We start from the raw sequence: 55,843 nt of genomic DNA, 5'->3' as shown, positions 1-55,843 counted from the left end.
TTCACCCGCGATGGATTCAGCACCGTGAGACCACTCTAGTAGCCAAGTCGTCGCGCTGGCGTACCACTACGGCTGTCGGCGGTCTTTTCCGCACCCGGACGTGGGGTCTGCCGGGTGCTCCCATCATCAGGTTGCCCTGCACCTTTACGTCAAGCCCAACGTGCGGACGGCCATCCGGATTCCGCCATCCGCGCGGTGTCCGCTCACCGCGAACAGTCCGCAACCTGGGAGTGCCGCCCTGGACCGCCACCCGATCGGCGGAATCGCTAAGGTAAGCCAAACCTAAGGAGGAACGGTGAGGCAGAGCACGCGAGAGCTTGACGACGGCCTGGCGTCGTCACTCGGGCGGCGTGCGCTGCGACGGGACGTCCCGGCGGGCTGGATCCGCTGCTCGGAGCTGCTGGCGAAGCCCGGGTACTTCACGGAGTGGCACGGCCTGCTCGGCGAGTGGCTGCGGCGCGAGCACCAGGAAGCACCCGGCCGGACGACGGCGAGCTACGTCCTGAGCTGGTATTTGCACGTCCCGGCGTACGTCGGAGCGTTGCTGCTCCACCACGAGCGGCGGGTGCCGTCGTTGAGGCCGGAGGAGCTGGCGTTCGGCCTGGCCGACGACCAGCCCCACCCGGACGGGATGGCGGTGCTCGGCGAGGCGTTCCACTGCCTCCCGACGGACCCGGGGTCGGCCCGCCCGGAGGCGACGGTGGTGCGCGACGAGCGGGCCTTGGCGGCGGTGCTGCGGGCCAGGTACCTCGCCCACGTGACCCGGTTCGTCCAGGCGTACGCGCAGGTCAGCAGGCTGGGCCGCCGAACGCTCTGGGCCGCGGCGACCGACGCGCTGGAGAACTCGCTGTGGTGGGCGGGCCGCCAGGGCGGAACCCCGGAGGCCGAGGGGGCGGGCGTCGCCGACGCGGCCCTGGTGCTCGACGCCCGGTACCCGCCGCTGACGTCGGCATCGACGTTGCGCCTGGCCGAGGGGCGGGAGTGGACGCGGCGGCGGCAGAGCTGCTGCTTCTCGTACCTGCTCCCGAGCGAGTCCGAGTGCGACGGCTGCCCGCGCACCTGTACCCCGCGGTCCGGCCCCTGACCAGCGGCAAAGTCGCGTGGCCCGGGCGTGCTGAAGGGGACGTTCGTCTCATCTGATGCGGTGAAGGGTCCTTTCCTCGCATCTGATGCGAGGAAAGGACCCTTCAGCTCGGCCGACCGGCCCCCCTCGCCAGGGCTCAGCCGCCCAAGCTGTCCACATCTCGGCCGACCTGTGGACAACCGCTCAAGGCATCCAGGCCGGGTCGCGCCCCGAAGCCCCCAACGCCCGCTCCAGCGGCGACGCGTCCACAGCCACCTCGACAGCGGGCCCGTAGACCCCCATCGCCCGCGCCTGCTCACCCATCACCACAGCGGGCTCGAACACCGCCACCGCGGCCTCCGGAGCGCACCGCAGCGACTGGCCGCTCGCCCGCGCCAGGTCCCACCCGTGCAGGACGAACTCGCCCAGCACCATGTCCCCGACCACCGACACGGGCAGCTCCGCCGTGCCCAGGAACGTCGTCCCCGACCCTGGCGCCGAAAAGACCTCCACGAGCGTCTCCGTCTGCTTCTCCAGCGCCCCACGCCAGTCGTCCGCGACCAGCGAACCCGAAGCCGGAGCGGGCGGCTCCTCCCGGCGTCCCGCGGCGATCAGCCACGGCCCCCAGTACAGGAGGTGGTGCAGCAGCCCACGGACGTCGAACCCGGCGCACGGCGTGGCGGCGGACAGGTCGCGCACCCCGTGGGTGACCCGGAGGAATTCGGCCGCGGCGGGCCGCAGGAGCGAGGCAGTCATGCCCGGATCCAACCCGCCCGCCCGCCGGGCCGTCTTGGACGAACGCGACAGCTACCGTTGGCTCGTGCACCGGATCCCGCGCGGCATCGTGGCCGAAGCCACCGCACGCGAGATGTTCACCCTGACCAGGCACCCGCCCGCGCCCGAGCTGGCGGAGCTCGTCGAATACCACTGGATCCTGCGCTGGGACCGGCGCGGCCTGCCGCCCCACGAACAACGCGTGCTGCCGAACCTCTCGGTGCACGCCGCGTTCTTCGACGGCGCCTCCGGGGTCCACGGCCCCGGCCGCGACGTCTTTTCCCACCGGCTCGAAGGCCGCGTGCAGGGCCTCGGCGTGCGTTTCCGGCCCGGCTGCTTCCGGGCGTTCCTCGACGGCCCGGTGCGTGACATCGCCGATCGAGCTGTCCCGCTCACGGACGTTTTCGGGCCGGCCGCGATCGACGCCGCGGAATCGGTGCGGACCGCGGCCGACGACGCGCAAATGGTTCGTGCGATCGACAACTTGCTGATCGCAAATCCGGTCACCCTCTCGCCGTCGGCCCGGCAGGCGGCGGAAGCCGTGGAATCAATCGCGCGGGACCCGGGAATTACCCGGGTGGCGCACCTGTGCGCGGATACTGGACTGACCACCCGGTCGCTGCAGCGGCTGTTCGCCGAACACGTCGGCTGCCCACCCAAGTGGGCGATCCGGATATACCGCCTCAACGACGCCGCTCAGCGGATCACCGAAGGCGCGCCGGATTACGCCGGTCTGGCGGTTCGACTGGGCTATAGCGACCAGTCGCACTTCATCCGCGATTTCCGGACCGTGACCGGTCAGTCGCCCGGCGAGTACGCGCGCGCCGACCGGGCGCGAAGACCGGACAAGGATCGGACATGAAGAAAGGCCGCCGGGCGAATTCGCCCGGCGGCCTCACCGCAAACCCCGCGTCTTCAGTCCGTCCGCCCGCCGATCAGCGCTGGTCAGCGACCCGCGAATACGCGCGCGACGACGAACCTCAGTTCTTCTTGTGGTACGCCTCGACCACCTCGGACGGGATCCGGCCCCGGTCCGAAACCGCGTAACCGTTCTTGCGCGCCCACGCCCGAATGGCCTGGTTCTGCTCGCGGTCCACCGCGGCGGGCCGCGCCGAGCCCTTACCCGCTACCGGGCGCACCGAAGCGCGCTTGCGCCCACCCGCACGACGAGCGTGCTCGACATACTGAGCGAGCGCGTCACGCAGCTCCTCGGCGTTTTCCGAGGAGAGGTCGATCTGGTAGCTGACGCCGTCCAAACCGAACTCGACGGTCTCTTCCGCCTCACTGCCGTCCAGGTCGTCGACCAGCGAGACGAGCACCTTCTGTGCCATCTGTTTCCTCCTGCGGGGCTTGCGCAATGATCTGGGGTTACGGGGCGAGCCCCGGGACAGAAGTCTTTGTCCAGAACATTAGTACCCGCTTCCGGAAGCGAGCGCAAATCTCATTGGGATAACCGGCGGCTATCCTCACACGGCCGGGTTATTCGGGACGCACCAGCGGGAAGAGGATCGTCTCCCGGATACCGAGACCGGTCAGCGCCATGAGGAGCCGGTCGATCCCCATTCCGACGCCGCCGCTCGGCGGCATTCCGTACTCCAGGGCCCGCAGGAAATCCTCGTCGAGGCGCATGGCTTCGCTATCGCCCTGCGCCGCCAGCCGGGACTGTTCGGTGAGCCGTTCCCGTTCGACGACCGGATCGACCAGCTCCGAGTAACCGGTGGCCAGTTCGAATCCGCGCACGTAGAGGTCCCACTTCTCGGCCACGCCGGCCCGCGAGCGGTGCTGCCGCGTCAATGGCGAGGTCTCCAGCGGAAAATCACGGACAAACGTCGGTGCGTGCAGGTGATCTCCGACGAGGTGTTCCCACAGTTCCTCGACGAGCTTCCCGTGCCCGAGCTTCGGATCCACTTCCAGGCCCCTGGCCTGCGCGAATCCGTGCAGTTTGGCGGCGGGCGTCTCCGGCGTCACCTCTTCGCCGAGTGAATCGGACAACGACTCGTACATTCCGAGTGTGGTCCATTCGCCGGACAGGTCGTACTCCGAACCGTCGGGCAGGGTGACGACCAAAGTGTCCAGCACCGTCTGCGCGGCCTCCTGGATCAGCTCCCGCGTCATCACGGCATTCGTGTCGTACGTGGCGTACGCCTCGTAGTACTCGAGCATCGCGAACTCCGGCGAGTGCGAAGAGTCGCTGCCTTCGTTGCGGAAGTTGCGGTTGATCTCGAAAACCTTCTCGATGCCGCCGACGACGCAGCGCTTGAGGTACAGCTCCGGCGCGATCCGCAGGAACAGCTCCAGGTCGAAGGCGTTCGAATGCGTGACGAACGGGCGCGCCGCGGCGCCGCCGTGCAGCGTCTGCAGCATCGGCGTCTCGACCTCGGTGAACCCGCGCCGGTGGAACGACTCCCGCAGCGACCGGACGACGCCGGCGCGCGTGCGCACGACGTCCCGCGCGCGCGGGCGCAGGATGAGGTCGACGTAGCGCTGGCGGATCCGCGTCTCCTCGGCCAGCTCCTTGTGGGCGACCGGCAGCGGGCGCAGCGCCTTCGACGTGATGCGCCAGGCGTCGGCCATCACGGAGAGCTCGCCGCGCTTGGAGGTGATGACCTCACCCTGCACGAAGACGTGGTCGCCGAGGTCGACGTCGGACTTCCACGCCGCCAGCGCGTCTTCGCCGACCTTCGCCAGGCTGATCATGGCCTGCAGCTCGGTGCCGTCGCCCTCGCGGAGGCTCGCGAAGCACAGCTTGCCCGTGTTGCGCAGGAACATCACCCGGCCGGTGACGCCGACCGTTTCGCCGGTGGCGGTGTCGGCGGGCAGCCCTTCGTGCGCCGCCCGCACTTCGGCGAGCGAGTGCGTCCGCGGTACCTCGACCGGGTAGGGATCGATGCCCTCGGCGAGGATCCGGTCGCGCTTCTCCCGGCGCACCCGCATCTGCTCGGGCAGTTCGTCTTCGGCGGGCTCGCTGGTGGAAGCGGGGTTTTCGGTCATGGCCATAGGGTACGAACCCGGCCGAACGCTACGCCAACCGGATTACCTTTCCTTTCTCTCCATTAACCTGGACCCGTGAGTGATCCCACACACGCCCGGCGGGCTTCTTCGTTCGGCAGCCAGGCCGCCGCGTACGCCGAGCACCGGCCCGATTACCCGCGGGAAGCGATCGAGTGGGGCCTTTCCGGGGTCACCGGAACACCGCGCCGGGTTCTCGATCTGGGAGCCGGAACGGGCAAGCTCACCCTCGGCCTGGTCGCGCTCGGACTGGACGTCACCGCGGTCGAACCCGACCCGGAAATGCGCGCCGAACTGGCGAAGGTGACGCCGACGGCGACGTCACTGGACGGCCAGGCGGAACGCATCCCGCTGGCCGACGCGTCGGTCGACGCGGTTTTCGCCGGGCAGGCGTTCCACTGGTTCGACGTCCAGCCGTCGATGACGGAGATCGGCCGCGTCCTGCGCCCGGGCGGCGTGCTGGTGCCGATGTGGAACTACGAAGACGATTCGGTGCCGTGGGTGGCGGAGTTCTCGAAACTCGGCCGCACGGGCGTGAGCCGAGCCTGGACAGACGGCGGCCAGCAGCCGGCCACGCACCCTTTGTTCGAGCCGTTCGAAAGCCGCACGTTCCCCCACGCGCAACGCCGCACGGCGGAAAGCCTCGTGGAAACGATCGCGACGCATTCGCACCTGATCATCGCGGAACCGGCGGACCGGGCGGCGGCACTGGCCGAGATCCGCGGCTTCCTGGCGTCGAACCCGCACACGGCGGCCGGTGAGTTCGACCTGCCGTTGCGCACGTGGGTGTTCCGCGCGCGCAGAATTCAGCCCTGCTAGCGTCGGAAGGGACATCGGTCCCGGACGAGCGCGTCGTACCCGGTCAAGACAAGACGGCGCAGTGGTTACCAAACACACTGCGAAAGGCTCGATCATGTCTTGGCTCGTCCTCGTCCTGTCCGGTTTGCTGGAAACCGTGTGGGCCGCGGCGCTCGGCGCGTCCAAAGGGTTCAGCCGGGTGGGTCCGTCGGTGGTGTTCGCGGTCGCGCTGGTACTGAGCATGAGCGGGCTGGCGTACGCGCTGCGCGACATCCCGCTCGGAACCGGTTACGCGGTCTGGGTCGGCATCGGCACGATCGGCACGGCGGTGTACGGGATGGTGGCCCTCGGCGATCCGGCGTCGGCCGCGCGGATCACGTGCCTGACGCTGATCGTCGCGGGTGTCGTGGGGTTGAAACTGCTGCCTTGACCTCGATGTAAGTCGAGGTTCGATACTGCGGTCATGCGCAGGAAATCCTTGGGGCGAGCCCTGATCTCGCTGACTTCACTCGTGACGGCCGTCGGCCCGTATCGCGCCGACTGGAATGAGACCCACGTGCACAATCCGGCTTGGCCGCCGCACGCGAAGTTCCACAACGGCCAGACGATGAGCTTGGGCCTTGCGCTGGGGGCGACGAGTTTGTGGCAGCTTTGGCGGGCACCGACGCGGGCCGGGCTTGACGCCGGGGCGGTGCTGGCTTCGCTGTACTGGGTGACGCAGATTTCGGCGCTGGCTTATCCGGGGTCGAAGGCGGTGGACCCGCCGGGGACGGCCCGGTTCCCGCAGGCGAAGGTGGCTTTTCCGGCATTGGCGGTGACGGCGCTGGGGTACGTGCTGGAGCGACGGCGCCTGGCCCGCGGCTGACGCTCCGCCCGGCCAAGGTGAGCTGAAGGGCCCTTTCCTCGCATGTGACGGGAGGAAAGGGCCCTTCACCGCATCAGATGAGACCAACGTCCCCTTCAGCACGCCCGGGCCGCACCTGGTCAGGACCGGATGTTGCGCTCGTAGACCAGCCGCAGGCCGAGCAACGTCAAATCCGGCACATGATCCGTGATCGTCTCCGACTCACCGATCACCAACGGCGCAAGCCCGCCGGTAGCCAGCACAGCCACGGGCTCCCGCCCATCCGGAGCCAGCTCCCGCACGATCCGCCGAACCAACCCGTCGACCTGCCCCGCGAACCCGTACAAGATCCCGGACTGCAAGCACTCCACGGTGTTCTTCCCGATCACCGACCGAGGCGGCACCAGTTCGACCTTCCGCAACGCCGCCGCCCGCAACGCCAGCGCGTCCACGGAAATCTCGATCCCCGGTGCGAACGCGCCCCCGAGGAACTCGCCACGAGCCGAGATCGCGTCCACGTTCGTCGACGTACCGAAGTCCACGACCACGCACGCCGTGCTGTGGAGGTGGTGGGCCGCCAGCGTGTTCACCAGCCGGTCGGCTCCCACCTCCTTCGGGTTGTCCACCAGAAGCGCCACTCCCGTGCGGACCCCCGGCTCCACCACGATCTTCGGCACCGACGCGTAGTACCGCGAGAGCATCACCCGCAGCTCGCGCAACACCGCCGGCACCGTCGACAACGCGCTGATCCCGGTCACCGCGTCCGCGTGCGGGCCCAGCAGCCCGCGGACCGTCAACGCCAGCTCGTCGGCCGTCATGCGCGCGTCCGTGCGCATGCGCCAGTCGCCTGCCAGTTCCTGGCCGGACCACAGCCCCAGGACGATGTTCGTGTTGCCGACGTCGACGGTGAGCAGCAAGCGGGTCAGCTTTCCGCGTGCAGGAGCGCGTCGAGGCGGCGCGCGTCCGCCGTCTCCGCCACCGGGAACACCGCCGTCTCCTCCTCCGGCGGCAACGTCACCGTGCCGCTCAGCAGGCCCGATCCCTCCGGCGCGTAGCCGGGGTCCGTGTGCCGGTGGACGATCCGGTTGTCCGCGTCGACGAACACCACGCGCGGCTCGTACGTCGCCGCCTCCGCGTCGTCCATCTGGCCGTACGAAATCAGGATCACCAGGTCACCCGGGTGCACCAGGTGCGCCGCGGCGCCGTTGATGCCGAGCACCCCGGTGCCGCGCTCGCCCTTGATGACGTAGGTCTCCAGGCGTGCGCCGTTGGTGACGTCCACAATGGACACCTGTTCGCCCGGCAGCAGGTCCGCGGCCTCCATCAGGTCCTCGTCGACCGTCACCGAGCCGACGTAGTGCAGGTCGGCCTGGGTCACCGTGGCCCGGTGGATCTTCGACTTCAGCATCGTGCGGTACATAGTGGACTCCTATTCCCCTGCGTCCAGCCGCTCCGGGTGCTCGACGGCGTGGCCGAGCAGCACCGGAACGTTGTCGATCAGCCGGGTACTCCCCACCCGGGCCGCGATCAACAGCCGTGCTTCCCCATCGACGGGCGCGGGCCCGAGGTCGGTTCCGCGCAACTCCAGGTAATCCACCTCGACCGCGGGCCGCGCGGCGAGGGTCTTCCACGCGGTCTCGAGGACCGCGTCCGCACCGTCCCGGCCGACGAACGCGCCCGCGGTGAGGGCGGCCGACAGGACGATGGCGTCTTCGCGCTGCTCCGGCGTCAGGTAGACGTTGCGCGACGACAGCGCCAGCCCGTCGCGCTCCCGGACGGTCGGCACGCCGATCACGCGCGTGCCGATGTTCAGGTCCCGGACCATCCGCTTGATCAGCACCAGCTGCTGGTAGTCCTTCTCGCCGAAGAACGCGTAGTCGGGCTGCAGCAGGTTGAACAGCTTCGCCACGACGGTCAGCACGCCGGCGAAGTGGCCGGGCCGGGCGGCGCCCTCGAGCTCGTCGCCGAGCGGGCCCGGGTGCACGGTCACCGACGCGCCTTCGGCGTAGAGGGCGTCGGCGGCCGGGGTGAACGCGATTTCGACGCCGTCCTCGCGGAGCACGTCGAGGTCGGCCTCCAGGGGCCGCGGGTACGCCTCGAAGTCCTCGCCCGCCCCGAACTGCAGGGGGTTGACGAAGATCGACGTGGCCACGACGGTGTTCGGCAGCCGCTTCGCGCGGCGGATCAGCTCGCGATGCCCGGCGTGCAGCGCGCCCATCGTCGGCACGAGCGCCAGCTTGCGGCCGACGCCGCGCAGCGCCCGGCTGACCTGGCTCACGTGCTCGGGCGGCGCGAACGTGTTCAGCGTGCCGCGGCTGAATTTCGGTGTGGTCACTGGTCTTGGTGCCCTTCGGCGGAATCGTCGAGGAGTTCGGTGAGGTCTTTGGCGGCCGCGGTGTCCAGCAGCCCGGCCGCCGACGAACGCGCGACCGTGCGCTTGGCCAGCGCGCGGTAGGCCGGCGCCACGTCCGGCGCCCGGTCCGCCAGCACCGCGAGGTGCTTGCGGACGGTGCCGGCGTCACCACGGGCGACCGGGCCGGTGAGCGCGCGGTCGCCGTGTCGCAGCACATTATCCAACGCCGCCGACAGCAGCGGAGCCACCAGGCGTTCGGAGTGCCCGATTCCCGCCTCCCGCAAGACTTCCGCGCAGTCGGCGACCAGTGTCATCAGGTGGTTCGCGCCGTGGGTCAACGCAGCGTGGTAGAGCGCTCGCGCGGAGTCGGGGATGCGCACCGGCTCGGCACCCATCTCGACGGCCAGCGCCTCGCCGACGTTCCACGCCGCTTCGTCGTCCGCGGCCGCGGTGACGCCGATGCTGCACGCCGCCAGCCGTTCGAGGTCCTCCTCGCGGCCGGTGAACGTCATCACCGGGTGCAGCGCGAGCGGCAGCGCCCCGGCCTCGGCCGCCGGCGCCAGCACGTCGATGCCCTGCGCGCCGGAGGTGTGCACGACGATCTGCCCCGGCCGCAGCGACTCGGTGGCGACCAGCCCGCGGACCATCCCGGCGAGCGTGTCGTCGGGGAGGGCGAGCAGCACCAGATCCGCCCGGCGGACGGTTTCGTCGGGCGGCAGGATGGGCACGTCGGGGAGGAGGCGTTCGGCGCGGGCCAGTGACGCGGCGGACAACCCGGAGGCGGCGGCCACGGTGTGTCCCGCCCTGGCCAGCGCGGCGCCGAGCACACTGCCCACCCGGCCGGCGGACACGACGCCGACCGCGAGGCGAGCGGGCCTCATCATGGCGTGCGCCTGTGGACGCTCATGGTTGGCAGACTCCCTCTGCTCTCGTTCCAGTCCCTTGCCGGGTACCGGACGAACGGCGCGAGACTAACTCGATTAAGCGTGAACAGTTGAGCCCGGGTGACAAGCTTCACCCGGACCGGGTCACCCTCGGGCGGCCTCGTCGGCGAGGCGCGTCGCCTCCGCCCGAGCGGCCTTCAACGTGCGCAGGAGCTCACGCTGGCGCTCCCGGTCGACGTCGCTGGTGAGCTCGCGGCGGTCCAGGAACGCGAGCTCCGTCACGCTCGCCTGGTACACCGCGACAGCCTTCGCGGCGCGCTTGCCGGACTGGCGTTTCGCCTGGCGGCGCCAGGCGCGGCGGCCGGGCAGGCTGGCCAGCAGGTCGACCTCCGACGGCGCGATCCAGCGCGCCGCGGCCATGTGCGGCAACGCGGCCGCGATGATCCGCTGCTCGCGCCGCCGTTGCAGCACGACCAGGTACACCACGCCGAGGAACAGCGGCAGCATGATCAGGAAGTACACGGTGAGGAACTTCGACCCGCCGAGCAGCGCGGCGCTGTTCCACAGCGCGTGCAGGCAGACCGCGGCCAGGTAGCCGGCGATCGGCGCCAGCACCTTCAACGCCTTCGTCGTCGTCCGCGCGGCGATGCCGATCCCGATGCCGGTGAGCACCGCGAACAGCGGGTGCGTGAACGGCGCGAGCACGCCACGCAGGAAGAACGCCGTGATGACGCCCTGGCTGTGCCCGTCGCCGAAGCCGTGGTCGGCGAACGCGCGGCCGAAGTAGTAGATGTTCTCGGTGAACGCGAACCCGGCGGCGCTGAACCCGGCGTAGACGACGCCGTCCACGACGCCGTCGAACTCGCTGGACCGGCGCCAGAGGATGAGGACGACGAAGAGCGCCTTCGCGGCCTCCTCGACGACCGGCGCGGACACCAGTGCGGCGAGCGTGTTGCCGTTGCCGGTGCCGAGCAGCTCGTCCCCTACCGCTTCGGCGGTGGTGTTGATGAGCAGCGCGGTGATCGTCGCGATGCAGGCGCCCCAGGCGAACGCGAGCAGCAGGAACTTCGCCGGTTCGGGCTCCCAGCGGTCGACCCAGAGGAACCCGGCGACGACGCCCGCGACCGGGACGAGCGCGGCCAGCACGCCGATCGTGACGGCGAGCGGGCCGACCCGCGCGGTGGCGAGGCCGAACAGGAACAGGCCGCACAGGGCCACCACGATGAGCCCGAGCACCGGCAACAGCACGGTGATCCGGCGAGGCCGCCGTCCGCGATCCAGTCCCGTCGCGGGCGAGAGGGTTCCGCTCACAGCCGGTCACCCTACGCAGAGCGGACAGCGAGAGGAACGGGGCCTCAGTCCTCGGCGCGCCGCCGTCGGCGCGGGGTCGAGCCGGTGCCGCCGTTCGCCGCCAGCAGCTCGCTGACCGAGCGGCCCGCGGTGTGGGAGCCGCTGCCCGGGGCGCCCTCGGCCGCGCGACGGCCGTTGCGGGCGTGCCCGTTGCCGTTCTGCTCGGCCTCGGCCGGGTCGACCGGCGTCATGTTGCGCCGCGACATCGAAGCCCGCTCGGCGACCATGCCTTCCCAGGCCGGGGGCTCGCCGTCCGGACGACGACGCCGGCCACCACCCGAAGGCTCGGGCGCGGGCACCGCGGGCAGCTGCTGCGAGTCGTCCGGCTTGCGGCGACGGCCGCCGGAGCGGCCCTGGAAGTTGCGCACCGACTCCGGCAGCGTCGGGTTCACCGGCGGCGCTTCCTCGGCGGGCGCGCGGTGCGAACCGCTGTGCCGCGACGGCGGCTCGTCGAGGATCGGCGACATGTCGGCCCGCGAGAACTGCTCCAGCCGCGACGCGGGACGGCCGTCGGCGGCCGGGACCGGCGTGGTCGGCGGCACCGGCGGCAGGTCCGTGCGCGACGGCTGCCGCGGCGACGGGCTGCTCGGCACCGGCACCGTGGCCGGGACGACCGGGAGGTCGCGACGGGAAGCCGCGGCGTCCCGCGGCATCGGCGGCTTGGCGGGCTCGGGCGGCTTCGGCCGGTTCGGCCGCTGGCGCTCGGCGAAGTCGTCGCGGTTCTGGAAGGCCGCGCTGAGGTCCTTGACCGGGCGGATGTCCGACCGCGACATCTCCGACGGCTTCGGCGGCGGCACGCTGGCCGCGGGACGGCCCGGCGCCTGCCGCGGCGGCTCGGGCGCCTTGCGCGGCTCGGGACGCCCGCCGTTCGGCTTGCCGCCGACGCGCGGGAGGTCCGGCCGGGACATCTCGACCCGGGGGATGTCCGGGCGGGACATCTCCACGCGCGGAATGTCGGGACGCGACATCTCGACCCGCGGAATGTCCGGACGGGACATCTCGACGCGCGGGATGTCGGGACGCGACATCTCCACGCGGGGAATGTCGGGGCGGGACATCTCCACGCGGGGGATGTCGGGACGCGACACCTCGGCGGGCCGGATGGCCGGGCGCGACATCTCCGCCCGCCGCGCGGGCGGCGGCTCGGGACGGCGGATCTCCGTCTTCGGCTCGACCGGCGCCGGACGCCGGATCTCGGTCTTGGGCTCGGGCCGCGGCACCTGGCGCGTCGGCTCGGCGCTCTCCGGACGGCGCTCGGACTTCGCGACTTCGTCCGGCTTCGGCAGCCGCATCGGCTGCGACTCGGCTTGCCGGCGCGCCGCCTCGGCCCGCAGCTCGGCGGCCTTCAGCTCGCGCTGCGCGGCGTTCAGGGCCGGGTCGACCGGCGGCACCGGCGGACGGCGTTCGCTCAGCGGCTTCGGCCGCGAGATCTGCTGCGTGCTCTGCGCGGAGACGTTCGCCGGGGCCTTCGGGGCCGGCTTGGCGCCGAAGCCCTTGGGACCCTTGCCGAGGCCCTTGCCGTTCGCGGGCTTGCCGTTCGTCGCCTTGCGGCGGCGCTCGTCGAGCACCCGGTCGATCAGCTCGGTCGGCCGGTCGCCGGTCTCCACCGGCTTCTTCCCGGCCATCAGCTGGGCGGGCTTCTTCTTCGGGACGCCGTCGGTGACCATGCGGTTCTCGTCGGAGAGCTTGCGCATGCGGGTCGCCTGCGCGGTCAGCGCGACGCGTTCGAGCAGCACCTCGCCGCCGAACAGCGACTGGAGGCTGTCGCGGAGCGCGGAAACCTCGGCGCGCAGCGCCTCCAGCTCCTCGCGGCCGCGGGAGTCGGCCGCGGAGTTCTTCTCCGCCTCCATCTCCAGCTCGTACTCGCGCCGGGCCGCGATCTCGCGCTCCAGCTCCAACTCGTAGACAGCCTGCGCCTCGGCGACCGCGTCCTCGCTCTGTGCCGCGTGCTTGCGGTACTTCACGGCGAGGAACGCGCCGATCAGGGCAGCCCAGAGGGCGGCGACGATCCCGAGCCGGAGATAGCGGAGATCGTCGCTGAGCACCAGTGCGAGGGTGGCTCCGATGGCGAGGACAAAGCCGACGACAAGCCACGGCCTGCCCAAGAGGCGGCCGCGCGAGTCGTCACCCACGCCGGTCATGACTGACACCGTACCTGCTCGTAATCCGAACGAGACCTACTCGGTCCAGCGAGCGGTGGGATTCCAGCGCTAACCGGTCGTCCCGCGGCTGCGCTCACGATCTTGGTCCCGCGGGGTCCGGCAGCAGTGCTCGAGCCACAAACCCGCTGCTACCAGGGCCGCGGCGGAAACGACGCCGACGACGGCGGCGCGGGTGTCCAGCACGGCCGCGACGAGTTCGTCACGTCGCGGGAAAAGGTAGGCGAGCGCGGCCAGCCAGGCGCCGCCCATGAACGCTCCGGCGAGTGACGAAGCCTTCGCCAGCGCCACCGATCGGGCGATTCCGATCGCGGCGACGACCCGGCCGTTCTTGATCCGCGACCGGATGGAGAAGGCGAGCACGGCTTCGACGACGGCCAGCACGGCGAAGGTGACGCCGGCGAGGAGCGGCAGCTGCGGCAGGTCGCCGTAGGCCACGAGGAAGAGCAGGTAGCCGAGGACCAGGCCGAGCAGCCCGGCCACCACCAGGTCCCGGGGCCGGGTGAAGTGCATGTCTCAACCCTACCGTGAGACGCTTGACTCTCCACCGACTGGAGAGTTCAAGATGCGTCTAGTGGGCACCACGGCAACGTTCACCATCGGCGAGCTGGCCCGGCGGACCGGCCTGCCGGTCAAGACGATCCGCTTCTATTCGGACGAGGGCCTCCTGCCCCCGACCGACCGGACGGACGCCGGCTACCGGCTCTACGACGCGGCGGCGTTGGCCCGGCTCGAGCTGGTCCGCACGCTGCGGGAGCTGGGCCTCGGCCTCGCCGACGTCTCGTCCGCGCTGGCGAAGTCGACCACGGTCGGCGAGCTGGCGACCCGGCACGTCGAGGCGCTGGACGAGCAGATCCGGCGGCTGCGGCTGCGCCGGGCGGTGTTGCGCGCGGTGGCCAAACGTGATTCCGAGTTGGAGGAAGTGAAACTGATGAACCGTCTCGCGTCGATGTCCGACGAGGAGAGGAAGCGGCTGGTCGACGAGTTCTGGGACGAGATGGTCGCCGGGCTCGAGATCGACCAGGCCTTCTACGAGCGCATGCGCGCGGGCAAGCCGGAGCTGCCGGACGACCCGACTCCGGAGCAGCTCGAGGCGTGGATCGAGTTCGCCGAGCTGGTCCAGGACCCGTCGTTCCGAGCGTTGATCCGCGGGATGAGCGAGCAGCAGGCGGCCCAGATCAAGGCGGGCGAGTTCCAGCAGCCGGCGGACGCGTGGCAGCAGAACTGGCCGGGCTGGATTTCCCGCGCGGAGGAACTGGTGGCGGCGGGAGAGGAGCCCACGTCGGAGGCAGGGCAAACGCTTGCGGCCGAGATCGCGGCGGCCACGGCCCGCCCGGACCAGGACCCGACGGCACGCGAGTTCCGCACGGAGATGGCGGAGCGGTTCGAGGTCTCCGGAGACCCGCGAGCGGAGCGGTATTGGCAGCTGCTGGCGACGATCAACGGCTGGCCACCGGTCCCGACGGCCCAGCCCGCGGTCCAGTTCATGATCGCCGCCCTGCGGGGTTGAGCCGTCTTGAATGACTCATTCAGGTCCTCGGAGGTCTTGAATGAGTCATTCAGGACACGGCTTCCTGTCGCCGATCCGCGACAGCAGCTCGCCGATCGCCGCGGGCACGGGGGTTGACTTGCCCGGTGGCGGTCGGGACTTGCCGGGCGGGCTGGGCGCGGCTCCGGCGGCTGGGTGCGAGCGGGTCAGGCCCACCAGCGCTGGTGTCGCGAATGGGTCATTGGCGACCTCTGGCGTCGCGAATGAGTCATTCGCGACCGGCGGCGACCGGCCGAGCGGCCCGAGTGGCTGGCCCGGGCCGCGGCAGCGCGGGTCGTCCGGCCGCGAGCGGCGAAGGGCCAGGCGTGCCCGGCCCGGGCCGCGGCAGCGCGCGGTGCCCGGCCGGGCGTGCTCGGCCTCCCGGGCGCGCTTGCGCCTCCCGGCGGGCGCTGCTCGGCAGTCCTCGCGCGGGCGGGCTCAGCTCAGCTTGAGATCCGTGCGGCGGACCGTCGCCAGCTCGTCCGCCGGGCGGGCCGCCAGCAGCGTCGCGATCGGGCCGTGGCCCGGCAGGGCCGCGTCCGGCTCGATCTCCGCCCACGGCACCAGCACGCTCGCCCGGTCCGGCGTTCCCGGGTGGGGCAGCAGCAGCTCCGGGTCCTCGGACCGCACGCCGTCCACCGTGACCACGTCCACGTCCAGTGTGCGCGGCCCCCAGCGCAGCTCGCGGACCCGGCCCGCCGCCTGCTCGGCCGCCTGGCCCGTGCGCAACCACGCCCAGTGGTCGCGGGCCGGGTCGTCGACCACGCACACCGCGTTCAGGAAGTCCGGCTGGTCCTCGACGCCCCACGCCTTCGTCTCGTACACGCTCGACACGGCCACCAGCGCCGGGCGAACGGCGTCGAGGGCCAGCTTCAAGAATCCCAGGCGGTCGCCGAGGTTCGAACCCAGCGACAACACCGCCCGGCTCATCGGTCGCGCCGGACCGTGACCGCGACGTCGTCGAACGTCAGCGGGATCGGGGCCGACGGCTTGTGCACCGTCACCTCGACCGCGCTCAGGCGCTCGTCGCGCATCACCTCGTCGGCGATCTTGCCCGCGACGCTCTCGATCAAGTCGTACGGCTCGCCCGCGACGATCCCCGCCGCCAGCTCCGCCAGCTCGCCGTAGTGCAGCGTCTTCGTCAGGTCGTCCGACGCCGCCGCGGGCCCCAGGTCCAGCCACGCCGTGACGTCGACGACGAACTCCTGGCCGTCGCGCTTCTCGTGCTCGAACACGCCGTGCCGGCCGAACACGCGCAAGCCGGTCAACGTGATCCGGTCAGACATCCGGCGAACCCTTCCACCACGCCGCGGCCACCGCGACCGCGTCCAACGAAGCTCCGACCTCGTGCACCCGCACGCCCCACGCGCCCGCCGCCGCGGCCAACGCCGAGATCGCCGCCGTCGCGTCTTCGCGGCCGTCCGGCGGCCTCGGTGTTCCGTCCTTTTCGGACAGCAGACGGCCGAGGAACCGTTTTCGCGAAGCACCGACGAGCACCGGGAAGCCGAGGGAAAGCAACGAGTCCAACCCGCGCAGCAACGCCCAGTCGTGCTCCGCGTTCTTCGCGAACCCTAGCCCCGGGTCCAGCACGATCGCGCTCTCCGCGACCCCCGCGGCGAGCGCGTCGTCCACTCTGGACAGCAGCTCGGCCCGCACGTCGGCGACGACGTCTTCGTACTTCGCGAGCGCCTGCATGTCCTGGCTGTGCCCCCGCCAGTGCATCAGCACCCACGGCGCCCCGGATTCGGCGGCGACCCGCGCCATGTCCGGATCGGCCAGCCCACCCGAGACGTCGTTGATGACGTGGGCACCGGCTTCGAGCGCCGCGGCGGCGACGGCCGCGCGGGTCGTGTCGACCGACAGCGCCACGCCTTCGCTCGCGAGCGTCCGGATCACCGGAATGACCCGCTTCATTTCGGTGTCGGCATCCACCCGCGACGCACCCGGCCGCGTCGACTCGCCGCCGACGTCGATCAGGTCCGCGCCGCGCGCCCACATCTCGCGGGCGTGCTCCAGCGCCTGGTCGAGCCCGAGGTAGCGGCCACCGTCCGAAAAGGAATCCGGTGTCACGTTCAGCACGCCCATCACGACGCACCGGCCGGGAGCGGGAAGCCCCACGCTCACCGCCGTGCCTTGATCAGGTCGAGCGCCTCGGCCCGCGAGGAGGCGGAGTTCTTCAGCTGCCCCCGCACGGCCGACGTGGTCGTGCGGGCGCCGGGCTTCCGGATGCCACGCATGGCCATGCAGAGGTGCTCGGCCTCGATCACGACGATGACGCCGCGCGGCTCGAGCTTCCGCACGATGGCGTCGGCGACCTGCGAAGTCAGGCGCTCTTGCACCTGGGGGCGCTTGGCGTAGAGGTCGACGAGCCGGGCCAGTTTGGACAACCCGGTGACCTTCCCGGCGGCGTTCGGGATGTACCCGACGTGCGCTACGCCGTGGAAGGGCACGAGGTGGTGCTCACAGTTGTGCGTCAAATGTCCCGCGATCAGGAACGTCGGATGCGGGTCGCACTTGAAGCTGTAGACCGTGTAGGGCTTGGTCCCAGACGCAGTCACCGAGGTGACGGACTCGACCTTCACGTACTCCGATTCGATCAGGTCGGTCGCGTAATCGTCCTGCGGGAAGCCGTGCTTCCGGAACCAGCTGTCCGCGACGTAGAGCCGCGACACGGCGTCACCGGTCTTGCCCGAGAACCGGGCACCGATGACCGTCGCCAGGTCCTCGAGGAACGGCGTGTTGGCGCTCGCGATGATGCGCCCCGCCGAGAACTTGCTGCGGTGCCCGTCCCCGTCGACGTAGCCGTCGAGGAAGCCGTTGAAGGTCGACAAGTCGTTCAGCACGACCATCGGGAACCGCTGTCGCATGTGGTGCGCGTCGCCGCCGACGTACTGCCGCATCAAGTCGGCGAGGAACGAGGACACCACCCGGACGCGGAAGCCGGGCAGGTCTCGGCCCAGGTAGCCGGAAGGCCGCGAGGTCGGCTCGACCTTGGCGTCGATCCCGAACGCGCGGTGCAGTGACTCCGCGAACTTCTTCGCGTAATCGTGGTCGTTGACCACGAGGGACACGTACCGGTCGGCGACCGTGCCGTCGGCGCAAACCGTGCCGACGACGTAGCCGAAGTCGTATCCGAGGGTCGGCCGCCACCGATCGCGACACAGCTTCTTGGCGTGTGTCCACTCGATGAACGAGCCCTCGACGTCCTTGGCTTCCTTCCAGCCTTCCGGCGTGGCCAGAGGGTGGTCAGGGGTGACCCGGAACTTGCCCGCCGAGGTCTTGACCTCGACCAGCTCACGCGTCTGGTGCGAGCTGATCTCGGTGACCTCGGTCTCCTCGACGTTGCCGCCGACGAGCGTCCAGAGCTTGTCGCCGACCTGGACGTCAGCGGCCTGCTTGCGGCCGCCGACGGCGTTCACGGTCTGCTTGCTGGGCACACATTGGCTGAACATCGGGATGTCCGTGACCAGCACGAGCCTTCGTGGGACTCGTCGAACGTCTTGTCCAGCACCGAGTCCGGCTCGGTGTACAGCCCCGCGAACATCTCGCGGTACGCGCGGGCGACCCGGGCGGGGGTGTCCTTCAGACCGTCCCGCTCCGGGTCTTCGCCGCACGCCAGGAGGAGTTCGCGGATCGCCTTCTCCGCCCGGTCCTGGTCGAAGACCGGGCGGTCGGCGTCACTGGGGCTTTTCGGGTCCATCCACGTCACGACGCTCCCCCTCGCTCTGCTGGTTGCCGGCTTGGTCGGCGAACCAGCCGTGCTCACGAGGGCGTTCTTCACCACCGGGCCGCCACGACTGGCCCGGCTGACCGCCCGGCGAGGTCGCGGGCGTCCAGCCCGGAGGGGCACCGTAGTTCGGCGGGCCGCTCTGGCCCGGCGGGTAGCTGCCCGGCTGCTGGCCGCTGTAGTTCTGCGGCCAGTGCGCCGTGCCGTTGGGGCCACCGTTCGGGCCGCCGTACGGACGGCCGCCGTTCGGGTAGGCGCCCGGCTGCGGCGGGGCGTACGGGTTGGCGTTCGGGTCGCCCGGGGTCGGCGCCGGGTACGGCGGACCGCCCGGCAGGTCGCCCGCGCCCTGGGCGGTGCCGACCGGGGTCGGCTCCGGCTTCAGGACCGGCTTCTCCTTCTCCGGCGGCGGCCACGGCTCGCCGCGCTCCATCGCCAGCTCGCCCGGGGTCTTGATCGGCGGCTTGTCCGACGGCGTCCGCTCACCGAACTCGTTGAACACGGTGATGTGCGGGCGCTTCTCGACCGTCGCGAAGATCCGCTCCAGGTCCTTGCGGGTCAGCGTCTCCTTCTCGAGGAGCCTCGATGACCAGCTCGTCGAGCACGTCGCGGTAGGTGTTCAGCACGTGCCACGCCTCGGTGTGCGCCGTCTCGATGAGCTTGCGCACCTCCTCGTCGATCTCGTGCGCCACTTCCAGCGAGTAGTCCGCCTGGCGGCCGGCCGAGCGGCCGAGGAACGGGTCGCCCTGCTCCTGGCCGTACTTGACCGCGCCGAGCCGGGCGCTCATGCCGTACTCGGTGACCATCGCGCGGGCGATCTTCGTCGCCTGCTCGATGTCGGACGACGCCCCGGTGGTGGGCTCGTGGAAGACGAGCTCCTCCGCCGTGCGGCCACCCATCGCGAAGACCAGCCGCCCGATCATCTCGGAGCGGGTCATCAGGTCCTTGTCGTCCTCGGGGACGAGCAACGCGTGCCCGCCCGTGCGGCCGCGAGGCAGGATCGTCAGCTTGTAGACCGGTTCGATGTCCGGCATCGCCCACGCGGCGAGCGCGTGCCCGCCCTCGTGGTAGGCCGTGATCTTCTTCTCCTTCTCGGAGATGATCCGGCTCTTGCGGGCGGGACCGCCGACGACGCGGTCGACTGACTCCTCGAGCGCGGCGTCGGTGATCACGTGCCCGTTCTGGCGGGCGGTGAGCAACGCGGCCTCGTTCAGCACGTTCGCCAGGTCCGCGCCGGACATGCCGACGGTCCGCTTGGCCAGGCTGCCCAGGTCGGTGCCCTGCGCGATCGGCTTGCCCTTGGCGTGCACCTCGAGGATCGCCTTGCGGCCGCGCAGGTCGGGCGCGGACACCGGGATCTGCCGGTCGAACCGGCCGGGGCGCAGCAGCGCCGGGTCGAGGATGTCGGGCCGGTTCGTGGCCGCGATCAGGATGATCCCGCCGCGAGCGTCGAAGCCGTCCATCTCGACGAGCAGCTGGTTCAGCGTCTGCTCGCGCTCGTCGTGGCCGCCGCCGAGGCCGGCGCCGCGCTGGCGGCCGACCGCGTCGATCTCGTCGACGAAGATGATGCACGGCGCGTTCTGCTTGGCCTGCTCGAACAGGTCACGGACACGCGAGGCGCCGACACCGACGAACATCTCGACGAAGTCCGAGCCGGAGATCGTGTAGAACGGCACGCCCGCTTCGCCGGCGACGGCTCGCGCGAGCAGCGTCTTACCGGTACCCGGCGGCCCGTAGAGCAGCACGCCCTTCGGGATCTTCGCGCCGAGCGCCTGGTAGCGCGCCGGGTTCTGCAGGAAGTCCTTGATCTCGTACAGCTCTTCGACGGCCTCGTCGGCACCCGCGACGTCACCGAACGTCGTCTTGGGCATGTCCTTGTTCAGCTGCTTGGCCTTGGACTTGCCGAAGTTGAGGACGCGGTTGCCGCCGCCCTGGGCGTTGTTCATCATCCACATCAGCAGGCCCAGCACCAGCGCGAGCGGGATGGCGAAGATCAGGATCTGCGTCAGCACGCCCTGCTGGGTGACCTTGGTGGTGAACTTGACCCCGGCGTCACCGTTCTTCGCGGCCAGCAGCTTGTCGTAGAGCTCAAGCGACGCGTTGGCCGGGTACTGCGCGATGATCTGGTTGGTCTGCTGCCCGTCGACGTCGATGGACTTGTTCAGCAGCAGTTTGACCTGCTGCTCCTTGTCCTCGAGGCTGGCTTCCTTGACGTTGTTCGTGGTGATCTGGGAGTTCGCCACCGAGATGGGTGCCTGGGTGTACCCACGATCACTGTCGAAGATCGTGTTGTACGCGAACAACGCCAGCAACCCCGCGACGATCCACAGCAGTGGGTTCCTGAGCACGCTCTTCCGGTTCATACGACTCGGCCTTGGTGGCCTCGACCCTCCCTGGTTGGGCGGCTCCTGTGATACCCGCCATCACGATCTTGACAACCCGTGGTGCCTGGACACCCGTCCCATCAGGGTACCGTCCGCTGCCGCGTTCATCCCCTGTGAGCCTCTCGCAGGTCAACGGGCGATACCGCGTCCGGGTTCCCGCTCGGCGTCCAGGCCGGTCACGCTAGCGCGTGCCGTCCGACACACTGCTCACCATCTCGCCCAGCCGGGTGCGCAGCGTCGCCGGGTCGGCCGGGGCGACGGTGACCCACTCGCGGCCGTCCGTACCAGCGCGGGAGAGGCTCAAGTAGCGCCCGGTCGCGGTGTCGAACCAGGCCAGCACGCGGGACCGCTGCTTGGCCCCGACCTGCGAACGGCTGTTCGCGGCCAGCTGACCGCCCCGCTGCCGCGGCTGCCCGGAGATGCGCCCGTACGCTTCGCGCGGGTCGACCGTCGCGCGTTCGCTCAACGGCGTCCGACGCGACCGGCCGCGTTCCTCGCCCGGGTTCGACGGGAGGGACACGGGCACCCGGATCGGGGCGGTCCGCAGGGCGTCGTCCAGCGGAAGTGTGACCGACGCCTCGCTCCCACGCGGCCCCGCGGGCAGGATCCCGACGACGGCGGAGACGAGACCGTCCGGCGGGACGTCCCCCAGCCAGATCCCGTCGGCGTCCTGGACCGCGAGCACGCCCTTGGTGTCGTCCGCGGCCGCGAGCACGCCGACGGTGGGTGCTTCGAACTGCGGGATGTGCAGCGCGTCGATGGTCAGCGGGGCGAAGGCGAGCAGGTGCAGGGCGTCCTCGATCGGCGGCTCGAGCCTGCCGCGCGGGTCGCGGATGCCGCGGGCCTTCAGCTCGGCGTCCACGCGGTGGCGCAGGGAGACGCGCTCGTCTTCGGTCGCGCCGTGCGAGCGGACCAGCAGCGGGTACGGCAGCTCGCCGACCTGCGCCGCCTCCCACAGGAAGTCGAACGCCAGCGGCGAGAAGAACTCTTGCATCACTACTCTCCCGGATCGGATTCTCGCTCAGCGTAGCCCGCACCACCGACAGAACGGGATGGTTCCCGGTCGGCGATGGCGCACGTTCGAAGACGCCGAGCCCGATCCTGGCAGACGGCCGCCAGGCCCCGGTCTGCGAGGCGGGGCGGCGAGGTCGCCTGGCCCGAGCGCGCTGAAGGGGACGTTCGTCTCATCTGATGCGGTGAAGGGCCCTTTCGTCCCATCACATGACAGGAAAGGGCCCTTCAGCCCGCCTTGCCGCGGGGGTCAGACCGTGCTGGTCGTCGCCGCTCCCGCGAGCATCTCGCCCAGGCGGTGGCGCAGCGTTGCCGCGTCCGCCGGGGCGATCGTGATCCAGTCTCGGCCGTCGCGACCACGACTTGCTTGCGTGAAGTAGCGGCCGCTCTCGGTGTCGAACCAGCTCAGGACCGGGGTTCGGGTTCGGCCGCCCATACGGCTTCGGGCGTTCGCGCCGATCTGGCCGCCGCGCAGCCTCGGCTGGGCGTGCAGCCTGGCCAAAGCCTTGCGGTCCTCCTCCGCGCCCGCGCGCTCTTCGCCGTTGCCTCGGCGCTGCAGGAAGTCGACGCCGTGCGTGCCGACCAGCTGGTCCAGCGGCACCGTGATCGACTTCTCCTTGCCGCGCGGGGCCCCCGGCAGCAGCGAGACGATCGCGCTCGCCAGGCCGTCCGCCGGGCACGGCTGCAGGTGCAGGCCGCGCGTGTCCTGGACCGCCAGCAGCCCCTGGCCGCCCAGTACGCCCGCCACCGCCAGCAGCGGCTCGGCGTCCGGGGCGATCAGCTGGACGGCGTCCAGGCTCAGCTCCGGCTGCGCCAGCACGCCGAAGTAGTCCTCGATGTGCGGTTCCGGACGGCCGCGGCCGTCGGCGAGACCGCGTGCGTTGAGCCCTTCCAGCGTGCGACGGCGGAGCAGCGACCGCTCGTCGACGGTCGCGCCGTGCGAACGCACGCGCAACGGGTACGGCAGCTCGCCCAGCCCGGCGGCCTCCCACAGGAAGTCCACCTCGACCGGGGTGAGCAGCTCCGCGTTCGGCATCGAGCCACCCCCAAGAGAAACCGGGCCGGGCACACTCGAGGTGCCCGGCCCGAAAGGATCAGCGGTCTTCGTCGTCCTCGGACCACGCGCCGATGACCGGCGGCGGGGTCGCCTGGTTCGCGCCGAAGGCCGCGTCCGGGTCCGCCTCGATGAGGAACGACGCGTGCGTGTGCTCCTCGTCCTGCTCGCCCTGCGCACCGTGCGGAGCCATCCCGCCGCCCATGCCCGGGGTCATCGGCGGCGGGGTCTGGCCACCGATCGTGCCCTGCGCCGAGACGACGCCCTGCTGCGGCGCCTGAGCCGACGCCGCGCTCTGCGCCTGGCCTTCGGCCGAAGCCAGGTTCGTGTCGTTCTCCGCCTTCGAGCCCGACTTGTTGCCCGAGCCCAGCGCGCGGGAGGCCAGCGCGCCGAGGCCGCCCGCCACCCCACCGATGCCGAGGCCCATGCCGATCTTGCTCAGCGGGCTGCCGGAACCGGACGGCCCGTGACCCGGGGCGACCGCGCCCGTGCCGCTACCCGTGCCCGCGGCCGTGCCGCCCGGCGCGTCGCCGCCGAGGACCGCCGCGTCGTGGCCGAACGCGCCGCCGTGCGCCGCGTTCGGGCCGAGGCCCGCGTGCTGCGCGTCGAACGCGCCGCCGCCGTTGCCGCCGAAGCCCGCGCCGCTGGCGGCGAACACCGCGCCGCCCGCGCCGGACAGGCCTTCGACCGGGCCCGTGCTGCCGATCGTGTTGACCGCGTTGAACGACACCGAGTTGTGCGACGCCGTCGGCTTCATGCCCAGCGACTCCGGGCCGAAGCTCGGGGTCGAGCTGTCGACCTCGCTCATCGCCTTCGTGTAGGCGTTGAAGAACGCGACCTGCTGCGCCTTGACGTCGTTCGCCGCGTCGGCCTGCGCCTTCTGGTCGGCGATCAGCGCCGCCGGGCCGCCCGCCAGCGCGGCCGCCATGGCCTGCTTCGGGTCGTAGTCCTTCGGGGCCGGCATCTTCTTGACCTCGGCGGCCGCCGCGGCCTGCCGGGCGAGCCGGTCGGACATCGTGTGCGCGGCCTCGGACGCCTGCGAGCCGGAGTTGGCGATGGCCACCAGCGCGCCCTGCGCACCCGCGGCGCCCTGGCCGACCCAGGCGTTGCCCAGCTCGGCGATCGCGTTGTACAGGTGGTCGGACGCCTGCTTCAGCTCGGTGCCGTGGTGCGCCCACGCGTGCCCGGTCGCCTCGGCCGTGCCGGGGTCGTTGTTGTTGACCGCGCCGTTGTACAGCTGCTGGCTCGCCTGCGCGTTCCAGTTCGGCGGGTTGGCGATCGCGCGGTCGTCGCCCATGTCGAAGCCGTCGGAACGGCCGCGGGCGCTCTCGACGATGTTCTGCGACGCCGAGTTGTCGCCGAGCGGGACGAGCGAGCCCGGGTCGGTCGTCGTCGACGGCTGGTCGCCGTGGTTCGGAGCCATGACTTCAGATCCCCCTCAGGACTCAGGCGTTGCGGAACGGGTCGGCCGCGGCGTTGTCGATCTCGTGGTACCGGGACATCGCCGTGACGATGCCCTCCTCGGCGGCCGAGTACTGGTCGAGCAGGTTCTGCAGGGCGGCGGCGTAGGAGTCGTTCCCGCCGTCCGCGCGCTGCACGAACTTCGCGGCCATCGCGTTGCCGACCGGGTTGTCGCCGAGCTTCGGCGGCTGAGCGAGCGTGCCCGCGCCGGCCAGGAGCGCTTCGACGGCGTCCTTGCCCGTGCGGATCTTGTTCAGCACGGCTTGCGCGGCGTCGGGGTCGATCCCGACCTGACCCGCCGCGGCCGCGGCCTTGAAGGCGTTCGCGTCGGCAGCGCTGCTGTTCCCCATCTGAGCTCTCTCCCGTTCCCCCGACCCGGTCACCGCGGGCACGAATGGTCTTCGCATAGGTTAACGCACGTGATCAGAGCGTATGACGCAATCTCGGACCGCGGGGTTCCGCAGATCCGGTAGTTGCGGTGAACGGTCGGTGAACTCCGCCGGTGCACTACGAGGTGTAGACCTTCGGGTCCAGCGTCCCGATGTAGGGCAGGTCCCGGTAGCGCTCGGCGTAGTCGAGGCCGTAGCCGACGACGAACTCGTTGGGGATGTCGAACCCGATGTACTTCACCGGGACGTCCACCTTCACCGCCTCCGGCTTGCGCAGCAGCGAAACGACCTCGAGCGACGCCGGGTTGCGGCTCGCGAGGTTCTTCAGCAGCCACGACAGCGTCAGGCCGGAGTCGACGATGTCCTCGACGATCAGCACGTCCCGGCCCGCGATGTCGCGGTCGAGGTCCTTGAGGATCCGCACGACGCCAGACGACGACGTCGACGATCCGTACGAGGAGACGGCCATGAACTCCAGCTGCGTCGGCAGCGGCAGCGCGCGGGCGAAGTCGGTCATGAACATGACCGCGCCCTTCAGGACGCCCACCAGCAGGAGTTCTCCCTGCCCGTTGGCCGGATAGTCGGCGGCGATCTGCTCCGACAGCTCCGCGATCTTGTCCTTGATCTGCTGCTCGGTGACGAGCACGGAGGCGATTTCGCCCTCGTACACGGGTCATTCTCCTCGAGTGGTGGGTTGGGAGGTGATGCAGAGCCTGCCACGGCACCGGCGCGCCTCCAAGTTGCCCGGCAACCACACCCCGCCCTGACCACGCCACCGGGCGACCAGTTCGTCGACCGCGCGCAGGTGCGCGTCGGTGAGCTCACGCACGCCCGATGCCAGCAGCCACCTGCGGAGAACCCGCCTGCGGAGGGCCGCGGGTTCGGTCGAAAGGACGTCCACATCCAGCCCTTCGGGGCCGCCCGCGCGGGTGAAGATCGTGTCCGCCAATGTGTCCAGTGCCTCACTGTCCTCACGCAGCTGCGCGGCCGTGCGGGCGAGTGCGCCGGCGACGCCGCCGTTGAGGACGTCTTCCAGGAGCGGCAGGACTTCGGTGCGCAGCCGGACGCGGGTGAAGCGCGGTTCGGCGTTGTGCGGGTCCTCCCAGGGCTCGACGCCGAGCTCGGCGCAGGCGGCCCGGGTGGTCGCGCGCGGGACGGCGAGCAGCGGACGGCCCCACGGCGGGTCGTGCGGCCGCATCCCGGCGAGGCTCCGCGGGCCGGAGCCGCGGCCCAGCCCGAGCAGGACGGTCTCGGCCTGGTCGTCGAGGGTGTGCCCGAGCAGGACGAGGTCGTGCCCGGCGAGCGCGCGGTAGCGGGCCTTGCGCGCGGCGGCTTCGGGGCCGCCGGGGCCGGTGACGTCGACCCGGCGGACCTCGGCCGCGTCGACGCCCAGCGACTCGGCCGCGGCGGCCGCGTCCCGGGCGATCTTCGCCGAACCGTCCTGCAGGCCGTGGTCGACGACCAGCGCGCGGACGCGGTGGCCGCGGTGGTGCCCGACGTACGCGGTGGCTTCGGCCAGCGCGAGCGAGTCGGCGCCGCCGGAAACCGCGACGCACAGCTCGGGCGGCGCCTCGATCGTCTCCAGGAACGCCCGGACGGCCCGGCGGACGGCCGCGACCGCCTGCCCGGTCATCCGTGCAGGCGCCGGACCCACGCGGCCGGGTCGGCGATCTCCGCGCGCGACGGCAGGGTGTTCGGCGACCGCCAGACGGCGTTGAAACCCTCCATGCCGACGGCGTCCACGACGTGCTTCGTGAACTTCGCGCCCTCTTCGTACTGACGGATCTTCGCGTCGACGCCGAGCAACGCGCGCAGCAGCCGGTCGAAGACGCCGCCGCCCTTGCGCCGGGTCGTGAAGCGCGCGCGGATCGTGTCGACGCTCGGGACGACCTGCGGGCCGACGGCGTCCATCACGTAGTCGGCGTGGCCCTCCAGCAGCGTCGAGAGCGCCAGCAGCCGGTCGAACACCGCGCGTTCCTTCGGCGACTGGAGCAGCTCGGCGAGGTTCAGCTTCGGGCCCTGCTTGATCGCCTCGGGCAGTCGGCCGACCAGGTCGGCGAGGCTGTCGGTGCCGCCGCCGGCCAGTCCGGCGACGAGCCGCTCGACCTCGTCGGCGAAGTAGTCGCGCAGCCACTTGACCGCGGTGAACTGCAGCCGGTGGGTGCATTCGTGCAGGCAGACCCAGAGCCGGAAGTCGTGGCCGGGGACGTCCATCGCCTGCTCGGCGGCGACGACGTTCGGCGCGACCAGCAGCAGCCTGCCTTCGCGGTCCGGGCCGCCGAAGGGGTCGTACTGGCCGAGCACGCGGCTGGCCAGGAACGCGAGCACCAGCCCGGTCTGCACCCCGGCGCCACCGGCGAGGATCGGCCCGAACGGCCCGCCCTGCTGCGGCAGCGCACGCCCGGTCAGCGCGTCCAGCCCGGCCGCGGCCGAGCGCACCCAGCCCGGGCGGTCGACGACCTCGCCGGGCAGCAGCGGCAGGTCGAGGCCCAGGTTCGTCAGCTGCCGGACGTGCCCCTCGGCTTCGACGGTCAGCTCACGCAGATCGGTGACGGCCGCGTCGGCCACTTCGCGCGGGACTTGCGGGCCGCCGCGCACGAGCAGCGCGCCCGTCTGCGCGGCGAGCGCCCAGTCGACCATGGGCCGGGTCTCGGTTTCCTGACTCACCCTTCCGACGCTACCTGGCCGCGCCGGGTTTCCGGCCACGATCTCCGCACGCTTCGCACACGGACCGGCACGCGGCTAGGAGCAGCCGCACTTGCGGAGGCTCGTCGCCAGCACGTCGAGGGCGTCCCGGCCCGCGTCGGTGTCCGAGCCGTTCGACATGAACGCGAACACCAGCACCCGGCCGTCCTGGTCCAAGACCAGCCCGGCCAGCGTGTTGACGCCGGTCAGCGTGCCCGTCTTCGCGCGGACCCAGCCGCGGCCCGCCTGGGAGTTCGGCTTGTCGAACCGCTCGTCCGCCAGCGTGCCCGAGCCGCCCGCCACCGGGAGGCCCGCCAGGACGGGGCGCAGCTTGGCCGTGCCCGGGTTCTTGCCCTCCGGGGCCGCCGCGGCCGCGAGGACCTGTGTCAGCAGCTTCGCCGGGATGCGGTTGAGCGAGGAGATGCCGCTGCCGTCCGACAGCTCGAGGCCCGAGACGTCGAAGCCGTGGTCCTTCAGCACCTTGATCGTCGCCTTCGCGCCGCCCGCGTAGCTGGCCTCCTCGCCGTTCGCGAGCGCGACCTGCCGCGCGACCGCCTCCGCGAGGACGTCGTCGGACAGCTCCATCAGGTCCGACACCAGCTCGGTCAGCGGGGCCGACTTGACCTCGGCGAGCACCTTCGCTTCCTTGGCCGCCGTCGCCTGGCCACCCGGCGAGGCGCCCAGTTTCGAGGCGATCGACGCCGCGAGCGCGCTGCCCGCGTTCGCGGTGCGCTGCGAGTTGTTGTCCTTCGGGCTGAGGCGGCCGCCGTCGGCCATCACGGGCGCCATCTGCGTCGCGTACGTCGACGGCGCGTCACCCGCCTCCCAGCCCGGCGCAGTCGTCGGCCCCTTGAACAGGGACAGGTCGACCTGCACCTTCTTCACCCCCGGCGCGGCCTTCTTGACCTGCGCGACGAGGTCGTCGACGTGCGCGGCACCCGGGTACAGCGGCGAGTCCGTGCCCAGCGGCAGGTTGGTGAGCGTCGTGTCGCCGCCGCCGACCAGCACCACCGTGCCCGGGTCCGCGCCCTGGACGATCTTCGTCGACAGGCGCAGGTTGTGGTCCAGCGACAGCAACGCGGCGGCCGAGGTGAGCACCTTCGTCGTCGACGCGGGCGTCACCGGCGTCGCCGAGCCGCGGTCCCACAGCACGCTGCCGGTCACCGGGTCGACCACGCTGCCGGTGAGCTGCCCGAGCGCGCCGTTGCCCGCGGCGGCGGCCAGCGCGGACTTGACGCCGTCCGCGCTCGGCGCCTGCCCGGCGGCGTTCGGTCCCGGCAGCTGGCGCGTGGCGGCGGCGGGCTCGGGGCTGTCGCCCTTCGGCGCGTTCGGCGCCCACGGCAAGCCGAGGCGGTTCGACACCTTCGGCATCGCCGCGGCGACCCCGCCCCCGGCCAGCACCAGCAGGACGACCACGACGAGCGCGATCAGCTTGCCCTTGCGCCGCTTCTTCGGCGGCTCCTCGGCGGCCGGCGCCGGGCTGGGCGGCTCCTGACGCGGCGGCTCGGCGGGCGGCTCGGTCCGCGGCGGCTCGGTCCGGGGCTGCGGCTGCTGCTGGAAGACGCCGGGGAACTGCGTCGGCCGCTCGATCCCGACGGTCGCCTCGGCGTCGAACCGCTGCCCGTCCGGCTCGATCCGCTGCGGGCGCGCGAGCGACCCGGCGGACGCCGACGGCACCACCCCGCGCGGCGGCTCCGGTGGCAACGGCGGACGGCGGTCCTCGGCGGGCCGGTTGTCGTGCACCTCGATCCGCTGCGCCCACGGCTGCGGCTCTTCCAGCCGCTGCCGCTGGGCGTCGTCGAGCATCTGATGGGCCTCGTCGCGGCGCTGCGCGTCCAGGCGCTTCAGCTGCTCTTCGCGGCGTTGCTGCTCCTGACGCCACTGCTGGAGCTCTTCCCGCCACGGCTGCGTCTCGGACTGCTGGGGCTCCTCGGCGCGGTCCCGCTGCTCGCCGGGCCACACGCCGCGCTCGACCGGCACGATCGGCGTCTCCTGACGGGTCGCCTCCTCGGCCCGCTCCACCTGGATGTACTGCGTGCTCTCGGCGGGCTTCGGCTGCTCGACCCGGATGTACTGGGTGCCCTCCTCGGCGGGCTGCGGCGGCTTCGGCTCGCGGCTGCCGAGGCGGTCGGCGAGGTCCTGCTTCGCCGGGGTCGGCGGCGGTGGCGGCTCCTCCTCGGGCGCGTTCAGCCCCGGGACCGGCTCGGGCGGCACGTTCGGCGCGAACCACGACCCCTTCGGGGCTTCACTGCCTGTGACCTTGGGCACGCCCGCGTCGCCCGCACCGCTCTCCGGCGGGGACGGCAGCGACATCGGAGTGGTCTTCCGCGCCCCGGACGACGAGCGGTCTTCGTCCGACGAAGGCCACATCGGCTGGTCGTTTTCCGGCACCCACCACTCCTTCTCACCTGCCCCGGAAGGGGCCAAGCTCACATGCCTCCGGGCCGACATCGATGCGACCCGGCGGCAGGGCGTAGTCCACACTAGGAGACGTCAAGACAGTCATGAAGGTTGCCGCCCGCGACGCGTGGGCACGCCGTATCTACGAAGAAGCAGCGAGGACGCCGTGGAGTTCGACGTCACGATCGAAATCCCCAAAGGGGAGCGCAACAAGTACGAGGTCGACCACAAGACCGGCCGCATCAAGCTGGACCGGACCCTGTTCACGGCCACGCAGTACCCGGCCGACTACGGCTTCATCGACGACACCCTCGGCCAGGACGGCGACCCGCTCGACGTGCTCGTCCTCGTGCAGGAGCCGACGTTCCCGGGCTGCCTGATCCGCTGCCGCGCGATCGGCATGTTCCGGATGACCGACGAGAAGGGCCCGGACGACAAGGTCCTCGCGGTCCCGACGAACGACCCGCGCCTGGAGCACCTGCGCGACATTCACCACCTGAACGAGTTCCACAAGCTGGAGATCCAGCACTTCTTCGAGGTCTACAAGGACCTCGAGCCGGGCAAGAGCGTCGAGGGCTCGACCTGGGTCGGCCGCACCGAGGCCGAGAACGAGATCGCCCGCTCGTACGAGCGCGAGACCGACCGCCTGGCCAAGGAAGAAGCCAACGGTCACTGACCTGCGAAAAGGCCCCCTCGGAAGTTTCCCGAGGGGGCCTTTTTCACGCGGTCAGTGCGCCAGTGCGAGGGCGGGAGCGTCCGCCTCGGCCTCCGCGCGCTGCTCCATCGCCGACTTGTCCGAGAGCGGCTTCTCCTTGAGGAACCACACCAGCGCGAAGCCGACGGTCAGCACGATCCCGCCGACCAGGAACACCGTGCTCATCGACTCGGCGAAGCCCTGCAGGATCGGCCGGGCCAGCGTCGGGTCGAGCGTGGACAGGAACGACGTGTCGTTGACGTCCAGGCCGCTCTGCATCTGCTTCGCGAACTCCGGGTGCTGCGCCAGCGCCGACGTGTAGGCCGGCGTGGTCATCGCCGAGCGGATGGCGTTCGCGATCCGGTCGCCGACCGTGCCGAACAGGATCGACAGGAACACCGCAGTGCCCGCCGTGCCGCCGATCTGCCGGAAGAACGTCGCCGCCGAGGTGGCGACGCCGATGTCCTGCGGGCGGACGTCGTTGGTCGCGGCCAGCACCAGCGTCTGCATCGAGGCGCCGAGGCCGAGGCCGATCACGAAGGCGATGATCATGACCAGCGCGAGCGAGCTGTCGACGGTGATGGTCGAGAGCGCGAACAGCGCCGCCGCCATCAGGCCGATCCCGGCCACCGCGAACATCTTGTAGCGCCCGGTCTTGGAGATGAGCCGTCCGCTGGTCAGGCTCGCGGACATGATGCCCAGCGTCAGCGGGAGCATCTGCAGGCCCGCCTGGGTCGGCGTCGCGCCCTTGACGATCTGCAGGTACAGCGGCAGCGACATCATCGCGCCGAACATCCCGGCGCCCTGCACGACGGTGACGAGCGTCGACATCCGGAACACCGGACGGCGGAACAGGCGCAGCGGCAGCAGGGCGGCGTCGCCCATCCGGCGTTCGATCCAGACGAAGGCGGTCACGCCGAGCGCGCCGACGACGTACATGGCGATCGAGGCGGCGGAGCCCCAGCCCCACTCACGGCCCTGCTCGGCGACGATCAGCAGCGGCACCAGGCCGGTGGCCAGCGCGACGGCACCCCAGTAGTCGACCTTCTGGTCCACGCGGGTGTGCGGGAGGTTCAGCACCTTGGTGACGACGACCAGCGCGGCGAGCGCGATCGGGACGTTGACCAGGAAGACCCAGCGCCAGCCGGTGATGCCGGCGAAGGTGTCGATGCCGGCGAAGAACCCGCCGACGACCGGGCCGGCGACGCTCGAGATGCCGAACACGGCCATGAAGTAGCCCTGGTACTTGCTGCGCTCACGCGGCGCGGTGATGTCGGTGATGATCGCCAGCGCGAGGGACATCAGGCCACCGGCACCGAGGCCCTGGAAGGCGCGGAACGCGGCGAGCTCGTACATCGACGTCGCCATGCCGCTGGCCAGCGAACCGACCAGGAACAGGGAGATCGCCGTCAGGTACATGGGCTTGCGGCCGTAGAGGTCGGACAGCTTGCCGTACAGCGGCGTCGAGAGCGTCGCGGTGATGAGGTACGCGGTGGTGGCCCAGGCCTGCAGGGACAGGCCGTGGAGCTCGTCGGCGATGGTGCGCATCGACGACGACACGATCGTCTGGTCGAGCGCCGCGAGGAACATGCCGAGCATCAGCCCGGACAGGACGGTCAGGATCTGGCGGTGGGTCAGTTTGCCGTTCGTAGCGGCTGCTCCTTCCGCCGTGGTGGTGTCGCTCATGGTGGTCTCCCTCAGCCTTCGCGTAGTTGCTTGTACCTGTCAACTACTTGTCTCGGCCAAGTATTCCCACAGAGCTTGCATCGTGCAACCAAATTTCCGGGTGACCCCGGACACGCCGAGGGCGGCACTTTCACGTGAAAGTGCCGCCCTCGGGGAGGTGGGTCAGGCGGAGTAGCCGGGGATGGGGAACGGTGCCAGGAACTCGCGGATCTCCGCGGCGATCGTGTCCAACGCGGCCTCGTCGGACGCCGCCGCCGCGGTGATCGTGCGGTCGATCCACGCCGCCACCTGGACCTGGTGCTCCGGCCGGAGGCCGCGCGTGGTGATCGCGGACGTGCCGAGCCGGATGCCGGACGGGTCGAACGGCTTGCGCGGGTCGAACGGCACCGTGTTGTAGTTCAGCTCGATGCCCGCGCGGTCCAGCGCCTGGGCGGCCGGCTTGCCCGCGACGCCCTTGTTGGTCAGGTCGATCAGCAGCAGGTGGTTGTCCGTGCCGCCGGACACGAGGTCGTAGCCGCAGGCGAGCAAGGCGTCGGCCAGCGCGCGGGCGTTCGCGACGATCCGGTGCGCGTACTCGCTGAACGACGGCTGCTGCGCCTCCCCGAGCGCGACGGCGATCGCCGCGGTCGTGTGGTTGTGCGGGCCGCCCTGCAGCCCCGGGAACACCGCCTTGTCGACGGCCTTCGCGTGGTCGGCGTCGGACAGGATCATCGCGCCACGCGGGCCGCGCAGCGTCTTGTGCGTCGTCGTCGTGATGACCTGCGCGTGCCCGACCGGCGACGGGTGCGCGCCACCCGCGACCAGGCCGGCGATGTGCGCGATGTCGGCGACGAGCACCGCGTCCACCTCGCGCGCGATCTCGGCGAACGCCGGGAAGTCGATGATGCGCGGGATCGCCGTGCCACCGGCGAAGATCAGCTTCGGCCGGTGCTGGCGGGCGAGGTCGCGGACCTGGTCGAGGTCGACGCGGCCGGTCTCCTTCGCCACGCCGTAGCGCACCGGGTTGAACCACTTGCCGGTCGCGGAGACGCTCCAGCCGTGCGTAAGGTGGCCGCCGTCCGGCAGCGCCATGCCCAGCACGGTGTCGCCCGGCTTCGCGAACGCCAGGTACACGGCCAGGTTCGCGGGGGAACCGGAGTACGGCTGGACGTTCGCGTGGTCGGCGCCGAACACCGCCTTCGCGCGGTCGATGGCCAGCTGCTCGACCTGGTCGATGAACTGCTGGCCCTCGTAGTAGCGCTTGCCCGCGTAGCCCTCGGAGTACTTGTTGGTGAGCACGCTGCCGGTCGCCTCGAGCACGGCCTGCGAGACGTAGTTCTCCGACGCGATCAGGCGGATCTTGTCGTGCTGGCGCTTCGCCTCGTCTTCCACGAGCCCGGCGATCGCGGGGTCGGCGGCGGCGAGTGCGTTCAGTTTCGGCTGGTGTGTCATGGCGTACTCCGGCTCTGGAGTGGCCTTCACCCAGGCGCGCGGTGCCGGCCTCGTAGTCGCTTCCCGGTGGTGCTCCACCTCGATGGCGCCAGTCGCTGCTGCGCGTAAGAGCCTAGTCCACCGCACTCGAAGACCGGCGGTGTTCGGCGCACCACTTGCGGGTGCAGCCGGACGTGCGGTCGCAGAACGGCAGGCCACAGGTGGCGCAGCGCTTCACCCGCCGCCACCCGCCGACGGTCACGACTCGGCCAGCCCCGCGGCGCCCGCCGCCAGCTCGCCGGCCTCCGCGCGCGGGGTCACGTAGACGATCCGCCACGCGGCACCGGTGTCGACGAGCCGCGGCCGCGCCCCGGCCTCCGCCAGCACGGCGTTGAGGCGGCGCGCGGCCGCGTGCTCGTCGGGCAGCTGCGCGACGATGGCGCACAACTGCGGATTTCCCTTGCGCAGCAGGTGTTCCGCCACCCCGAGCTCGGGGTCCAGCGCGTGGAACGGCGGCACGACCGCGTGCTTGCGCACGTCAGTCGACGACCACGACGCCCATGGACCGGGCGGTGCCGGCGATCGTGCGCATCGCCGCGTCGACGTCGGAGGTGTTGAGGTCCGGCAGCTTCCGCTCGGCGATCTCGCGCAGCTGGTCCTTCGTCAGCTTGCCCGCGACCTCGTGGCCCGGCCGCGCGGAACCCTTGTCCCCCAACGCCTTCTTGATCAGGAACGACGTCGGCGGCGTCTTCAGCCGCAGGTCGAACGAGCGGTCCTCGAACACCGAGACGACCACGGGCACGATGTCGCCGCGCTGGGCCGCCGTCGCCGCGTCGTAGGCCTTCTTGATCTCGACGAGGTTGACCCCGGTCTGCCCCAGCATCTTGCCGAGGTCGACGACCGGGGCGTTGCCCGCGGTGAGTTCCAGGGTGACCTGGTGGGTGAGTTTCTTCGTCTTCGGAGCCATGCCCCGAAGCTAGAGTCTCCAGTTACTGGAGAGTCAAACCGGCTTTGTGCCGACCCGGTGCCGGCGCGCCAGCTCCTGGTAGATCGCCGCGTTGTGCTCGACCCACATCCGCGCCGAGTCGGTCAGGGGCACGAACTTCTTCGCCGGGCTGCCCATCGCGATGACCTCCTCCGGCACCTCCGTCGACGGCGTGACCGTCGCTCCGGCCGCGACCAGCGCCCGCGCGCCGATCTTCGCCTTGTCGAGCACCGTCGAGCCGTTGCCGATCAGCGCCTGCTCCCCGATCGTGCAGTCGTGCACCAGGCACTGGTGGCCCACGGTGACGTTCTTGCCGACCTCGCAGACGCCGTCGTTGACGTGGATCACCGAGTTGTCCTGGATGTTGGCGCCCTCCCGGATGACGATCCGGCCGAAGTCGGCCCGGATCACCGCGCCGAACCAGATCGAGGCGTCCTTCTCGACGACGACGTCGCCGATGAGCGTGGCGGTGGGGGCGATCCAGGCGTCCGGGTGGACCTGCGGGCTGAGCCCTTCGAACGAGAACAGAGGCATGCCCAGACCCTAAACCGCCCCCGCGCGCTCAGCCGGTGATAGCCGCGTTGATGATGATGTCGACGGCCTGGTCGTTGCGGGTCGTCTGCGGCACGATCTGCGTGTCACGCGGGTAGAAACCGGGGCTGCTGCCCTTCGGGTACATCTCGAAGGTGAAGCTCCAGATCTTGTGCTGCGCCCACATCCAGTCGTTGACGCTGCCGTCGGTGATGTAGAGGTCGCTGGACTGCTGCGGCGTGTAGCCGTTGGTCGCGGCCATCTGCTTGCCGAGCGTCTGGAACTTCTGCGCGTCGGCCGCGGTCAGGCCGGGCGCGGTGTCGGCGTAGGTGTAGCCGAACGGCCAGAGGACCAGCTCGGAGTAGGTGTGGAAGTCGATGTGCGTCTTGATCTGCTGGACGCCGCCGACCACCCGCGAGTTCACCCAGTTCGAGACGGCGCGGGTCTCGGGCGCGGAGAACGCCGCCGTGCCGCGGTAGGTCTCGCTCGACGGCGAGCTCGACGAGCCGCCGCAGCAGCCCCACTTGTAGCCCCAGTTGCGGTTGGGGTCGGTGCCGCTGCCCTGGCGGTTCTTGCGCCAGCTGTGGAAGGTGCCGCCGGAGATGTCGTACTCGGCGCCGTCCGGATTGACGCTCGGGATCACCCAGATCTCAGTGCTGTCGACGAGCCGCTTGACCGCGCTGTTCGTCGCGTATTCGCTGGTCAGACGCTGCACGATGCGCAGGCACATCTCGACGGTCAGGTGCTCGCGGGCGTGCTGGTTGCAGGTGAAGAGGACCTCGGGCTCGTTCTCGTCGGTGCCCGCGTTGTCGCTGATCTTGATCAGGGAAAGAGCACGGCCTTCGTACGAGTTGCCGGCGCTGCTCAGCTTCGCGAGCGACGGGTAGTTCGCGACGGTCTTCTGCAGCTCCGTTTGCGTCTCGGCGTAGGTGTGGTAGCCGGTGTAGCCGGCCGGGAAGTCCTCGACGGTCTCGGTGCCCTGCGGCCGGTTCACCTTGCCCAGCGCCTTGACGCCGAAGCCGAGCGCGCGCAGCTGGGCCGCTTCGCCCGGGTTCGCGATGACGGTGGTCGTCGCGCCTTCGGTGTCGAGGATGTCGGCGCCGGTCCGGGCGACCTCGGTCCGCTGCTGGGCCGAGCCGGTGCCGGTGACCTCGTAGACCTGCGGGCCGTCGGGCTGGGCGGCACCGGCCTGGCCGCCGGTGGTGAGCACCAAGAGGACGGCCGCGGCCGCCGCCATGCACGTTCGTGTGCGCATCACGTCTCCTGCTCTCGGGGGTGCCTCGACCTTGGCCGGAGCCGGACGTTTCGCACAATCCGGAGCAGTACGGATCTTTTGGGTGTTGCTAGCCGTAGTTGGCGAAGCAGAGCGCCTCGATGTCGGCACGCAGCGTGGCGAACGGACGCGGGCGCACCCGCTGCTGGACGACGGTGCCCAGCAGGTACGACAGCAGCGCGCGGGCCCGCGCCCGCGGGTCGTCGACGTCGAGCGGGGCGAGGAGCTCGGCGAGCAGCTCGGTGAGCGACGTGAGCATGACGTCGATGGCCTGCGGGTGCTGCGCGCGCCCGGCGGCGATCCAGTACTCGAACCAGAGGAACGCGGCGTTCGGGTTGGCGGCGAAGACGCTCAGATATTCCTCGAGGACGGCGAAGAGCCGCTCGCGGGGTTCGTCGTGCTTCGCGGCGACTTCGCGCAAGCCCGCGGCGAAGGCGGTGATGTGCGCGGCCATGGCCCGGTCGATGAGGACGTCGATGTCGGCGAAGTAGTAGTGGATGGCGCTCTTGGTGAGCGGTCCGGCGTCGGCGATGGCCCGGACGGTGCAGCCGGCGAGCCCGTCGCGCGCGAGGACGACGCGGGCGGCTTCGACGATCTGTTCCTGCTTGGCCAGCTGGTTGGGAGAGAGCCGGTCGCTGCGACCGGGGACTGCGCTCACGGTGATTCTCGTTACCTTCTTCCTGGACGGCAGCCCCGAATCCTAGGGCAGACGTCCTGCGGGCGGCTTCCGGGTGAAAAACCGGATTGGCCACCCCGGTCCGTGCGGCGGACAATGCGCGACATGGTGATCTCAGGGGACAAGGGCCTCAGCCCGGCGGCGCGCAGCCAGCTGGAGAAGGAAATCGCGAACCTGCGCGCGCAGCGGGAGGCCCTCGCGCCGCAACCCGGCGAGCAGGAGCGCACGGGCGACGCGGCGGACCAGGCGGACGTGATCGACCGGGCCGAAGCGGCGGCCCGGCTGGACCGCCAGATCGCCGACCTGGCGGCCAAGATGGAGCACGGAGGCTACGGAAACGCCCAGCTCCCGGACGGCACGGTGGTGTCCCTCCGGTTCGCCGACGGAGACGAAGAAACGTTCCAGGTGGTAACGGTCCCAGGCGAGGACGCGGACGCGATCACCTCGGACAGCCCCCTGGGTCTAGCCCTGGTAGGGGCAAAGGCGGGCGACGAGATCACGTACCGAACGCCCCGAGGCGACGCAAAGGCAACGGTGGTGAAGCTGACCCCACCGAAGTAAGAAGCCAAACGACGAAGGCCCCCAGCCTCGGCCGGGGGCCTTCGCCATGAACTTGACCCATAAGGGTGGTTCTACAAAACAAAAACCGCACCCACACACCCAACGCAACCACGACGGGGGGCCGGGGGCGGAGCCCACCGGGCGGGGTGCGGGGCGGAGCCCCGCAAGATACGCGAGACAAGAAAACGGCCCCTGCCCTCGAGGGGCAGGGGCCATCAACCTTGTCGAGCCGCCTGGGGGAATCGAACCCCCGACCTATTCATTACGAGCGCAATTCGTCGCTTGTTGACCTTGGTCGCAGGACTCTGACCTGCAGCGCATCGTCTACTAACGTCCGCACACGTCCACGCTTAGCCACCCCGATTGTCATCCACTTAGCCACCCACCTCAGACCAAAGAGGCTGGAACATCGCTAGGTGGAGTACGCCTCCACTCCCCGGTGTTTCAGCCTCTTTTCGCTGCTCAGCGACTAGAGAGACATAGTAGTAGAGTGGAAAACCCTTACCTCCCAACGCTGTCACTCAACTGTCACAGCTTAAACCGCAGGTCAGACGAGGTTAAGTGACAGAGCGACAGGTGTGACACCTCGAACACCTACCACCTGTCACACTCGGCCGACGGTCGCCACAGAGCTGCGACACACACCTCGGAGCCGTCGGGCGGATCGTCGGCCTTAGCCGGGCGCGAGGCTCAGCTGGAGCCCCGGGCAGGCAAGGCGCCAGACACACGCAAAGATGGGAGGGTGCCGGAATACGTAGCTGATCGCGCTTACGCTCGGGTGTATAACACGCCCACCCGGACAGAGCTTCACAGGTTCCTCACCGAAGCTGTCGATAGGTCACGCGCTCGGGTGCTGTACGCGAGCGACCCGAAGCGCAGCCCTGTCTACTTGGGGATCCAGACTCCAGCCGACGAACGCGTCGGCGTGCTCGTGTACCCGTTTACGGCGAACCACCGGTTGATCAAGAATCGGCCAGCTGACGAGCACCGGATGCAGATTCGCTACGGCGGTGAAGCGTCCTGGAAGGACGACCACCCACTCGGCCGGGACATCGCCGGCATCGACACGACGCTCATCGTCGGCATCCACCTCGAGGCAGGCCTGTTGATCGGCCTGGACCCGTCGCTGTACGACCCGCTGCCCATGGGCATCTCGATCGAGTTCAAGGAAGCAAACGTCTCAGCGGCCGACGCCAGCGGGTGGCACGTTTTCGAACGCGACAACATCACCGGCCGCAAGCGTGCGAACCCGCGCGCGGCCAGCGGCCTCGAGACCGTGGTCATGTTCAAGCCGGACCGGCTTCTCGACTACGTCAGGCTTGAACGCACGGCGTCTGACTTCGCGCTTGACCCCGCTCTTCGCTTCGTCGCCGCGAACGAAGCCGCGAGCCCCCGACCAGACTCTGACCACACCTTTACGTCAACCCATGACCTGGAAACTCAGTTTGAGATGACCAGCTCCGAGATCTTGACGATGATCAGCAAGGCCAACCGGCTCAGCACAGCCGTCAAGGGTGGCGTTGCTGAGTTCCACCTCGGTAAGCAGCTCACTTCCGACAACACCTCGATCGCGAGAGTCGTACCGCTTGACAAGGACGGCTTGCACGACTTCGACGTCACGATGGCCACGGGCGAGCACGTGCGGGTCGAGTGCAAGAACGCTTCTCCTAAGAAGTACGCCAACGGTGACATCAAGGTCGAAGTCCAGAAGACGCGTGCCACGCAGAACGACCCCGCAGGCCGGCTTTACCGCATCGACCAGTTCGATGTCGTGGCAGCCTGTCTGAAGGGGCCGACCGGGAGCTGGAGCTTCCGCTACCGTCGAACTTCCCTCCTCGCCGAGGACCAACGGCACCCAGGTAGGATCGCCCCACTTCAGCGGGTGACCGACGACTGGGCGACCACTCTAAAGGGGGCGCTGTGAGCAAGAACATCAGCGTGGCAACCCCAGACTGTCGGGGGCTCGTGGCATCGTCTCAGGATGTGGCTCCAGAACGTGGTGTAGCGATCTCGTTGTTCTCCGGCGCTGGCGGCCTCGACCTGGGCGCTGAGCAAGCTGGCTATCGGGTACATGCTGCCGTCGAGTACAACAACGACGCTGCAGACACGATGGAGAAGAACTTTCCGGACCTTAGGTCCCCGGTCATACGGCAGAACATCCTCGAGGTGCCCTCCGCTGAGATACGCGAGGCCGCTGGCCTGGGTCAGAAGGAGCAACCTGAGCTTCTCATCGGCGGCCCTCCGTGCACCCCGTTCAGCAAGTCGAGTTTCTGGCTCGATTGGAAACGCGAAGGCCTCGATCCGAATGCCTCGCTGCTGCAGGAGTACACGCGGGTTCTGCGGGACCTGAAGCCGCGGTACTTCGTCCTCGAGAACGTGTATGCCCTCACGTACAACAACCGGCAGAGCAGGCCTCACTTCAACCGCTTGCTTCACGAGATCGAGGAGTACGGATACGACTGCAACTGGGAGGTCCTGAACGCAGCCAACTTCGGCGTACCGCAGGCTCGCCCCAGGCTAGTGATCGTCGGAGCCCCGAAGGGCTCTCGTACGCCGGCCTTACCCAAACCAACCCACGGCGGCCGGTGGGAACGCCAGGATGTCGGTAAGTCCGACTCCCCTCACGTCACGGCTGGCGAGGCACTCGAAGGGCTTCATACCGTGCCTGAACCGGCCGACACGGTCGCTGGCCAGTATGGGCACCTGCTGCCAGGCATCCCTCCGGGTGGCAACTATCTGCACTACACGGCCGAACGCGGACACCCTGACCCACTGTTCAAGTGGCGAAGCCGTTACTGGTCGTTTCTGCTCAAGCTCGACCCAGCGAAACCCGCTCCGACCATCCAGGCGCAGCCTGGGCCCTACGTGGGTCCTTTCCACTGGGAGAACCGGCGACTTCGTGTTGCCGAGCTGAAGCGGCTCTTCACTTTTCCTGACAACTTCGAACTTGTGGGCTCACGAAACTCGATTCAAGCGCAGCTGGGCAACTCGGTGCCGCCGCTCCTCGCCAAGACGGTGATCGCAGCGTTGACCGAACAGGGCTGACCTTGGGCTCTGGCTGGACTCCGACGCGTGAAGGGCGGCACCTTCGCGGACGGAAGAAGGTCAACACCGAGCCCGAGATCCTGCTTCGCCGTGCTTTGCACGCAGCGGGCGCGCGGTTCAGACTTCACCGACGCGTCGCGCCGGGTTGTACTCCTGACATCGTCTTGCCCCGGCACGGAATCGCTGTCTTCGTCGATGGCGACTACTGGCACTCCTGTCCGGCCCACGGCAGGAAGACACCGTTCACGGGGCCGAACGCTGAGCTTTGGGAACAGAAGATGCGTCGAAACCGGGAGCGGGACGCACGATCGACCTCGCTGGCGCAGGAGCAGGGTTGGACTGTGGTTCGCGTATGGGAATGCGCAATTCGCGCTGACCCAGGCGGCGCAGCACGAGCGGTTCTCGATGGGAAGCCACCTGGTCCTGCAGCTACCACGTGCAGAAAAGGTGTACCCACTCGCAACAAGATGGCCGCAGATGTCACACACCGTAGCGCATAGTCGACAATGGTGGCGTGGACGAGACGCAGCCTTCACCCCTGCTGACCGACTTGACCGAACTCGAGCAACAAGTAGTTAGCGCCGCCCGACGCGGGGAGTCTGCCAAACCCTCGACCCCGATGGCGGTAGAGGGGCTAGCGGTGACCGCTGATCCCGACCTACGGGTACGAGCCGAACTGCTCCGCGATCTGGTCCGTGGCCTGCACGGCGACCTCGACCCCCGCGGAATCAGAGTGGAGGGCGTGCGGATCGTTGGAAAGCTCGACCTCGATCACATCACCGCTGTCACGGGTTTGAGCTTGCGACAATGTGCGCTCCTGGACGGCATCCTTTGTCGTGATGCGGACTTCCACTACCTACAGCTGGACTACTGTCTGCTCACCCACCTTCACGCCGACGGCCTCCGTACCAACGCGACCCTGAATATGCGGGGCGCCACCATCGTCGGAGCCAACGAAGACGGCGCAATCCGACTGCCCGGCGCCCACATCCGCGGCCAACTTGGCCTCGATCGAGCCACCGTCATCAACACCGCCGGCCCCGCACTGCACGCCGACGGCCTCCGCGCCGACTCCAACGTGTTCATGCGGGACGCCACCATCAGCGGCGCCGGAGAACTCGGCGCGATCCGACTGCTCGGCGCACACGTCGGCGGCTCGCTCGAACTCGATCAAGGCACCACCATCACCAACTCCACCGGCCCCGCACTGGTCGCCGAACGCATGCGCGCCGATATGGGCCTTCTAATGCGGGACGCCACCTTTAGCGGCGCCGGAGAACTCGGCGCGATCCGACTGCTCGGCGCGCACATTGGCAACTCGCTCGAACTCGATCGAGCCACCGTCACGAACGCGACTGGCCCTGCATTACACGCCGAACGCCTCCGCGCCGACACCAACCTGTTCATGCGGGACGCCACCATCAGCGGCGCCGGAAAACTCGGCGCGATCCGACTGCTCGGCGCACACATCGGTGGCCAGGCTCTACTATCCGTGTCCAGAGTGGACAACAGCTCAGGCCCGCTTCTAGTGCTGCACGAGGTGCAGATCGCTGGGTTGTTGCTTTTCCCGCCAGCGGTGGTGTGCGCCGCCGGTCGGCAGGAAGTGAGCCGCCATCGTTGCCCCGACAGCGACCGCACCATCACAGCCCACGGACTTACCTACACCAGCCTGCAGGAGATTTCGTGGCGTCAATGGCTGCATCTGCTGGTCCACCACACCATCGCCTACCGGCCCCAACCCTTCCAACAGCTCGCCGCGACCGAGCGCGCCGCTGGCCACGACAACAACGCCCGTGAAGTGCTAATCGCTCAACAACAAGACCTCCGCCGCCGCGCTCCTCGCGCTCTGGGCAACAGGCTCGCGCTCGGGCGGCACGCGTTGTGGGGGTGGCTCGGCCGCTACGGCTACCGCGCCCACCGCCTCGTCATCGCCCTCGCCGTTGTTCTCGCCTTCGCCGCCGGACTGAGCCTGGTCGCCGGGCATGTCACAACCCGGCCCGGCCATCAAGCCGCCGAACGCGTTCCACCCGCCACTGCGAAGCCCGACGCCACCGGCACTCCGTGCACGCCGGTCGAACTCATCGGCCTTGGTATCGACCGTGGGCTGCCTCTCGGCGCGACTGGTCTGCGTGCCCGCTGCGACCTCGACACCGCCACCCGATGGGGCCAAACCTTCACAGTGATCCTCTGGGTGCTTCAAGCCCTGCTCTGGGGCCTGGCAACCCTCGCCATCGCCGCATACACCGGACTCGTCCGCAAACCCGCCTGACAACCGCCACCGCAGGGCCGTCGTCGTAAGGACGGTCAAGCCAAGACCAGGACAACGGTTCAGCCGTGCTGCACAGCGTTGGACGGCCTCTCACCCCTCAGAAACGCGGCGATCTGCTGCGCGGCAACCTCATAGCAGAGGCGGTTGGTCCCCGGCACGGTACGGGCGGAGTGAGGACTGATCACGGCACCCCGCTGCGCCCACAGTGGATGATTGTTGGGTAGGGGCTCCGGGTCGGTTACGTCGAGCGCCGCGCGCAAACGGCCCGACGCCAGCTCTACGAGCAGCGCGTCCGTATCGACGATTTGGCCACGGCCAGCGTTGACCAGGATGGCGTTGTCGTCCATCAGCTTAAGGAACCTTGAACCGACTAGTCCTCGCGTCCTCTCGGTCAAGGGAGCCGTGATCACCACGATAGTGTGACCCGATACAACTTCAGGCAACGCGGCCGCCCCGAAAACGCCATCCCGAGCACGCGAGGCGACAAGCGTGGAGTCCACTCCAAACACTTCGAGCCTTCGCGCGACCTCACGTCCGATTGCGCCAGCACCGACAATTAGCGCTTTTTTACCCGCCAAAGTGTCCGCCTCAAACTGACGGTGCGCCCACACGCCCTTATCTTGAAAGCGAACCAGTGTGGGCCATTGGCGAAACTGCGTCAGCACCGCAGACAAGACCCATTCAGCGACAGGGCCGGCGTGAGCGCCCCGCGCAGTCGCTAAAGTAACCCGAGCGGACACATCCGCCGACCATTCGTCAGCGCCCGCGGATAGGAGTTGCACCATCTGAAGAGATCCTAGTTGCGCGAGTAACCGGATGGGCCGATGACTGCTGCGGTAAGGTGGCAAAAGAACAGTAGCGTCCGCTTGGCTCGACGTCAGCTTCGCAACATTCGGGCCGTACGGCACAACCTCGACACCCTGAAGGTCACCGAGGATTTCGTGGCCGACAACGTCGTCCGCTTCGTCGCTAACGAGAATCTTCACCGGAGCAGCAGCCATTACTTCCCTTTGCCGTTCAGCGCGAGCTGGTCGATGAGCTGACGCGCCTGCACAGCCATGACTCCCCCAGAAACCGAGTTGTCAATCACGACATGAGGAACTGGGGGGCGAAATTCGACATTTACGCCTTCCATGTACCCCTCCCAGTCGGCAAGCTTCGTGGCGTCGCGCGGCGCGTTGCGATGACGGACATACGTGTGCATCGTATCCGCGTCACAGTAAACCCAGACGATCGTCAACTGAGCACCAAGGTTGCGACACAGCAACTCCCGCTGTCGAATCCAACCCTCATCGGCAAACTCGCGAACAAACGGCGCAGTAACGATCGAATTGTTCCCGCATTGCAGGTTCTCGGTCATTGCCTCAAGCAGCGAGTCATACTCGGCCGGCCTGATCTTGGTTAGGTATGTCTCAGACTCACGGTCATTCCTCGACAGGCCCTGCATCTCAAGCGCCGCTTCAACCACGAACCGAGTCAGGGTGTCCTTGTCGAGCATTGGCCAACCGGTCTCGCGCGCCAGAATGCGCCCCAGCTCCGTCTTCCCGCTGCCGGCATAGCCGCCGATCATGACCACCTGCGGAGCCACGGGACGAACCTCCCCGCGAATCTCCTGATCTGGCGCGTTCACCGTGCGGGCGGCTCTCGGCTTGCTGACCACTAGCCCCTTCTTGGCGAGCAGGTCCATCGCTTCGTTGATCGTGAAGACGCTCACGTCCCACTCTTGCGCCAGCTCACGAGACGACGGCAGCCGCTGACCGTGCCGTAGCCGGCCAGCTTCGATGTCGTTCTCGACGTTCCGGGCGATCTGCTGCGCGAGTGGCTCAGACCTAGCCACAGGCGACCTCGGGCGCGACATGCCTACTCCTCGCCGGGCGGGTAGCCCATCGGTTCAACTGAACGGTCACCGTATCAGAACCTATCAGTTGGTCGCCATGTTCCCGCAGGTCATGGCCCACTTTTGTCCAATCTCGCGCCTAACAGTTGACCTGCGAACCATTCAACTGTTCGCTTCTTGGTGGTCCGGGTCACTCCGGCCGAACCGCAAGGTTCACCACCGCACAAGGAGGCAGCGATGGCACGGAAGCAGCAGGGGCTCCCGGTCCTGAAGACCGGTTCTGGTGTCGGTCGGAAGCTCATCGGCTTGGTCGTGGTGGCCGCGGCGCTGACGTTCGTCGTGTCCTCGCCGCTGGAGGCGGCCGACCACGTCCGCCACGTCGTGCACAGCCTGACCACGTTCTTCAGCTCGCTCTGACACCTCACCGACCAGCACGTTTCTTCGAGAGGACTCCGCAATGGACACCAACGTCAACCGCCGCCGGATCGACGCCGCCGTGTCGGCCACCGATGAGTTCGCCGGCGAGGCCGTCTACCCGGACGGGCTGACCGAAGCCGACATCGACGCGCTGTTGCAGGACGTCTACGGCGAGCTGGCCGCCGACGAGCACGCCGCGGAGCGGGCGGTCCGGCACGACTTCAACGACCAGCGCCGGGTGAGCCGGGCACAGCGCCGCGCGGCCCGTAGGGCGCTGTGGGCGCTGCCGACGACTTGGACGTTCGAGGGCGAGGCTGCGTGATGGCCGCTCGCCTGCTGATTCACCCCGACGCGGCGGCCCACTCCGCCAAGAACGCGCCGACCGCGCCGGGTTCCACCGCCCAGTCACGAACCCGCACGGAGGAACACCAGATGGTAGACACCACCGCCCCGGCTCACGAGGTCGCTTACACCTACACCCCGGCCGAGCTGAACCGCCTGATCTCCCGCGAGCTCGCCGGCCGCCTGCACGAGCTCGGCATGTCGCTGATGTCCAACGCCGCGTTCCTGCTGGCCAATGACACGGTGCCGGCCGCGGTCAAGCGGGACCGCGCCCGGGTCTACCTCGACGTCTCCGCGCAGCTGCGGTTGCTGGCCCTGGCCGAGTTGGACGGCATCGGAGGTGCCCGATGAGCGACTCCGGCGCCTGGCACGACGCCGTACAGGCCGGCCAGGAAGCAGTTGAGAAGGCGCGGCGCGAGGCAAAGGAGAGGTCCCTGTGAACACCTTCGAGGTATTGCAGGAACGCGGAACCCTCGCGCTGCTCCGGTTCGCCGGCACCGTGTGCCTGTTCCTGGGCCTGCACCTGATGCGCATTCCGCTGGTGATCGCCGAACGGATCCTGGCCGGCGTGCTGGTCCGGCTCGACCAAGCCGCCACCCGGCAGGCATCGCAGCCGCCGCGCCGGCGCGTCAACCAGTTCTTCCCCGCAGGTTTCCCGACCGGGCAGGAGGTGCCCCGATGAACGTCCCCACCGAGAAGCGGACCCGCCTGGAGCAGGCCATGGAGTGGGCCGTGTGGCACTTCGGCGAGCTGGCCGGCGTGCTCGGGCCGCTGGTCCTGGCCGTGATCTTCACCCCGTGGTTCGCCCTGGTGTCCGCGCTGGTCGCGGCCGGGTGGGCGGTACACGAGGTGCGCGACCACCGCGAGCGGGCCCGGCTGCGCGCCGGCACCGCGGAGCGCAAGCAGCTGCCGGCGACGCCGGCCGCCACCGACGACGAGACGACCAACCACCAGAGCCGGGAGGTGACCCGATGAGCACGTGGGCAGAAGAGCGCCGCGCCAACCACGCGGCCACCGCGGAGCAGCGCCGCCAGGACGCGGCCGCCGCGACCGATCGGAAGCTGCGCGAGCAGTCCGCCCGCGCCGAGCTGCGCCGCGCCGACGCCGCGGCCGCGGTGAAGCTGGCCGACAAGCAGCGCGAGGCCAACCGGGCTCGCCGAGCCGCCGCACTGGCCCGCGTCGCCGGCTGGCTGTCGACGAACCGGGTGCGGCTGCCGATCTACCTACTCGCCCTGGTCTCCGCCGGCATGGCCGTGCCCGCGATGGCCGGCTACGGCCTCGCGACCTACGGGGACGCGACCGGCGCGGCGCTGCCGGCGCTGTCGGAGCTGGGCATGTGGGCGTTCGCGCTCGCGGTGGAGGTCACCCGACACCGCCACCCCGAGCGGCCGGTGTGGGCACTGCAGCTCGGGACGTGGCTGTTCGCCGGCGTCGGGTTCGGCCTGAACGTCGTGCACGGCCTGGGCCGTGGGTGGGACGCCGCGGTGGTGATGGGCATCGTGTCCGTCGCCGGCGTCATCGCGCATCAGCTCGCCGTCGCCTCGCCGCCGCGCTCACCGGCGGAGCGGGCCGCCGCTCGCATCGAGCGGCAGGCGCTGCGCAAGGTCGCCCGGGTCCGTCGAGCCGCGGTCCGCACCGCCGTCGCGGAGATCGCCGCGGACGGCACGGCGCGGCTGGTGTTCACCCCGGGCCGCTACACCCTCAACGGCCGCCAGCTGGCTGCCGTGGTTGACCTCGACGCCCACACCGCCGATGTGCTCGACGACGAGATCGCCGCGTTCTTCGCACAACTGGACCAGGCCCCGCGAGCCGATGACGGGCCGATCTCCGATGCCCCGATCCTGACCCTCGATCGCCCGGCGGACCAGCCGAAATCGACCCGCAAGCCCCGACCGCCGCGCGCCCCGAAGACGCGCTCGATCGAGGACCTGCGCGCCGCGTTCACCGCCGCGATCGACAACCCCGACGTGGCGATCAACCCGACGTCTGCGGAGTCGATCCGCAAGACGCTGCACTGCGCGCCGAAGTACGCCCGCCAGCTGCGCGACGAACACGCCAACCCGAACCGCAAGTGAGCCGGAGGACCCGATGAACGAGCACACCGAGCAGACCCCGGCCGCCGGCGAGCTGGCCACCGTCCACCGCCTGCCCGTCACGCAGGAGCAGGGCGAGGTGATCGAAGGCGAGATCGTCACCGACGAGGAATACCAGCGGCTCACCTCGCAGAAGGCGCGGGCGATCGCCCGCTACCGCGGCTACGGCCACGACGTCGTGACCGCCGCCCGCACCGCCCGCAACGTGGTCAAGCACGAGCGCACCAAGACCGCGTTCCGCCACGGCATCGCCTACCCCACCGCCGGGGTCAAGGTGGTCGTGACCCGGTGGCGCGACACCCACGGCGCGAACCGCTACGAGCGCCAGATGCGCGCCGCGGAAGCCGCAGGTGACCAGGAGATGCTGCGCTACTGGCAGGAAGCGGACGTGTCGGAGAAGCAGCGCCGCCACGACCGCACGATGGACTGGCTCCGCGCCCCGGGGCAGTGGATCAAGGCCGCCGTCATCGGTTCCGTTGGCGTGACAGGGTTTCTGCTGATCCTGGGCATCATCCTGGCGATCAACGACGGCGAGATCAGCGAGATCCTGACGCCCATCACCGCCGTGTTCGACGCGGTCGCGTTCGTGGTGTGGTTCCTGACCACCTACGGCGTGCTGCTGCTGGTCGCCGGCACCGTCGTGGGCGTCGGCTACCTCTACCAGCAGGGCCGCACCCACGGCGACATGCCGCAGTGGCTGGCCAAGCCGGTCGACGGCGACACGATGGACGAGCTGCCCGACGAGAACACCATCCTGAACGCGCTGAAGAACCTGAACATCCCGGGGTTCAACCGCGCGGTCAAGGAAGGGTGGCGGGTCAAGTTCATCACCCCGCCGCACGTGGACGGCAAGGGCTGGCGCGCGCAGGTGGCGCTGCCGCCGGCGTGCCCGGTCGAAGAGATCGTCAAGCGCAAGACCACGTTGGCACACAACCTGGTCCGCTACCCGCGCGAGGTCTGGCCGACCGAACCGCAACCGTCCATGTTGGACCTGTGGGTCGCCAAGCCCGGTGCCCTCTCCGGCCCGGTCGACCCGTGGCCCCTGCTCGCGGACCTGGACAACGCCACCGCCGACTACTTCACCGGCGTCCCGGTGGGCGTGACGCTCAAGGGCGACGTGGTGCGCGGCCGGCTGTTCGAGGCGAACTACGCCCTGGGCGGCATGATGGGCTCGGGCAAGTCCACGCTGGCGATCAACCTGGTGCTGGGCGCGATGCTGGACCCGGTGGTGGACATCGACGTCGTGGTCATGGCCGAGAACACCGACTACGACCCGATGAAGCCGCGGCTTCGCACGCTCACCACCGGCGCCGGTGACGAGACCGTAGACGCGTGCCTGAACCTGCTCTACGAGCTGTACGACGACCTGTCCGTGCGCGGCAAGGCACTCAAGGAGCACGCAACCGACCGCGCAGTGACCCGGGCGCTGGCCGAAAAGGACGGACGGCTCCGCCCGCGCGTCGTGGTCATCGACGAGTGCCAGAACCTGTTCATGGGCAAGGACGGCAAGAAAGCGATCGAGGTCGCGTCCAAGCTGATGAGCACCGCGCGCAAGTACGCCATCACGCTGATCTTCCTCACGCCGGAGCCGTCCAAGGACGCTCTCCCGCGCAAGATCACCTCTGTGGCCAGCAACAAGGCGTGCTTCGCCATCGGTGACCAGATGGCCAACGACGCCGTGCTCGGGACCGGGTCCTACAAGGCCGGGATCTCCGCGGTGGGGCTCACGCCGAAGACGGACGAGGGTCCCGGCGACGTCGGCACCTGCATGGCGCGAGGCTTCACCGCCAAGCCCGGTCTGCTCCGGTCATTCTATGTCTCGCCGAAGGACGCGCACGCGGTCACCAAGCGCGCCATGGTGTTGCGTGAGCAGACGGCGCTGCCCGCCGGCCCGGACGCGCCGGCCCCAGCCGGCCCGGTCGATCACCTCGCGAACATCTCCGGCGTGCTCGGCACCGAAGCGCGGATGCGAACGCAGGAAGTGCTGCAGCGGCTGACCGAACGCGACCGCGGCACCTACGGCGAGTGGAGCTTCGCCGACCTCGCCGGCGCGCTGCCGGAATCGGCAAAGCCGTACAAGACCGGCGGGCACATGCAGGTCTCTGCCGCCCGTGTCCGCGATGCCATCGCGGAGCGTGACGAGGATGGCGAGTTCGACGGCGACGAGACCGAGGGGACCGACTGAGGGAGGCCGCGAAGTCCGGGGAGTTCTCCCTCACCGCCTCCCCGGACTCGCCTCCCTCACCTGACCAGCAACGACCCTGACCAGGGAGGCAAGGGAGCCACCCGCGCAAACCCCCTGATCACGGCCCGAAACCCCTACCTCAACACCCCGTGACGCGCCTCCCTCCCGGGATACCGCGCCTGCCGACCCTACCCAAAAACAGGCACACAAAGTCACCAACCGAAAGGTTCACCCGCGATGGAACACACCCACGACACCCCCGAAACGGCCCGGCTCACCGCGGACGTGCTCGCGTTCGCCCGCCGCAACGACGTCTGGAACATCCTCATGATCCAGCGCCGCTGGGACCCCTTCGCCGGCCGATGGGCCTTCCCGGGCGGGCACGTCGACCCCGGCGAGACCTTCCGCGCCGCCGCTGCGCGCGAGCTGACCGAAGATACCGGGCTCCGCGCCACCGACCTGCGACAGCTCGGCATCTACGACCGGCCCGACCGCGACCCCCGCGGCCGCTACATCACCGTCGCGTTCTTCACCGTCGTCCGCCGACCGGTCAAGCCCACCGCCGGCGACGACGCCGCCGTCGCCGTGTGGATGCCGCTGTCGTGGCTGGCCCGCAACCGCGACGCCATCGCGTTCGACCACGCCGACATCCTCGCCGACGCCACCGCCGTCTTGGCCCGCTTCACCCCGGAGGTGCCCCGATGAACCAGACGACCACAGTGGACGCCGCGCTCGACGCCGCTGCCCGCGGCTGGCACGTCTTCCCGCTGCGACCCGGCACCAAGCGCCCCGCCGGGCACCCGGAGGACCGGTGTCCCGGCACGGGCCGGTGTGCCGGTGGGCACCGCACTCCGGAGCAGCGCGCCACCACCGACCCGGACAAGATCCGCGCCGCGTGGACGCACGCCCCGTACAGCATCGGCGTGGCGACCGGCCCGTCCGGGCTGTGCGTGCTGGACCTCGACACCGCCAAGCCCGGCGAGGACATCCCGCAGCGGTGGGCCGCGGCCGGCGCGAGGTGCGGGGAAGACGTGCTCGCCGTCGTCGCCGACGAGGCCGGCCGCGAGCTGCCCGGCGACACGCTCACCGTCCGGACGCCGTCCGGCGGACTGCACCTGTACTACCGGGTGCCGGCTGGCGTGGTGCTGCGCAACACCAGCGGGGAGCGGGGGCAGGGGCTCGGCTGGAAGGTCGACACCCGCGCGTGGGGCGGCTACGTCGTCGGCCCCGGCACGGTCACCGACGCCGGCCGCTACGAGTTCGTCTGGGACGGGCCAGTGGCGGAGCTGCCGGCGTGGCTGGTCGACCGGCTCACTCCGGCACCACTGCCGGCCGCGCCGGTGGTGCCCATCCGCCCCGCCGGTAGTCGGCGCTCCCGCTACCTCGACGTCGCGATCCGGGCGGAAGCCGGGAAAGTCGCCAACGCCAAGGACAACCGCAACGCCACGCTCTACGCCGCGGCCGTGGCGCTCGGGCAGCTGGTAGCTGGCGGAGCGCTCACCGAAGACGAGGTGCGCGCGGCACTGATGACCGCGGCCGGACGGCACATCGGCACACGGCACTTCACCGCCCGCGAGGCCCACAACGCGATCAAGTCCGGTCTACGCGCCGGCGCCAACCGCCCGCGGAAGGTCGCCTGATGACCCTCAACGTCCTCTCGCTCTTCTCCGGCATCGGCGGCCTGGAACTCGGGCTGGAACGGGCCGGGATGACCACCGTGGGCCAAGTCGAACTCAACCCGTTCTGCCGCACTGTCCTCGCACGCCACTTCCCGGAGGTACCGCGCCATGACGACGTTCGCACTGCACCCGCCTGGTGGCGTTCCCAAGCCCGGCCTCGCGTCGACGTGCTCGTCGGCGGCTTCCCCTGCCAGCCCTTCAGCTCAGCCGGACTCCGTCGCGGCATCGGCGATCCCCGCTGGGGATGGCCCTGGATGCGAGACGCCCTGGACGCTGTTCGACCTCGATACATCCTCATCGAGAACGTCGCCGCGCTGCTGGGGTACGTGGAAGCGTTTGCGATCGTCCTCGACGACCTTTCCGAACGCGGGTTCGCTGTCGAGTGGTCGGTTGTATCAGCGTGCGCCTTGGGTGCCCCACACTCACGACGACGCCTGTTCGTACTGGCCTACCCCGACGGCGTCGATGGGCCGGCGGGGTTGGGGGTTGGGGACGGGCGGGCGCTACTCGCCCGACACCGAAGCCAGGGTCCGTGGCGTGATCCAGTCGATGGGTTCATGGCGGCCCGAACCCGCCCAGGTGGAGTGGCTGATGGGGTTCCCGCCGAACTGGACGGCCCCCGTATCACCGCTCTCGGTAACGCCGTCGTCCCCAGGGTCACCGAACGCCTCGGACGCCTGATCCTCGCCCACCACGCCTCGTACGCCGGACACACGCCGGCTCTGCAGACCGCGGCCTGAACCACCAGGGAGACATCATGACCACGTCCCGGCCGCTGGCCGCCGTGCCGGCACCGCCCTCCCGCCGCACCCGCTGGACCGATGCGGAGCTGATCCGAGAGGAGTTCCCACCGCCGAAGTGGGCCGTGCCCGGCCTGCTCGCGGAAGGGCTGAATCTGCTGGCCGGTGCGCCGAAGCTGGGCAAGTCGTGGCTGTCGCTCGGACTCGGGGCCGACATCGCCAACGGCGACCAGGTGCTGGGCTCGATCGAGGTGGAGCGCGGGCCAGTCCTGTACTGCGCGCTGGAGGACACCGGCCGGCGGTTGCAGCGCCGGCGGCGGCAGATGCTCGCCGCCGGCGGCCGGGCCGCGCCGCTGCTCACCCTCGAAACCGCCTGCCCCACCATGACCAACGGCGGAGACGCCGTGCTGGTCGAGTGGCTGGAGGAGAACCCGCACGCACGACTGGTCATCATCGACACCTACGAGAAGATGCGCGGCTCCGACGCCTCGGGCATGTCCGCCTACGCCGGCGACTACGCCGCGGCCAGCCGATTCAAGCAGCTGGCCGACCACTACAGCGTCCCGTTCCTGCTCATCCACCACGTCCGCAAGCAGGGCGCGGAGGACTGGCAGAACCTCGTCTCCGGCACCAACGGCCTGACCGGCGCGGTGGACGCGACGCTCGTACTCGAGCGCGGCCGCGGGCAGGCGGACGGCGTGCTGCACGTGACCGGCCGCGACGTCGAAGAAGCCGACTACGCCATGTCCTTCGACGCCACCGCCGGCGCGTGGACCAAGCTCGACGGCCCGGCCGCCGACCACCTGGTCGGCGACACCCGCGCGCAGATCCTGCGCCTACTGCGCGACCACGGACCGCTCACCCCGAAGGCGATCGCCGAAGCACTCGACGCCAACCCGGGCACCATCCGCCAGACCTGCAAGCGCATGGGCGACGCCGGCCAGCTCGCCCGCACCGTGGACGGCATCTACAGCGCGCCGGGTGCGAGTGACACCGGCACCACACCGCCCCTGTCACACCTGTCACCGGTGTCACCCCAGGCCGCTGACCAGCCCGATTCCGAGTGACACCCCGAGTGACAGCTTCGCCAGCTGTCACAGCGCCGGCGCGGGGTGACACCCGCGACCACTCCGCCCCTGTCACACCTGTCACTCCGTCACCCCACGTCGCCTGACCACGCCAAACCGGAGTGACACCTGAGCGACACCAGCCGAAAGGAGCACATGTGTTCATCGCCTCGACCGACCTGCAGCACGACCCGAGGGGACACACCCGATGGACGCCACCATCACGCCGGCCGCGGTACCCGCGCGGCACCTGTACACGGTCGACGAAGCCAAGCGCCTGCTTTCCATGAGCCGCTCGGTGATCTACGAGCAGTTGCGCGCCGGACGCCTCGGGTCCGTGAAGCAGGGCCGGGCACGGCTCATTCCGGCGAAAGCCATTCAGCAGTACGTGGATCTTCTCATCAGCGAAGCGGAGGTGACCGGCTATGGCAACGCGGCGTAGTCGTGGGGACGGCGGGCTCTACTGGGATGAGTCGCGCCAGCGCTGGACCGCGGAGGTCACCGTTGGTTTCCGGCCGAACGGTAAGCGCATCGTACGGAAGGCACGCGGCAAGACGAAGACGGAAGCCAAGACCAAGCTCAAGGAACTGCTCAGCGACGTCGAAGAGGGCGCGGTCAACGCGTCGGCTGGCTACACGGTCGCGCAGGCGGTGAACGACTGGCTGGACAGCTACGGGCGGGGCGAGCGGGACCCGAACACGGTCAAGGCTGTCCGGTCGCTGGCGAACAACCACATCATCCCGGCTATCGGCGCTCGACCGCTGGTGAAGCTCGACGTGGACGACGTAGAGGAGTGGCTAGCGGAGAAGGCGGAAGTGCTGGTCACCTCGACCCTGCGCAATCTGCGCTCCATCCTCCGGAGGGCGATCAACCGCGCCCAGGTGCGCAAGCGGGTTCGGCACAACGTGGTGCTGTTGTGCGAGGAGCTGCCCGCCGGCAAGGGGGCTGGCCGGCCGTCGAAGGCGCTCACGCTCGCGCAGGCCGAAGCCGTACTCACCGCGGCGGAGTCGTCGCCGATGCGCGCCTACATCGTGGTGTCGCTGCTGACCGGCGCACGAACCGAGGAGATGCGGCCGCTGACGTGGGATCACGTGGACCTGGTCGGTAAGCCGGACGTATCGCCGGCGATCCCGCCGAACGTCAAGGTGTGGCGTTCGGTCCGCGCTAAGGGCGAGACGAAGACGCGGAAGTCCCGGCGCACGCTGGCGCTGCCTGAGCGGGCTGTGAGGGCTCTGGAGGACCACCGGGTGGCCCAGCAGGCGGTGAAGGCCGTCGCGGGCGACGACTGGCGCGAACAGGGCCTGGTCTTCGCGACCAACGTCGGCACCGAGCGAGACGTCAACAACGTCCGACGGGACTTCCGCCGGGTGATCAAGGCGGCTGGGCTCAAGCCGACGCAGTGGACGCCCCGGGAGCTGCGGCACAGCTTTGTGTCGATCCTTTCGGACGGTGGGATGCCGATCGAGGAGATCTCGCGGTTGGTCGGGCACAGCAGCACAGCCGTGACGGAGCTGGTCTACCGGAAGCAGATCAGGCCGGTGGTCGAGTCGGGGGCAAGGGCGATGGACCGACTTTTCCCCGCGACGGGTGCAGCCGCGGAAGTTTCTTCCCCCACCAATCAGGCATCGTGACCACTCACCAGACGATTGCCAGGCCGCGCCCGGACTGTCGGGGGCGGCCTGGCCTAGTCTCTCGCCTTGCGCTCTAGCAGTGCTGGAATCCAGATTCCAGCACTGCTAGAATCTAGTCATGACGCGAACGCCTGCCGAGCAGCTCCTCCAAGCTATCGCCGCCCTGGAGGCGATCGACGACCCCCAGGAGCAGGCCCTACGCGGCCACCAACTCCAGGAAACGATGAAAGGGGCAACCATGCAGGTTCGACGCATTACCGACGCAGCCGTCGCGAAGCTCCGAGAGACTAAGCCGCTCGCTGAGGTCGCCGACCTGCTGGGCGTCAGCAACAAGCGGATCAGCCAGATGGCCACCGGCCGGCACGGGGTCAACCGTCGACCACCCAGCACGATCTTCGCTGTCCAGATCATCGGGGAGGACACCTGGCATGGCCAGCCGGACGCGCTTCCGCCCACCGAGTACCAGACGACCACCTGGCAACCCAAGACCGGCACGGGCAACCGGTTCGACGGCAAACTTCTGGAAGTGCGCTACGGGCCAGTCCCCGACAACATCCCGCCGAGCTATTACACCTACACCACGGTCGACGGGAAGCGTATGAGGCCAACAGCAGCCGTCCACGACGTCATCTTCAGCTCAGACGAGTAGTCCCAGCGCTCGGGTGTGCCCAGTCGGGTCGCGCTGGACCGGCTTTCCCCGCGACGGGTGAACCTGCGGAACTTTCTTCGCCCACCAACCAGGCGTCTTAGTCACCCACTTAGTCACCCACCAGACGAGTCAGGCCCCATCCGATGTGCTTCGGATGGGGCCTGACCTGCGGAGCCGCCTAGGGGAATCGAACCCCTGACCTA

At 69.8% G+C, this 55,843-nt stretch carries 56 protein-coding genes, 1 tRNA gene, 3 pseudogenes and 2 riboswitches (1 of these 62 running past the window's edge); of the genes and pseudogenes, 26 read left to right on the top strand and 34 right to left on the bottom strand.

Annotated features, from left to right (window positions below; translation table 11 throughout):
• The first annotated feature begins 295 nt into the window (after window positions 1-295).
• Window positions 296-1,084 (top strand): (2Fe-2S)-binding protein, encoded by a 789-nt coding sequence (locus QP939_RS17150; protein WP_285457774.1) that lies wholly within the window; start codon window positions 296-298, stop codon window positions 1,082-1,084.
• A 183-nt stretch (window positions 1,085-1,267) separates the two neighbouring features.
• Here the strand turns inward: QP939_RS17150 and QP939_RS17145 are convergent, their stop codons facing one another.
• Entirely contained in the window at window positions 1,268-1,819 is a 552-nt protein-coding gene (locus QP939_RS17145; protein ID WP_285457773.1) for a TIGR03086 family metal-binding protein, read from the bottom strand.
• A gap of 34 nt (window positions 1,820-1,853) precedes the next feature.
• On the opposite strand from QP939_RS17145, the gene QP939_RS17140 reads away from it, so the two are divergent.
• Window positions 1,854-2,699, top strand: coding sequence for a helix-turn-helix domain-containing protein (locus tag QP939_RS17140; RefSeq protein WP_285459773.1), 846 nt, complete (start codon window positions 1,854-1,856; stop codon window positions 2,697-2,699).
• Window positions 2,700-2,817: 118 nt separating this feature from the next.
• Here QP939_RS17140 and QP939_RS17135 read toward each other — a convergent pair whose 3' ends face one another.
• Window positions 2,818-3,168, bottom strand: a complete 351-nt coding sequence (locus tag QP939_RS17135) for a histone-like nucleoid-structuring protein Lsr2 (RefSeq protein WP_285457772.1) — start codon at window positions 3,166-3,168, stop codon at window positions 2,818-2,820.
• A 148-nt stretch (window positions 3,169-3,316) separates the two neighbouring features.
• Entirely contained in the window at window positions 3,317-4,828 is a 1,512-nt protein-coding gene (gene lysS, locus QP939_RS17130; RefSeq protein WP_285457771.1) for a lysine--tRNA ligase, read from the bottom strand.
• Between the two features lie 75 nt (window positions 4,829-4,903).
• On the opposite strand from lysS, the gene QP939_RS17125 reads away from it, so the two are divergent.
• The 3 genes from QP939_RS17125 (at window position 4,904) to QP939_RS17115 (ending at window position 6,509) form a co-directional block, all read left to right on the top strand.
• Window positions 4,904-5,665 carry a class I SAM-dependent methyltransferase gene (locus QP939_RS17125; protein WP_285457770.1) on the top strand — a complete coding sequence of 254 codons (762 nt, stop codon included), beginning with the start codon at window positions 4,904-4,906 and terminating at the stop codon, window positions 5,663-5,665.
• Window positions 5,666-5,670: 5 nt separating this feature from the next.
• Window positions 5,671-5,728: riboswitch (guanidine-III (ykkC-III) riboswitch) on the top strand.
• A gap of 31 nt (window positions 5,729-5,759) precedes the next feature.
• Window positions 5,760-6,074, top strand: coding sequence for a DMT family transporter (locus tag QP939_RS17120; RefSeq protein WP_285457768.1), 315 nt, complete (start codon window positions 5,760-5,762; stop codon window positions 6,072-6,074).
• A gap of 33 nt (window positions 6,075-6,107) precedes the next feature.
• Window positions 6,108-6,509: a DUF6640 family protein gene (locus QP939_RS17115; RefSeq protein ID WP_285457767.1), complete on the top strand. Its 402-nt coding sequence runs from the start codon at window positions 6,108-6,110 to the stop codon at window positions 6,507-6,509.
• A 119-nt stretch (window positions 6,510-6,628) separates the two neighbouring features.
• On the opposite strand, the gene QP939_RS17110 is transcribed toward QP939_RS17115, so the two are convergent.
• The 7 genes from QP939_RS17110 to QP939_RS17080 all read right to left on the bottom strand — a co-directional run bounded on the left by QP939_RS17110 (window position 6,629) and on the right by QP939_RS17080 (window position 13,747).
• Window positions 6,629-7,405 carry a type III pantothenate kinase gene (locus tag QP939_RS17110; protein WP_285457766.1) on the bottom strand — a complete coding sequence of 259 codons (777 nt, stop codon included), beginning with the start codon at window positions 7,403-7,405 and terminating at the stop codon, window positions 6,629-6,631.
• A gap of 5 nt (window positions 7,406-7,410) precedes the next feature.
• The gene (panD, locus tag QP939_RS17105) at window positions 7,411-7,908 is read right to left on the bottom strand and encodes an aspartate 1-decarboxylase (RefSeq protein ID WP_285457765.1); all 498 of its coding nucleotides are present in this window, start codon (window positions 7,906-7,908) and stop codon (window positions 7,411-7,413) included.
• Between the two features lie 9 nt (window positions 7,909-7,917).
• Complete coding sequence (gene panC, locus QP939_RS17100; RefSeq protein ID WP_285457764.1) at window positions 7,918-8,823, bottom strand: pantoate--beta-alanine ligase; 906 nt, start codon at window positions 8,821-8,823, stop codon at window positions 7,918-7,920.
• Window positions 8,820-9,779, bottom strand: coding sequence for a Rossmann-like and DUF2520 domain-containing protein (locus QP939_RS17095; protein ID WP_414641715.1), 960 nt, complete (start codon window positions 9,777-9,779; stop codon window positions 8,820-8,822). The genes panC and QP939_RS17095 overlap by 4 nt, the downstream gene beginning before the upstream one ends.
• A 90-nt stretch (window positions 9,780-9,869) precedes the next feature.
• Window positions 9,870-10,973, bottom strand: coding sequence for a PrsW family intramembrane metalloprotease (locus QP939_RS17090; protein ID WP_285459772.1), 1,104 nt, complete (start codon window positions 10,971-10,973; stop codon window positions 9,870-9,872).
• Between the two features lie 107 nt (window positions 10,974-11,080).
• Window positions 11,081-13,216 carry a DUF6779 domain-containing protein gene (locus QP939_RS17085; protein ID WP_285457762.1) on the bottom strand — a complete coding sequence of 712 codons (2,136 nt, stop codon included), beginning with the start codon at window positions 13,214-13,216 and terminating at the stop codon, window positions 11,081-11,083.
• A 69-nt stretch (window positions 13,217-13,285) separates the two neighbouring features.
• On the bottom strand, window positions 13,286-13,747 hold the full coding sequence (locus QP939_RS17080; RefSeq protein ID WP_285457761.1) for a DUF3180 domain-containing protein: 462 nt from the start codon (window positions 13,745-13,747) through the stop codon (window positions 13,286-13,288).
• 61 nt (window positions 13,748-13,808) lie between these two features.
• Here QP939_RS17080 and QP939_RS17075 point away from each other — a divergent pair, with 61 nt between their 5' ends.
• Entirely contained in the window at window positions 13,809-14,744 is a 936-nt protein-coding gene (locus QP939_RS17075; protein WP_285457760.1) for a MerR family transcriptional regulator, read from the top strand.
• Window positions 14,745-15,200: 456 nt separating this feature from the next.
• On the opposite strand, the gene folK is transcribed toward QP939_RS17075, so the two are convergent.
• The 14 genes and pseudogenes from folK to dacB all read right to left on the bottom strand — a co-directional run bounded on the left by folK (window position 15,201) and on the right by dacB (window position 29,861).
• Window positions 15,201-15,692, bottom strand: coding sequence for a 2-amino-4-hydroxy-6-hydroxymethyldihydropteridine diphosphokinase (gene folK / locus QP939_RS17070; protein WP_285457759.1), 492 nt, complete (start codon window positions 15,690-15,692; stop codon window positions 15,201-15,203).
• The gene (gene folB / locus QP939_RS17065) at window positions 15,689-16,048 is read right to left on the bottom strand and encodes a dihydroneopterin aldolase (protein WP_285457758.1); all 360 of its coding nucleotides are present in this window, start codon (window positions 16,046-16,048) and stop codon (window positions 15,689-15,691) included. The genes folK and folB overlap by 4 nt, the downstream gene beginning before the upstream one ends.
• On the bottom strand, window positions 16,041-16,847 hold the full coding sequence (folP, locus tag QP939_RS17060; protein WP_285459771.1) for a dihydropteroate synthase: 807 nt from the start codon (window positions 16,845-16,847) through the stop codon (window positions 16,041-16,043). Before folP ends, folB begins: the two co-directional genes overlap by 8 nt.
• A 35-nt stretch (window positions 16,848-16,882) precedes the next feature.
• Window positions 16,883-17,227, bottom strand: a pseudogene (gene folE / locus QP939_RS17055) (GTP cyclohydrolase I); the annotation flags it as partial.
• Window positions 17,228-18,199: 972 nt separating this feature from the next.
• Window positions 18,200-18,462, bottom strand: a pseudogene (locus tag QP939_RS17050) (GTP cyclohydrolase I); the annotation flags it as partial.
• Window positions 18,440-20,849: pseudogene (gene ftsH, locus QP939_RS17045) on the bottom strand (ATP-dependent zinc metalloprotease FtsH). The pseudogenes ftsH and QP939_RS17050, both read right to left, overlap by 23 nt.
• Window positions 20,850-21,051: 202 nt before the next feature.
• Window positions 21,052-21,867 (bottom strand): ESX secretion-associated protein EspG, encoded by an 816-nt coding sequence (locus QP939_RS17040; RefSeq protein WP_285457757.1) that lies wholly within the window; start codon window positions 21,865-21,867, stop codon window positions 21,052-21,054.
• 264 nt (window positions 21,868-22,131) lie between these two features.
• Window positions 22,132-22,917 carry an ESX secretion-associated protein EspG gene (locus QP939_RS17035; RefSeq protein ID WP_285457756.1) on the bottom strand — a complete coding sequence of 262 codons (786 nt, stop codon included), beginning with the start codon at window positions 22,915-22,917 and terminating at the stop codon, window positions 22,132-22,134.
• 58 nt (window positions 22,918-22,975) lie between these two features.
• A complete protein-coding gene (locus QP939_RS17030) occupies window positions 22,976-24,358 on the bottom strand; it encodes a hypothetical protein (protein WP_285457755.1) in 1,383 nt (460 codons plus the stop codon).
• A gap of 22 nt (window positions 24,359-24,380) precedes the next feature.
• Window positions 24,381-24,746 carry a hypothetical protein gene (locus tag QP939_RS17025; RefSeq protein ID WP_285457754.1) on the bottom strand — a complete coding sequence of 122 codons (366 nt, stop codon included), beginning with the start codon at window positions 24,744-24,746 and terminating at the stop codon, window positions 24,381-24,383.
• A 157-nt stretch (window positions 24,747-24,903) separates the two neighbouring features.
• Window positions 24,904-25,455 (bottom strand): hypoxanthine phosphoribosyltransferase, encoded by a 552-nt coding sequence (gene hpt, locus QP939_RS17020; RefSeq protein WP_285457753.1) that lies wholly within the window; start codon window positions 25,453-25,455, stop codon window positions 24,904-24,906.
• 3 nt (window positions 25,456-25,458) lie between these two features.
• The gene (tilS, locus tag QP939_RS17015) at window positions 25,459-26,418 is read right to left on the bottom strand and encodes a tRNA lysidine(34) synthetase TilS (protein WP_285457752.1); all 960 of its coding nucleotides are present in this window, start codon (window positions 26,416-26,418) and stop codon (window positions 25,459-25,461) included.
• On the bottom strand, window positions 26,415-27,425 hold the full coding sequence (locus QP939_RS17010) for a zinc-dependent metalloprotease (RefSeq protein WP_285459770.1): 1,011 nt from the start codon (window positions 27,423-27,425) through the stop codon (window positions 26,415-26,417). Before QP939_RS17010 ends, tilS begins: the two co-directional genes overlap by 4 nt.
• Window positions 27,426-27,527: 102 nt before the next feature.
• A complete protein-coding gene (gene dacB / locus QP939_RS17005; protein WP_285457751.1) occupies window positions 27,528-29,861 on the bottom strand; it encodes a D-alanyl-D-alanine carboxypeptidase/D-alanyl-D-alanine endopeptidase in 2,334 nt (777 codons plus the stop codon).
• A 175-nt stretch (window positions 29,862-30,036) separates the two neighbouring features.
• On the opposite strand from dacB, the gene QP939_RS17000 reads away from it, so the two are divergent.
• Window positions 30,037-30,546 (top strand): inorganic diphosphatase, encoded by a 510-nt coding sequence (locus tag QP939_RS17000; protein WP_285457750.1) that lies wholly within the window; start codon window positions 30,037-30,039, stop codon window positions 30,544-30,546.
• 51 nt (window positions 30,547-30,597) lie between these two features.
• On the opposite strand, the gene QP939_RS16995 is transcribed toward QP939_RS17000, so the two are convergent.
• The 7 genes from QP939_RS16995 to QP939_RS16965 form a co-directional block, all read right to left on the bottom strand.
• A complete protein-coding gene (locus tag QP939_RS16995) occupies window positions 30,598-32,250 on the bottom strand; it encodes an MDR family MFS transporter (RefSeq protein WP_285457749.1) in 1,653 nt (550 codons plus the stop codon).
• Between the two features lie 162 nt (window positions 32,251-32,412).
• Window positions 32,413-33,681, bottom strand: coding sequence for a serine hydroxymethyltransferase (glyA, locus tag QP939_RS16990; RefSeq protein WP_285457748.1), 1,269 nt, complete (start codon window positions 33,679-33,681; stop codon window positions 32,413-32,415).
• Window positions 33,682-33,702: 21 nt separating this feature from the next.
• Window positions 33,703-33,787: riboswitch (ZMP/ZTP riboswitch) on the bottom strand.
• 131 nt (window positions 33,788-33,918) lie between these two features.
• The gene (locus QP939_RS16985; protein WP_285457747.1) at window positions 33,919-34,197 is read right to left on the bottom strand and encodes a hypothetical protein; all 279 of its coding nucleotides are present in this window, start codon (window positions 34,195-34,197) and stop codon (window positions 33,919-33,921) included.
• A gap of 1 nt (window position 34,198) precedes the next feature.
• Window positions 34,199-34,627, bottom strand: coding sequence for a 50S ribosomal protein L11 (gene rplK, locus QP939_RS16980; RefSeq protein ID WP_285457746.1), 429 nt, complete (start codon window positions 34,625-34,627; stop codon window positions 34,199-34,201).
• 33 nt (window positions 34,628-34,660) lie between these two features.
• On the bottom strand, window positions 34,661-35,179 hold the full coding sequence (locus tag QP939_RS16975) for a gamma carbonic anhydrase family protein (RefSeq protein WP_285457745.1): 519 nt from the start codon (window positions 35,177-35,179) through the stop codon (window positions 34,661-34,663).
• Between the two features lie 28 nt (window positions 35,180-35,207).
• Window positions 35,208-36,413, bottom strand: a complete 1,206-nt coding sequence (locus QP939_RS16970; protein WP_285459769.1) for a M14 family metallopeptidase — start codon at window positions 36,411-36,413, stop codon at window positions 35,208-35,210.
• Between the two features lie 106 nt (window positions 36,414-36,519).
• Window positions 36,520-37,107 carry a TetR/AcrR family transcriptional regulator gene (locus QP939_RS16965; protein WP_285457744.1) on the bottom strand — a complete coding sequence of 196 codons (588 nt, stop codon included), beginning with the start codon at window positions 37,105-37,107 and terminating at the stop codon, window positions 36,520-36,522.
• A gap of 123 nt (window positions 37,108-37,230) precedes the next feature.
• Here QP939_RS16965 and QP939_RS16960 point away from each other — a divergent pair, with 123 nt between their 5' ends.
• The 5 genes from QP939_RS16960 (at window position 37,231) to QP939_RS16945 (ending at window position 43,000) form a co-directional block, all read left to right on the top strand.
• Complete coding sequence (locus tag QP939_RS16960; protein ID WP_285457743.1) at window positions 37,231-37,686, top strand: GreA/GreB family elongation factor; 456 nt, start codon at window positions 37,231-37,233, stop codon at window positions 37,684-37,686.
• Window positions 37,687-38,536: 850 nt separating this feature from the next.
• Entirely contained in the window at window positions 38,537-39,610 is a 1,074-nt protein-coding gene (locus QP939_RS16955; protein ID WP_285457742.1) for a hypothetical protein, read from the top strand.
• A complete protein-coding gene (locus tag QP939_RS16950; RefSeq protein WP_285457741.1) occupies window positions 39,607-40,731 on the top strand; it encodes a DNA cytosine methyltransferase in 1,125 nt (374 codons plus the stop codon). Before QP939_RS16955 ends, QP939_RS16950 begins: the two co-directional genes overlap by 4 nt.
• A 2-nt stretch (window positions 40,732-40,733) precedes the next feature.
• Window positions 40,734-41,231 carry a very short patch repair endonuclease gene (locus QP939_RS51820; protein ID WP_352251585.1) on the top strand — a complete coding sequence of 166 codons (498 nt, stop codon included), beginning with the start codon at window positions 40,734-40,736 and terminating at the stop codon, window positions 41,229-41,231.
• Window positions 41,232-41,245: 14 nt separating this feature from the next.
• A complete protein-coding gene (locus QP939_RS16945; protein WP_285457740.1) occupies window positions 41,246-43,000 on the top strand; it encodes a hypothetical protein in 1,755 nt (584 codons plus the stop codon).
• Between the two features lie 59 nt (window positions 43,001-43,059).
• Here QP939_RS16945 and QP939_RS16940 read toward each other — a convergent pair whose 3' ends face one another.
• Window positions 43,060-43,785 carry an NAD(P)-dependent oxidoreductase gene (locus QP939_RS16940; RefSeq protein WP_285459768.1) on the bottom strand — a complete coding sequence of 242 codons (726 nt, stop codon included), beginning with the start codon at window positions 43,783-43,785 and terminating at the stop codon, window positions 43,060-43,062.
• 215 nt (window positions 43,786-44,000) lie between these two features.
• Window positions 44,001-44,858: a P-loop nucleotide/nucleoside kinase family protein gene (locus tag QP939_RS16935; RefSeq protein ID WP_285457739.1), complete on the bottom strand. Its 858-nt coding sequence runs from the start codon at window positions 44,856-44,858 to the stop codon at window positions 44,001-44,003.
• A gap of 216 nt (window positions 44,859-45,074) precedes the next feature.
• Here QP939_RS16935 and QP939_RS16930 point away from each other — a divergent pair, with 216 nt between their 5' ends.
• The 14 genes from QP939_RS16930 (at window position 45,075) to QP939_RS16865 (ending at window position 55,640) form a co-directional block, all read left to right on the top strand.
• The gene (locus tag QP939_RS16930; RefSeq protein ID WP_285457738.1) at window positions 45,075-45,254 is read left to right on the top strand and encodes a hypothetical protein; all 180 of its coding nucleotides are present in this window, start codon (window positions 45,075-45,077) and stop codon (window positions 45,252-45,254) included.
• 40 nt (window positions 45,255-45,294) lie between these two features.
• Window positions 45,295-45,576 carry a hypothetical protein gene (locus tag QP939_RS16925; RefSeq protein WP_285457737.1) on the top strand — a complete coding sequence of 94 codons (282 nt, stop codon included), beginning with the start codon at window positions 45,295-45,297 and terminating at the stop codon, window positions 45,574-45,576.
• A gap of 110 nt (window positions 45,577-45,686) precedes the next feature.
• A complete protein-coding gene (locus tag QP939_RS16920) occupies window positions 45,687-45,947 on the top strand; it encodes a hypothetical protein (protein WP_285457736.1) in 261 nt (86 codons plus the stop codon).
• Window positions 45,948-46,032: 85 nt separating this feature from the next.
• On the top strand, window positions 46,033-46,278 hold the full coding sequence (locus QP939_RS16915) for a hypothetical protein (protein ID WP_285457735.1): 246 nt from the start codon (window positions 46,033-46,035) through the stop codon (window positions 46,276-46,278).
• On the top strand, window positions 46,275-46,571 hold the full coding sequence (locus QP939_RS16910; protein ID WP_285457734.1) for a hypothetical protein: 297 nt from the start codon (window positions 46,275-46,277) through the stop codon (window positions 46,569-46,571). Before QP939_RS16915 ends, QP939_RS16910 begins: the two co-directional genes overlap by 4 nt.
• A complete protein-coding gene (locus tag QP939_RS16905; protein WP_285457733.1) occupies window positions 46,568-47,671 on the top strand; it encodes a hypothetical protein in 1,104 nt (367 codons plus the stop codon). Before QP939_RS16910 ends, QP939_RS16905 begins: the two co-directional genes overlap by 4 nt.
• A 13-nt stretch (window positions 47,672-47,684) precedes the next feature.
• Window positions 47,685-49,874, top strand: a complete 2,190-nt coding sequence (locus QP939_RS16900) for a zonular occludens toxin domain-containing protein (RefSeq protein WP_285457731.1) — start codon at window positions 47,685-47,687, stop codon at window positions 49,872-49,874.
• A gap of 237 nt (window positions 49,875-50,111) precedes the next feature.
• Window positions 50,112-50,579 carry an NUDIX domain-containing protein gene (locus tag QP939_RS16895; RefSeq protein ID WP_285457730.1) on the top strand — a complete coding sequence of 156 codons (468 nt, stop codon included), beginning with the start codon at window positions 50,112-50,114 and terminating at the stop codon, window positions 50,577-50,579.
• Complete coding sequence (locus QP939_RS16890) at window positions 50,576-51,514, top strand: bifunctional DNA primase/polymerase (protein WP_285457729.1); 939 nt, start codon at window positions 50,576-50,578, stop codon at window positions 51,512-51,514. The genes QP939_RS16895 and QP939_RS16890 overlap by 4 nt, the downstream gene beginning before the upstream one ends.
• Window positions 51,514-52,293 carry a DNA cytosine methyltransferase gene (locus QP939_RS16885; RefSeq protein WP_285457728.1) on the top strand — a complete coding sequence of 260 codons (780 nt, stop codon included), beginning with the start codon at window positions 51,514-51,516 and terminating at the stop codon, window positions 52,291-52,293. The genes QP939_RS16890 and QP939_RS16885 overlap by 1 nt, the downstream gene beginning before the upstream one ends.
• 17 nt (window positions 52,294-52,310) lie before the next feature.
• Window positions 52,311-53,360: an AAA family ATPase gene (locus QP939_RS16880; protein WP_285457727.1), complete on the top strand. Its 1,050-nt coding sequence runs from the start codon at window positions 52,311-52,313 to the stop codon at window positions 53,358-53,360.
• Between the two features lie 208 nt (window positions 53,361-53,568).
• Window positions 53,569-53,802: a helix-turn-helix domain-containing protein gene (locus QP939_RS16875; protein ID WP_285457726.1), complete on the top strand. Its 234-nt coding sequence runs from the start codon at window positions 53,569-53,571 to the stop codon at window positions 53,800-53,802.
• Window positions 53,786-54,991, top strand: coding sequence for a site-specific integrase (locus QP939_RS16870; protein WP_285457725.1), 1,206 nt, complete (start codon window positions 53,786-53,788; stop codon window positions 54,989-54,991). The genes QP939_RS16875 and QP939_RS16870 overlap by 17 nt, the downstream gene beginning before the upstream one ends.
• A gap of 118 nt (window positions 54,992-55,109) precedes the next feature.
• Window positions 55,110-55,640, top strand: coding sequence for a hypothetical protein (locus QP939_RS16865; protein ID WP_285457724.1), 531 nt, complete (start codon window positions 55,110-55,112; stop codon window positions 55,638-55,640).
• A 172-nt stretch (window positions 55,641-55,812) separates the two neighbouring features.
• On the opposite strand, the gene QP939_RS16860 is transcribed toward QP939_RS16865, so the two are convergent.
• Window positions 55,813-55,843: transfer RNA gene (locus QP939_RS16860), tRNA-Thr, on the bottom strand (it continues 43 nt past the right edge of the window).

The organism is Amycolatopsis nalaikhensis (assembly GCF_030264295.1).
Taxonomy (GTDB): Bacteria; Actinomycetota; Actinomycetes; order Mycobacteriales; family Pseudonocardiaceae; genus Amycolatopsis; species Amycolatopsis nalaikhensis.
Note: the sequence above shows the minus strand (reverse complement) of the source record. Positions and strands in the feature narration are given on the sequence as shown.

What these genes read in the sequence shown, in the direction of transcription:
- QP939_RS17145 (WP_285457773.1), bottom strand. Translation starts at nt 1,819, where the DNA reads ATGACTGCCTCGCTCCTGCGGCCCGCCGCGGCCGAATTCCTCCGGGTC.
- QP939_RS17135 (WP_285457772.1), bottom strand. Translation starts at nt 3,168, where the DNA reads ATGGCACAGAAGGTGCTCGTCTCGCTGGTCGACGACCTGGACGGCAGT.
- lysS (WP_285457771.1), bottom strand. Translation starts at nt 4,828, where the DNA reads ATGACCGAAAACCCCGCTTCCACCAGCGAGCCCGCCGAAGACGAACTG.
- QP939_RS17120 (WP_285457768.1), top strand. Translation starts at nt 5,760, where the DNA reads ATGTCTTGGCTCGTCCTCGTCCTGTCCGGTTTGCTGGAAACCGTGTGG.
- QP939_RS17115 (WP_285457767.1), top strand. Translation starts at nt 6,108, where the DNA reads ATGCGCAGGAAATCCTTGGGGCGAGCCCTGATCTCGCTGACTTCACTC.
- panD (WP_285457765.1), bottom strand. Translation starts at nt 7,908, where the DNA reads ATGTACCGCACGATGCTGAAGTCGAAGATCCACCGGGCCACGGTGACC.
- QP939_RS17085 (WP_285457762.1), bottom strand. Translation starts at nt 13,216, where the DNA reads ATGACCGGCGTGGGTGACGACTCGCGCGGCCGCCTCTTGGGCAGGCCG.
- QP939_RS17080 (WP_285457761.1), bottom strand. Translation starts at nt 13,747, where the DNA reads ATGCACTTCACCCGGCCCCGGGACCTGGTGGTGGCCGGGCTGCTCGGC.
- folK (WP_285457759.1), bottom strand. Translation starts at nt 15,692, where the DNA reads ATGAGCCGGGCGGTGTTGTCGCTGGGTTCGAACCTCGGCGACCGCCTG.
- folB (WP_285457758.1), bottom strand. Translation starts at nt 16,048, where the DNA reads ATGTCTGACCGGATCACGTTGACCGGCTTGCGCGTGTTCGGCCGGCAC.
- folP (WP_285459771.1), bottom strand. Translation starts at nt 16,847, where the DNA reads ATGGGCGTGCTGAACGTGACACCGGATTCCTTTTCGGACGGTGGCCGC.
- QP939_RS17035 (WP_285457756.1), bottom strand. Translation starts at nt 22,917, where the DNA reads ATGCCGAACGCGGAGCTGCTCACCCCGGTCGAGGTGGACTTCCTGTGG.
- QP939_RS17030 (WP_285457755.1), bottom strand. Translation starts at nt 24,358, where the DNA reads ATGGCTCCGAACCACGGCGACCAGCCGTCGACGACGACCGACCCGGGC.
- QP939_RS17025 (WP_285457754.1), bottom strand. Translation starts at nt 24,746, where the DNA reads ATGGGGAACAGCAGCGCTGCCGACGCGAACGCCTTCAAGGCCGCGGCC.
- tilS (WP_285457752.1), bottom strand. Translation starts at nt 26,418, where the DNA reads ATGACCGGGCAGGCGGTCGCGGCCGTCCGCCGGGCCGTCCGGGCGTTC.
- QP939_RS17010 (WP_285459770.1), bottom strand. Translation starts at nt 27,425, where the DNA reads ATGGTCGACTGGGCGCTCGCCGCGCAGACGGGCGCGCTGCTCGTGCGC.
- QP939_RS16995 (WP_285457749.1), bottom strand. Translation starts at nt 32,250, where the DNA reads ATGAGCGACACCACCACGGCGGAAGGAGCAGCCGCTACGAACGGCAAA.
- glyA (WP_285457748.1), bottom strand. Translation starts at nt 33,681, where the DNA reads ATGACACACCAGCCGAAACTGAACGCACTCGCCGCCGCCGACCCCGCG.
- rplK (WP_285457746.1), bottom strand. Translation starts at nt 34,627, where the DNA reads ATGGCTCCGAAGACGAAGAAACTCACCCACCAGGTCACCCTGGAACTC.
- QP939_RS16975 (WP_285457745.1), bottom strand. Translation starts at nt 35,179, where the DNA reads ATGCCTCTGTTCTCGTTCGAAGGGCTCAGCCCGCAGGTCCACCCGGAC.
- QP939_RS16970 (WP_285459769.1), bottom strand. Translation starts at nt 36,413, where the DNA reads ATGGCGGCGGCCGCGGCCGTCCTCTTGGTGCTCACCACCGGCGGCCAG.
- QP939_RS16960 (WP_285457743.1), top strand. Translation starts at nt 37,231, where the DNA reads ATGGTGATCTCAGGGGACAAGGGCCTCAGCCCGGCGGCGCGCAGCCAG.
- QP939_RS16940 (WP_285459768.1), bottom strand. Translation starts at nt 43,785, where the DNA reads ATGGTGCAACTCCTATCCGCGGGCGCTGACGAATGGTCGGCGGATGTG.
- QP939_RS16935 (WP_285457739.1), bottom strand. Translation starts at nt 44,858, where the DNA reads ATGTCGCGCCCGAGGTCGCCTGTGGCTAGGTCTGAGCCACTCGCGCAG.
- QP939_RS16930 (WP_285457738.1), top strand. Translation starts at nt 45,075, where the DNA reads ATGGCACGGAAGCAGCAGGGGCTCCCGGTCCTGAAGACCGGTTCTGGT.
- QP939_RS16925 (WP_285457737.1), top strand. Translation starts at nt 45,295, where the DNA reads ATGGACACCAACGTCAACCGCCGCCGGATCGACGCCGCCGTGTCGGCC.
- QP939_RS16920 (WP_285457736.1), top strand. Translation starts at nt 45,687, where the DNA reads ATGGTAGACACCACCGCCCCGGCTCACGAGGTCGCTTACACCTACACC.
- QP939_RS16910 (WP_285457734.1), top strand. Translation starts at nt 46,275, where the DNA reads ATGAACGTCCCCACCGAGAAGCGGACCCGCCTGGAGCAGGCCATGGAG.
- QP939_RS16905 (WP_285457733.1), top strand. Translation starts at nt 46,568, where the DNA reads ATGAGCACGTGGGCAGAAGAGCGCCGCGCCAACCACGCGGCCACCGCG.
- QP939_RS16900 (WP_285457731.1), top strand. Translation starts at nt 47,685, where the DNA reads ATGAACGAGCACACCGAGCAGACCCCGGCCGCCGGCGAGCTGGCCACC.
- QP939_RS16895 (WP_285457730.1), top strand. Translation starts at nt 50,112, where the DNA reads ATGGAACACACCCACGACACCCCCGAAACGGCCCGGCTCACCGCGGAC.
- QP939_RS16890 (WP_285457729.1), top strand. Translation starts at nt 50,576, where the DNA reads ATGAACCAGACGACCACAGTGGACGCCGCGCTCGACGCCGCTGCCCGC.
- QP939_RS16885 (WP_285457728.1), top strand. Translation starts at nt 51,514, where the DNA reads ATGACCCTCAACGTCCTCTCGCTCTTCTCCGGCATCGGCGGCCTGGAA.
- QP939_RS16880 (WP_285457727.1), top strand. Translation starts at nt 52,311, where the DNA reads ATGACCACGTCCCGGCCGCTGGCCGCCGTGCCGGCACCGCCCTCCCGC.
- QP939_RS16875 (WP_285457726.1), top strand. Translation starts at nt 53,569, where the DNA reads ATGGACGCCACCATCACGCCGGCCGCGGTACCCGCGCGGCACCTGTAC.
- QP939_RS16870 (WP_285457725.1), top strand. Translation starts at nt 53,786, where the DNA reads ATGGCAACGCGGCGTAGTCGTGGGGACGGCGGGCTCTACTGGGATGAG.
- QP939_RS16865 (WP_285457724.1), top strand. Translation starts at nt 55,110, where the DNA reads ATGACGCGAACGCCTGCCGAGCAGCTCCTCCAAGCTATCGCCGCCCTG.